At 39.7% G+C, this 54,386-nt stretch carries 50 protein-coding genes, 1 pseudogene and 1 riboswitch; of the genes and pseudogenes, 13 read left to right on the top strand and 38 right to left on the bottom strand.

What is annotated here, in order from left to right:
- Positions 1-292 precede the first annotated feature (292 nt).
- On the top strand, positions 293-613 hold the full coding sequence (locus V7121_RS02920; RefSeq protein WP_335499273.1) for a BC1872 family protein: 321 nt from the start codon (positions 293-295) through the stop codon (positions 611-613).
- Between the two features lie 71 nt (positions 614-684).
- On the opposite strand, the gene V7121_RS02915 is transcribed toward V7121_RS02920, so the two are convergent.
- The 6 genes from V7121_RS02915 to V7121_RS02890 all read right to left on the bottom strand — a co-directional run bounded on the left by V7121_RS02915 (position 685) and on the right by V7121_RS02890 (position 6,419).
- Positions 685-1,074 (bottom strand): LmrA/YxaF family transcription factor, encoded by a 390-nt coding sequence (locus V7121_RS02915; RefSeq protein WP_335499275.1) that lies wholly within the window; start codon positions 1,072-1,074, stop codon positions 685-687.
- Positions 1,067-1,249, bottom strand: coding sequence for a TetR/AcrR family transcriptional regulator (locus V7121_RS02910; RefSeq protein ID WP_335499277.1), 183 nt, complete (start codon positions 1,247-1,249; stop codon positions 1,067-1,069). The genes V7121_RS02915 and V7121_RS02910 overlap by 8 nt, the downstream gene beginning before the upstream one ends.
- A gap of 246 nt (positions 1,250-1,495) precedes the next feature.
- Positions 1,496-3,607: a glycoside hydrolase family 3 protein gene (locus V7121_RS02905; RefSeq protein ID WP_335545630.1), complete on the bottom strand. Its 2,112-nt coding sequence runs from the start codon at positions 3,605-3,607 to the stop codon at positions 1,496-1,498.
- A gap of 154 nt (positions 3,608-3,761) precedes the next feature.
- Positions 3,762-4,961 (bottom strand): AraC family transcriptional regulator, encoded by a 1,200-nt coding sequence (locus V7121_RS02900; protein ID WP_335545628.1) that lies wholly within the window; start codon positions 4,959-4,961, stop codon positions 3,762-3,764.
- A gap of 126 nt (positions 4,962-5,087) precedes the next feature.
- Positions 5,088-5,669, bottom strand: a complete 582-nt coding sequence (gene clpP, locus V7121_RS02895; RefSeq protein ID WP_335499283.1) for an ATP-dependent Clp endopeptidase proteolytic subunit ClpP — start codon at positions 5,667-5,669, stop codon at positions 5,088-5,090.
- A 27-nt stretch (positions 5,670-5,696) separates the two neighbouring features.
- Positions 5,697-6,419, bottom strand: coding sequence for a sigma-70 family RNA polymerase sigma factor (locus tag V7121_RS02890; RefSeq protein WP_335499285.1), 723 nt, complete (start codon positions 6,417-6,419; stop codon positions 5,697-5,699).
- Between the two features lie 233 nt (positions 6,420-6,652).
- On the opposite strand from V7121_RS02890, the gene V7121_RS02885 reads away from it, so the two are divergent.
- Entirely contained in the window at positions 6,653-6,850 is a 198-nt protein-coding gene (locus tag V7121_RS02885; RefSeq protein WP_335499290.1) for a hypothetical protein, read from the top strand.
- Between the two features lie 81 nt (positions 6,851-6,931).
- Here the strand turns inward: V7121_RS02885 and V7121_RS02880 are convergent, their stop codons facing one another.
- Positions 6,932-8,290 (bottom strand): MATE family efflux transporter, encoded by a 1,359-nt coding sequence (locus V7121_RS02880; RefSeq protein WP_335499292.1) that lies wholly within the window; start codon positions 8,288-8,290, stop codon positions 6,932-6,934.
- A gap of 216 nt (positions 8,291-8,506) precedes the next feature.
- On the opposite strand from V7121_RS02880, the gene V7121_RS02875 reads away from it, so the two are divergent.
- Entirely contained in the window at positions 8,507-9,181 is a 675-nt protein-coding gene (locus tag V7121_RS02875) for a DUF421 domain-containing protein (RefSeq protein ID WP_335545627.1), read from the top strand.
- 90 nt (positions 9,182-9,271) lie between these two features.
- Here the strand turns inward: V7121_RS02875 and V7121_RS02870 are convergent, their stop codons facing one another.
- Positions 9,272-10,132: a hypothetical protein gene (locus V7121_RS02870; protein ID WP_335499298.1), complete on the bottom strand. Its 861-nt coding sequence runs from the start codon at positions 10,130-10,132 to the stop codon at positions 9,272-9,274.
- A 155-nt stretch (positions 10,133-10,287) separates the two neighbouring features.
- Entirely contained in the window at positions 10,288-10,488 is a 201-nt protein-coding gene (locus V7121_RS02865; protein ID WP_026567057.1) for a cold-shock protein, read from the bottom strand.
- Positions 10,489-10,849: 361 nt separating this feature from the next.
- Between V7121_RS02865 and V7121_RS02860 the strand changes: the two genes are divergently transcribed.
- The 3 genes and pseudogenes from V7121_RS02860 (at position 10,850) to V7121_RS02850 (ending at position 13,201) form a co-directional block, all read left to right on the top strand.
- Positions 10,850-12,103 (top strand): MFS transporter, encoded by a 1,254-nt coding sequence (locus tag V7121_RS02860; RefSeq protein WP_335499303.1) that lies wholly within the window; start codon positions 10,850-10,852, stop codon positions 12,101-12,103.
- Between the two features lie 23 nt (positions 12,104-12,126).
- Positions 12,127-12,357: pseudogene (locus tag V7121_RS02855) on the top strand (MFS transporter); the annotation flags it as partial.
- Positions 12,358-12,463: 106 nt separating this feature from the next.
- Positions 12,464-13,201, top strand: a complete 738-nt coding sequence (locus V7121_RS02850) for a protein-glutamine gamma-glutamyltransferase (RefSeq protein ID WP_335545624.1) — start codon at positions 12,464-12,466, stop codon at positions 13,199-13,201.
- A 37-nt stretch (positions 13,202-13,238) separates the two neighbouring features.
- On the opposite strand, the gene V7121_RS02845 is transcribed toward V7121_RS02850, so the two are convergent.
- From V7121_RS02845 to V7121_RS02785, 13 genes are all read right to left on the bottom strand, one after another.
- A complete protein-coding gene (locus V7121_RS02845; RefSeq protein WP_335545622.1) occupies positions 13,239-18,128 on the bottom strand; it encodes a DUF4132 domain-containing protein in 4,890 nt (1,629 codons plus the stop codon).
- Positions 18,129-18,140: 12 nt separating this feature from the next.
- Complete coding sequence (locus V7121_RS02840; RefSeq protein WP_335499309.1) at positions 18,141-18,560, bottom strand: hypothetical protein; 420 nt, start codon at positions 18,558-18,560, stop codon at positions 18,141-18,143.
- Between the two features lie 149 nt (positions 18,561-18,709).
- Positions 18,710-19,705, bottom strand: coding sequence for an ABC transporter substrate-binding protein (locus tag V7121_RS02835; RefSeq protein WP_335545620.1), 996 nt, complete (start codon positions 19,703-19,705; stop codon positions 18,710-18,712).
- Between the two features lie 17 nt (positions 19,706-19,722).
- The gene (locus V7121_RS02830; RefSeq protein WP_335499312.1) at positions 19,723-20,496 is read right to left on the bottom strand and encodes an ABC transporter permease; all 774 of its coding nucleotides are present in this window, start codon (positions 20,494-20,496) and stop codon (positions 19,723-19,725) included.
- Positions 20,486-21,220, bottom strand: coding sequence for an ABC transporter ATP-binding protein (locus V7121_RS02825; protein WP_335545618.1), 735 nt, complete (start codon positions 21,218-21,220; stop codon positions 20,486-20,488). The genes V7121_RS02830 and V7121_RS02825 overlap by 11 nt, the downstream gene beginning before the upstream one ends.
- Positions 21,221-21,227: 7 nt before the next feature.
- Positions 21,228-21,899 (bottom strand): thiaminase II, encoded by a 672-nt coding sequence (gene tenA, locus V7121_RS02820; protein ID WP_335545616.1) that lies wholly within the window; start codon positions 21,897-21,899, stop codon positions 21,228-21,230.
- Positions 21,900-21,903: 4 nt separating this feature from the next.
- Entirely contained in the window at positions 21,904-23,187 is a 1,284-nt protein-coding gene (locus V7121_RS02815) for an acetylornithine deacetylase (protein ID WP_335545614.1), read from the bottom strand.
- Between the two features lie 18 nt (positions 23,188-23,205).
- Positions 23,206-23,712, bottom strand: a complete 507-nt coding sequence (thiW, locus tag V7121_RS02810; protein ID WP_335499319.1) for an energy coupling factor transporter S component ThiW — start codon at positions 23,710-23,712, stop codon at positions 23,206-23,208.
- A complete protein-coding gene (thiE, locus tag V7121_RS02805; RefSeq protein ID WP_335499321.1) occupies positions 23,712-24,368 on the bottom strand; it encodes a thiamine phosphate synthase in 657 nt (218 codons plus the stop codon). Before thiE ends, thiW begins: the two co-directional genes overlap by 1 nt.
- Positions 24,365-25,183 carry a bifunctional hydroxymethylpyrimidine kinase/phosphomethylpyrimidine kinase gene (gene thiD, locus V7121_RS02800; RefSeq protein ID WP_335499322.1) on the bottom strand — a complete coding sequence of 273 codons (819 nt, stop codon included), beginning with the start codon at positions 25,181-25,183 and terminating at the stop codon, positions 24,365-24,367. Before thiD ends, thiE begins: the two co-directional genes overlap by 4 nt.
- A 15-nt stretch (positions 25,184-25,198) precedes the next feature.
- Positions 25,199-26,014 (bottom strand): hydroxyethylthiazole kinase, encoded by an 816-nt coding sequence (gene thiM, locus V7121_RS02795; RefSeq protein ID WP_335545612.1) that lies wholly within the window; start codon positions 26,012-26,014, stop codon positions 25,199-25,201.
- An 84-nt stretch (positions 26,015-26,098) separates the two neighbouring features.
- Positions 26,099-26,207, bottom strand: a riboswitch (TPP riboswitch).
- Positions 26,208-26,296: 89 nt separating this feature from the next.
- Positions 26,297-27,895, bottom strand: coding sequence for a DcuS/MalK family sensor histidine kinase (gene dcuS / locus V7121_RS02790; RefSeq protein ID WP_335545741.1), 1,599 nt, complete (start codon positions 27,893-27,895; stop codon positions 26,297-26,299).
- Positions 27,896-27,942: 47 nt separating this feature from the next.
- On the bottom strand, positions 27,943-28,620 hold the full coding sequence (locus V7121_RS02785; protein WP_335545610.1) for a response regulator: 678 nt from the start codon (positions 28,618-28,620) through the stop codon (positions 27,943-27,945).
- A gap of 253 nt (positions 28,621-28,873) precedes the next feature.
- Between V7121_RS02785 and V7121_RS02780 the strand changes: the two genes are divergently transcribed.
- Entirely contained in the window at positions 28,874-30,139 is a 1,266-nt protein-coding gene (locus tag V7121_RS02780; RefSeq protein ID WP_335545608.1) for a dicarboxylate/amino acid:cation symporter, read from the top strand.
- Positions 30,140-30,227: 88 nt separating this feature from the next.
- Here V7121_RS02780 and V7121_RS02775 read toward each other — a convergent pair whose 3' ends face one another.
- Entirely contained in the window at positions 30,228-30,467 is a 240-nt protein-coding gene (locus V7121_RS02775; protein ID WP_335499331.1) for a glutaredoxin family protein, read from the bottom strand.
- A gap of 546 nt (positions 30,468-31,013) precedes the next feature.
- On the opposite strand from V7121_RS02775, the gene V7121_RS02770 reads away from it, so the two are divergent.
- Both V7121_RS02770 and V7121_RS02765 read left to right on the top strand, forming a co-directional pair.
- The gene (locus V7121_RS02770) at positions 31,014-31,157 is read left to right on the top strand and encodes a hypothetical protein (RefSeq protein ID WP_335499333.1); all 144 of its coding nucleotides are present in this window, start codon (positions 31,014-31,016) and stop codon (positions 31,155-31,157) included.
- A gap of 189 nt (positions 31,158-31,346) precedes the next feature.
- Positions 31,347-31,880 carry a hypothetical protein gene (locus V7121_RS02765; RefSeq protein WP_335499336.1) on the top strand — a complete coding sequence of 178 codons (534 nt, stop codon included), beginning with the start codon at positions 31,347-31,349 and terminating at the stop codon, positions 31,878-31,880.
- Positions 31,881-32,009: 129 nt separating this feature from the next.
- On the opposite strand, the gene V7121_RS02760 is transcribed toward V7121_RS02765, so the two are convergent.
- The 6 genes from V7121_RS02760 to V7121_RS02735 form a co-directional block, all read right to left on the bottom strand.
- A complete protein-coding gene (locus tag V7121_RS02760) occupies positions 32,010-33,005 on the bottom strand; it encodes an agmatinase family protein (RefSeq protein ID WP_335499338.1) in 996 nt (331 codons plus the stop codon).
- Positions 32,983-34,275, bottom strand: coding sequence for an imidazolonepropionase (gene hutI, locus V7121_RS02755; protein WP_335499340.1), 1,293 nt, complete (start codon positions 34,273-34,275; stop codon positions 32,983-32,985). The genes V7121_RS02760 and hutI overlap by 23 nt, the downstream gene beginning before the upstream one ends.
- 28 nt (positions 34,276-34,303) lie before the next feature.
- A complete protein-coding gene (gene hutU, locus V7121_RS02750) occupies positions 34,304-35,977 on the bottom strand; it encodes a urocanate hydratase (protein WP_335499342.1) in 1,674 nt (557 codons plus the stop codon).
- A gap of 220 nt (positions 35,978-36,197) precedes the next feature.
- Positions 36,198-37,679 carry a helix-turn-helix domain-containing protein gene (locus V7121_RS02745; RefSeq protein WP_335503238.1) on the bottom strand — a complete coding sequence of 494 codons (1,482 nt, stop codon included), beginning with the start codon at positions 37,677-37,679 and terminating at the stop codon, positions 36,198-36,200.
- 129 nt (positions 37,680-37,808) lie between these two features.
- On the bottom strand, positions 37,809-38,213 hold the full coding sequence (locus V7121_RS02740; protein WP_335503236.1) for a hypothetical protein: 405 nt from the start codon (positions 38,211-38,213) through the stop codon (positions 37,809-37,811).
- A 175-nt stretch (positions 38,214-38,388) separates the two neighbouring features.
- Positions 38,389-38,970 carry a TerD family protein gene (locus V7121_RS02735; RefSeq protein WP_335503234.1) on the bottom strand — a complete coding sequence of 194 codons (582 nt, stop codon included), beginning with the start codon at positions 38,968-38,970 and terminating at the stop codon, positions 38,389-38,391.
- Positions 38,971-39,310: 340 nt separating this feature from the next.
- On the opposite strand from V7121_RS02735, the gene V7121_RS02730 reads away from it, so the two are divergent.
- Positions 39,311-39,685 (top strand): nucleotide excision repair endonuclease, encoded by a 375-nt coding sequence (locus V7121_RS02730; protein WP_335503231.1) that lies wholly within the window; start codon positions 39,311-39,313, stop codon positions 39,683-39,685.
- A 69-nt stretch (positions 39,686-39,754) separates the two neighbouring features.
- Here the strand turns inward: V7121_RS02730 and V7121_RS02725 are convergent, their stop codons facing one another.
- The 3 genes from V7121_RS02725 to V7121_RS02715 form a co-directional block, all read right to left on the bottom strand.
- Positions 39,755-40,786 carry an ATP-grasp domain-containing protein gene (locus V7121_RS02725; protein ID WP_335503228.1) on the bottom strand — a complete coding sequence of 344 codons (1,032 nt, stop codon included), beginning with the start codon at positions 40,784-40,786 and terminating at the stop codon, positions 39,755-39,757.
- A gap of 239 nt (positions 40,787-41,025) precedes the next feature.
- Positions 41,026-41,868, bottom strand: a complete 843-nt coding sequence (locus V7121_RS02720) for a hypothetical protein (protein ID WP_335503225.1) — start codon at positions 41,866-41,868, stop codon at positions 41,026-41,028.
- Between the two features lie 68 nt (positions 41,869-41,936).
- Positions 41,937-42,431 (bottom strand): flavodoxin domain-containing protein, encoded by a 495-nt coding sequence (locus V7121_RS02715; RefSeq protein ID WP_335503220.1) that lies wholly within the window; start codon positions 42,429-42,431, stop codon positions 41,937-41,939.
- Between the two features lie 281 nt (positions 42,432-42,712).
- Here V7121_RS02715 and V7121_RS02710 point away from each other — a divergent pair, with 281 nt between their 5' ends.
- Positions 42,713-44,809 carry a hypothetical protein gene (locus V7121_RS02710; RefSeq protein WP_335545606.1) on the top strand — a complete coding sequence of 699 codons (2,097 nt, stop codon included), beginning with the start codon at positions 42,713-42,715 and terminating at the stop codon, positions 44,807-44,809.
- Between the two features lie 14 nt (positions 44,810-44,823).
- Here V7121_RS02710 and V7121_RS02705 read toward each other — a convergent pair whose 3' ends face one another.
- From V7121_RS02705 to V7121_RS02680, 6 genes are all read right to left on the bottom strand, one after another.
- A complete protein-coding gene (locus V7121_RS02705) occupies positions 44,824-45,552 on the bottom strand; it encodes a response regulator (RefSeq protein ID WP_335503214.1) in 729 nt (242 codons plus the stop codon).
- Positions 45,515-47,140 carry a sensor histidine kinase gene (locus tag V7121_RS02700; protein WP_335503211.1) on the bottom strand — a complete coding sequence of 542 codons (1,626 nt, stop codon included), beginning with the start codon at positions 47,138-47,140 and terminating at the stop codon, positions 45,515-45,517. Before V7121_RS02700 ends, V7121_RS02705 begins: the two co-directional genes overlap by 38 nt.
- An 82-nt stretch (positions 47,141-47,222) precedes the next feature.
- Positions 47,223-48,749 carry a tripartite tricarboxylate transporter permease gene (locus V7121_RS02695; protein WP_335545604.1) on the bottom strand — a complete coding sequence of 509 codons (1,527 nt, stop codon included), beginning with the start codon at positions 48,747-48,749 and terminating at the stop codon, positions 47,223-47,225.
- Positions 48,750-48,843: 94 nt separating this feature from the next.
- Positions 48,844-49,299, bottom strand: coding sequence for a tripartite tricarboxylate transporter TctB family protein (locus V7121_RS02690; protein WP_335503205.1), 456 nt, complete (start codon positions 49,297-49,299; stop codon positions 48,844-48,846).
- A 73-nt stretch (positions 49,300-49,372) separates the two neighbouring features.
- On the bottom strand, positions 49,373-50,401 hold the full coding sequence (locus V7121_RS02685; RefSeq protein WP_335503202.1) for a Bug family tripartite tricarboxylate transporter substrate binding protein: 1,029 nt from the start codon (positions 50,399-50,401) through the stop codon (positions 49,373-49,375).
- A gap of 202 nt (positions 50,402-50,603) precedes the next feature.
- Positions 50,604-51,518 carry an alpha/beta hydrolase gene (locus V7121_RS02680; protein WP_335503199.1) on the bottom strand — a complete coding sequence of 305 codons (915 nt, stop codon included), beginning with the start codon at positions 51,516-51,518 and terminating at the stop codon, positions 50,604-50,606.
- A gap of 184 nt (positions 51,519-51,702) precedes the next feature.
- On the opposite strand from V7121_RS02680, the gene V7121_RS02675 reads away from it, so the two are divergent.
- Both V7121_RS02675 and V7121_RS02670 read left to right on the top strand, forming a co-directional pair.
- Positions 51,703-53,010 carry an ectonucleotide pyrophosphatase/phosphodiesterase gene (locus V7121_RS02675; protein ID WP_335503196.1) on the top strand — a complete coding sequence of 436 codons (1,308 nt, stop codon included), beginning with the start codon at positions 51,703-51,705 and terminating at the stop codon, positions 53,008-53,010.
- 14 nt (positions 53,011-53,024) lie between these two features.
- Positions 53,025-54,299 carry an MFS transporter gene (locus tag V7121_RS02670; RefSeq protein WP_335545601.1) on the top strand — a complete coding sequence of 425 codons (1,275 nt, stop codon included), beginning with the start codon at positions 53,025-53,027 and terminating at the stop codon, positions 54,297-54,299.
- The last annotated feature ends 87 nt before the right edge of the window (positions 54,300-54,386 follow it).

Here is a 54,386-nt window from a genome sequence, read left to right as displayed (position 1 = left end):
CATGGCAGCAATGGCACCAAATGTATCCATATAGAGAAAAGTAATTATCATTTAACGTACAAATGACGAGGTGAATATTTCACCTCGTTTCATCATTCAATAAAAATTAGTATGGATATGTAGGTCAACACTTTCCCCTTTTGAAAATATTTTAAAAAAATTCAAAAAACAGTAGTCATCCGACGTTCTGTGTTATACAATATAAACATTATAACCGCACTGTTACATAACAGTAATGCACCACTCAGATTAATCTTGAAACATCTAAAAAATCGGAAAAGGGGTAATGGATATGAACAAAACGGATTCAATTGCACGGAGAATATTAGGTTGGAAGTTGAATAGATGGGATCGATGGTATGATTACGAAAATGCCACTTTCATTCATGAGTCTGACTTTCAACCGGAGAAAAACATTGACCACGCCATGATCATTGTTGATAGATTAACGGATTACGGCTATACCTTTAAAGTAAATGGAGAACATGAGGCATGCTTTAATGACATCCGTGGAACGGGCAAGACTCTCTCACAAGCTATTACCAATGCTGCCTATTCTATTATTGAAAGTACCGTTGAAGATCGGTCTACTATTTGGGCACAGTTATGCTAAAACCGAAAAGGAGTTAATTATCTACCAATTGGCAGGTAATCAACTCCTTTTATTTATACGCCTTGATCAAATTATTTCACCACTAATATTTTCGATAATTCATATGAAATTACTTTTAGAGGATGGCTAGATTTTTGGGTCAGGCAAAGCATGATTCCACCTTCGATCGAAGCAGCCATCATGAGCGCAAGAGAATGGGCAGCATCCTTCGAAAAACCCTCTAATTCTAACTTATTGGAATAAATGTCTTGCATCTTCATGTAAAGTTCCGTACATGCAGCTCGGACTGGTTCGCTAAGTACATCCATTTCACTGACAATACTACTAAAGGTATATCCAGCAATCGTACCTTCGGTTTCAAACTTTCCAATTAATAATTCAATCATAGCGATTGTAGCATCTTTTGCTGTTGGATATCTTACGAAAAAAGCTTCAATATCCTTCGTAATAACTTCACTCATTGACTGAAGACATGCGATGCGATAAGTAACTTTCTTTTCCACTCGGAAAATGATGATAAAGCGAACCCTTTGAAATCTTGCATGTATTTAAAATTTCAGTTAATCCTACATCCATATATCCTTTTTGTTGGAAAAGAGTTGTCGTGATGTCGATAATCATCGATTTTGTATCCATTCCCTGAAAAGCCTCCTCCATCCTTCTATTTGGTTATCAATTGTTGTTTTCAGCTTAGTCAAACACCCTTCTGATAATTCCCAATAGATTTTATTTTTGCTATTTTAGTATAAACGTCATTAACATTTTTATTGAAGAACTAGTATTTTTGCTTTCTTTATCAACATGTTCCTGGTGATAAGCATGGTATATACGTATAAAAAAAAACCCTAATTCACCAAGAAAAAGGGCTCTTTGTACGTTAAATTAAAATGTCAATCCATGACCAAGTTTATAGACATTGCCATCGCTGTCCTTATAAGCATATTGAAGTCCTTCCGGCATATACTTGTCCTTATCATAACCCGGTACGTCATTTCTCGAAACACAATCACCATTTCCGTTCACTGCAATGACCGCTTCACTCGCTGGCAATGTCAATGGTAATACACCTACTGGATGGCTGTTGCCTGCGATTACCTCATACTGTGCTTTAAAGTAGGTATCATAACCAGCGATTAAGACATCCGCTAATGGTTCCACATTTCCAAGGATCCATGGCAAAATAACATTTACACTAATAATGACTTTTCCACCGCGGACATGGACACTGTCGACCACTTCCTTTAAATGGTCCATTCCACTTAAAGTAGTTTCTTGATAGGTAGACCCATCCAAAGCTGTTTCTGTCTTATTTTCACAGATTTCAAGTTCTAGCAGTCCTGGAGTTGCATTGAAATATGCTCCAGATTTTGGACTTAAGAACAAAATAGCAATATCAGCCTCTTCATGGTTCTCTGTCAATGTAAATTGTCCAAGCTTTAGACATTCCTGTCTTGCCTTTTCCGTATATGCAGTTGCCCGCTCTGGTTCCTTGTGGAAGACTTCAACATACACCTTTTTATGACCAACCTTATTTCCTGTTAAAGGTAAGGTTTGGTTACTATTTTTAAGAACCGTGACCGATTTCTTATGAGCTTCATAGGCAGCATCCCAGTTCGCTTGGTTACTAACCACAGCAGCAGCTTTTTCTGGCGAAACATAAGTGCGTTCATCAAACAAACCTAAAGCAAACATTTCAGTTAGCAGTCGTACATTCGCTTCATTTATTCGCTCTTCACTAATCCAGCCCTTTTCGATCGCTGTTTTAAGGTTTTCAATATCATTCGTGTCAGAAATAAGATCTGTCCCCGCATTAACCGCTTTAGCAAAACGTTCCGCCTCGCTTAAGGTTTCAACGCCCCAGCTCATTTTACTTGTGACACCGCTGTCGCTATTGATATACCCTTTGAACCCTAATTTTCCTCTAAGAATCGTATTTAAAAAATATTCATTAAAGGTAAAACCAACCTCTTCAAAAGGAATAGTCTCCCCTTCGAATTCTTGTACCGCACTTTTCTCAATACTAGGAATCGAATAATAGGGCATCATCGATGATGTCCCATGTTCTACAGCTGCCCGAAATGGCGGCAGGTGATACTTTTCTAAGCTGCCTGGAGTTGGGTATAGATTCCATTTCCCCTCTTCATAATGGGGATCAAATCCATTTTCCCTTGGTCCTCCGCCAGGGAAATGCTTTGTCGTCATTGCGATACTATGCTTACCAAGGGTTTTTCCTTGAAATCCGTCAATAATGCGGCCGATGGCATCCGAGATAAATTCAGGGTCTTCTCCGAATGTACCATAAATCCGCTGCCATCTTGGATCCGTAACTGTATCCGCCATGTACATATACCCTTTTCTTAACCCAACAGCATCCCACTCATCATGTGCAATCTCTGCAAATTGGCTAAAAAGTGAGGCATCGCCTCCATTTTTGATATCACCTTTTGCGGCTGCGGCAAGCCCCAATGTTCCTGGCCATGTCGAAAAAATCCCTGCTGCATCATTCATACCAAAAATGAATTCTGTGTTTTCATTCCTTGAATTCGAAGCAATTAAGCACGGAATACCAAGACGTGTTCCCTCGCAAACTTCATTCATGGTATTCACCCACTCTGCCATTTGAGCGGGGCTCCAGTTGTCTCTTAGGATAAAGTGGCGCAAATGCATGTTTTCAATTGTATGCGTGGTGCCGTATACATTTGCCAAAGCAAAAATAGTTTCACCCTTTTCAACAATTCCTTCATCTAGTACACCATCATGGCTTGTCTTGCTCTTATCTTTTTGAGTAAGTCCCATTTGACGTGTATTAATCAGCATCATACCGACCTTTTCATCAATATTCATTAATGAAACTAGGTTCTCGGCACGTTCCTTCGGACTTAACCGCCAATCCTTATATGGTTCTAGCTTCCCACTATTATTCAAATCTTTAAATTTTAATCCATCCACTTCAATGATATTTTTAACTCTAACTTCTAAATTTGGCTGGTTCACGGTATGTTGCCTCCTAAACTTGGTTGACCCATTCATTAGATTGTCACTATTTTTAGTACAGATTCATCATAGCAACTTGAATCCGCTCCCACACCCATTATTGTTACCTAATGTATAAAAATGTGCACTTATTGAAAAATTTTTACTTTAAAGTTTACCTGCTGCCTTTATACTCCGTAGCCGTCATTCCAGTTACCTCTTTAAATATTTTACAAAAGTAATTATAGCCACTAAAACCCACTTGTATTCCAATATCCGTAATGGATAAGAGCCCTTGATCAAGAAGAAACATTGCCTCTTTAATCCGCTTTTTTTGAATGTAATCAATCATACTCATCTGTACTTCTTTTTTAAACTTCTTCGCGAGATAGATTCGATTAAATCCAAGGTCAGTTGCTATCATTTGCACATTAATGGGTTCTTGAAAATGAAGATTTATGTACATTAACGCTTTTTTAATAACTGAACTGTACCCTTTTACAGAAAAATCCTTCACCGCATCACAATATTCTTCTACCATATTGAAATTTAAGGTATCTAATTCAGCCATTGTTACCGCTGACTCGATCTTAAGGGCAAATTTTTCCGAAATCATATGTAAATATTGAGGTTCAACCCCTCCCCTAGCAGCAGCTAACCGGTTCATCGTATTACTTGAAAAACTTAGATTTTTTTTGGCTCGCAAAGGATTCCCTGGAACTCGATAGGAAAAATCACCTGTAAAGTCAATCAATGCTTTCATTGCATTTTCTTTATCTCCTGCTTCAATAAAATGTAAAAATTTCTTCTCTGCCTCATACCTTAGCTTCACTTCCAAACCGTTCTGATCATAGTCTTGTGGCTGCAGTTCAACAGGGTAATCATTCCTGCGGTTTTTCGTCGTAATGAATTGGGTTTCTAGACGCGGATTCACTAGTAGATTGACTAACACCTCACCAGTAGCTAAGGGTGTTTGTCCTAAATAGGCTAAAGATTTGTAAAACTTATCCAATGGTTTTAGCCAAGTACTTTCAAGTTGATTATCCTTTATTACCTTCCAAATAAACTGGTCAGTGACTCGCTCATTTAAGAACGGTCCAACCAAAACCATTCCTTGAAACTGTTCATTCTTATGAACGGGCACTGCCATATACGATAGTTGAAAGGAGTCTGTATATAAGCAAAAACTACGATTATCTGCCTGTTCTAAGGCTTTTTGAAGATCGACATACATCTGCTTGCGGGCCTCCACTAAAATGAGGGGTTCACTATCATCAGATATGTGCAAGATTGTTTGAAATTGTTCATCCACAGCATGTACATCTATATGAAAAGCATTTTTTATTAGCCAACATTTACTAAGCAGTTCATCCATTGTTATCACCTTTAGTTCGATAATGGCAAGTAACTTTTGAAAAAGTCCTATATTGATAATACAACAAAAAAACACACGATTCCTATCTGGAATGAGTCGTGTGTTCCTTTAGATGCTTGGTAAGCATCATTTTGGGTATAGAATCTCATCAATGATTCCGTATTCTTTCGCTTCTTCAGCACTCATGAAGTAATCCCGATCCGTATCTTTTGCGACCTTTTCAAGCGGCTGACCCGTCCGTTCCGAGATAATTTTATTAATATGCTCCCGTAACTTTAAGATTCTTCGTGCCGAAATTTCAATTTCCGTTGCCTGCCCTTTTGCGCCGCCTAAAGGCTGATGAATCATAATCTCACTATTTGGCAGTGCGTAACGTTTTCCTTTTTTCCCAGCCAGGAGTAGCATGGCCCCAAAGGATGCGGCCATCCCGGTGCAAATCGTTCGGACATCTGGTTTAATGTATTGCATCGTATCAAATATCGCAAATCCCGCTGTCGTCAATCCTCCCGGGCTATTGATATAGAGCGAAATTTCTTTATCTGGCGCGTCTGCTGCTAAAAATAATAACTGGGCAACGACACTATTGGCCGTGTGTTCATTGATCTCCTCACCAATGATGATAATTCTGTCCTTTAATAATCTGGAGTAAATATCATAGGACCGTTCTCCCCGATTCGATTGTTCAATTACATATGGAATGGTACTCATTCCAATCCCTCCTTGAAAGCAATTTGGCTAAGCAGCCATACAGAGAGTGCTTGAAGGAGAGTATTTTGGATTGGTTGATAATTTACCTAATTTACCCGAAACGCCCATAGGTACGACACTCATTACTGCTCGTTTAGAAATGGCGTCGATGAGGAGCGACGGGTCATGATTATTTAATGCTTCATAAAATTGGCTGGACAGCTGCTCTCTTTCTTCCTCATTCCAACACCATTCAACAGAAGAAGCATCATTTGCTTTTTCTAGACGTTTTTTCGCACGATGAAGGTTGGCCTTGACCGCCATTTCGGTTGAATTTAATATCGCGGCGATTTCCTTCAACTGGTACTGAAATCCTTCTTTTAACAAAAAGATGATCGCTTGGTTTGGGGTAAAATTGTTTAGAAGGAATTCCACCGAATCCTGTGTTTTTTTAAATGGATAGGTTGGAACTTGGTCCGCAATTTCGAGATTTGATTCCAAGACTTCCTTTTTTCGTCTCCGAACCAGGTCGACCCAATGATGATAGGCAATCTTATTTAACAATGCAGTGGTCATTTTTTGCTGATGTTGGCTGTATTTTAAGGCCTTCATATAGGTTTCCTGAGCGATATCATCTCCATCCCAGCTATTCCTGGTAAGAAAGTGACAATAGTTGCGCAGCTTGGGATAATTTTCACTCCAAAAATCATTTTCAAAGCTGTTTTCTTGCTCTGCTCTTACTAATTGATCCTCACTTAATTTTTGTGACATGTTTTCACTCCTTTGCACTCTCTACTCTATAAACGTTTCGAGGCCCTTGAAAAGATACGGGTCAGAAAAATTATTTATGTGTTACTATATGTCTTTCCAATCGGAATTACCTTTAACCAGAACCATCCTGTAGAAAAAGATTAGAAGATTTTGATGAAAAATAATGATGGACTATTTTTTATAGCCTGTTATAATCCTTATAGATACAATAATTAATTTTAAAGGTGGACATTATGGCGAACACTTGTAGATATGTTGTCAACGCACTTGGTAAGGGTGGGGAAACATATTATACGCTTTGTAAAGATAAACAGGAATTACAGAAATGGATTCAAACCAATCAAGAAAAACTAATCATGGAAGAATTAAAAGTCACTGATAAAAACCAAACTTTATTCTCTAAACTATTTAACCTAAAAAAACTATATTAATATTTTCAAAGACGCCATTCTATGAAGAATGGCGTCTTATTTTTCAAGAAAAAGTGGTACCTGACACCCAAAAAAGACGAACTATACCGCTCTACTGACGAATTTCCGCTTTTGGATGTAGATGAGACGGATGGAGAGTGCGATTCCAGCGGCAAGGAGGCCTATGGTTAATCCAATCCAATAACCTCTAGCGCCCAAGTTTGTGTAATGGGCGAGCAGATATCCTGCTGGAAGACAGATCAGCCAGTAGGCGATTAGCGTCATAATAAAAGCAAGGTTCACATCCTTGTATCCTCTTAAGGCTGCTTGTGCAGTTGCCTGAATCGCATCACAAATTTGGAAAAACAGCGCGAAAATTAAAAAGTTGGCGGTTAAATTGATAACGGCCGTTTCATTCGAATATAACCCGGCCACTTGATAGCGAAAAATGACAACCAGTAATCCAGTTCCTAAGGCAATTAAGACGGCGAGATAAACCCCTAACCAGCTGTATTGTTTCGCATCCTTATAGCGTCGCGCTCCTACCTCATACCCGACAAGAACCGTTTGTGCCGTTGAGATACTGATTGGAATCATGTATAAAAAGGAAACGATGTTTAACGCTGATTGATAAGCAGCAATCGTCGTGACACTAAACTTACTTAATAAAATGGTAACAACTGCAAACATACTGGTTTCAAAAAAGGTTGACAGTCCCATTGGCACACCAATCTTTAATATTTCCTTACATCTACTCCATGAAAATTCTGTGAAATTAGTGAAAATTGGGTAGGATGAGAAAGGTTCTTGGGTTTTAACAATGAAGATTGTCATCCCCATAATCCCCCAATAGGTAATCGACGTGGCATACCCTGCGCCGGCACCCCCAAGTTCCGGAAATCCTAAGTTCCCCAAAATGAGTACATAATTCAAAAAGAAGTTAACTGGCAGCGACAAGAGCATGATGATCATGATAACCCTAGTTTTCCCTAGTGCATAAATAAAGGATCGCAACACATTAAAAATAAAGAGCGGAAGAATCCCAATACTAAGTCCAATTAAATAATGGTAGGCTGTTTCTTGAACACCAGCATCCAGGTTCATTTTATCAAGCAGCGGGTCAAGTAAAAAGAAACCGAACAGGATTACTACCAGTGCAATTGATACAGAGAGAAACATTCCATTCTTTACCACAGAAGCCACTTCATTGCTCTTTTTTTCACCAAAGCGCTGGGCGGCGATTGGTGAAACAGCCAAAAGAATCCCGCTAATCCCAGTAAAAATGGGACTCCAAATCGAGGACCCAATGGCTACACCTGCTAAAGCGGTCGAATTGTACTTCCCTGACATAATCGTATTAAAAAACACCATTGAAAACATCCCAAGCTGGGTGATTAAAATTGGAATTATCAAGATAATAATTTGCTTTATTTTTTCCTTTAGAGTAAACGTTTGATTCATAGATAGGTTCTCCTTGAAAATAAAAGTCCGAAATTTTATTATACTCTAGATTGGATTAATTTTCCTCTGTAGATTTTTCTAATTCATGCCCCTTTTATCAATAAAGCTATATAGACATCCTGACTCACTGCGATTTTATGTAATAATATTTGGAAATTGATCACAATATAAAGAGGCATCCAAAAAACATATCAGGTTATTTATAGGAGAGTTTTTATGTATAAAGATATTGCTTTGGAATTAATCGTAGGCTTTTTCTTCCTTCTTCTCATTTTAAAACTTGTGGGAAAAATTCAATTTTCCCAAATAACACCTTTTGATTTTATTACGGGATTGGTTATGGGGAATCTTGTTGGAGATGCAATATTTAATGAGAAAACAGGATTAAAAGAAATTATATTTAGTATTACCATTTGGGGAGCCCTCATTTATTTTGTAGAACTATTAACGCAAAAGTCCTCCTTCCTTAGATCAATACTTGAAGGGACTCCTACGATATTAGTCAATAAAGGAGAAATTCTTTATCGAAATTTAAAGAAAACACATATTGATTTAAATCAACTTCAACACTTAATGAGAAGGGAAGGTTATTTTTCAGTTTTTGAGGCGGAGTATGTTATTTTAGAGCGAGACGGACAAATCAGCGTAGCACCGAAACATCCGTATGGAGCCCCTACAAATCAAGATCTAAAGATTCCTAAACAGCAAGTTAACTTGTCCTTCGCTCTTATTATGGATGGGAAATTGATCAAAGATAATCTTAAAGAAGCGGGACATAATGAACAATGGCTTAAAAAGCAATTATCAAAAAAGAAGATTAAGGAATATAAAGAAGTATTCTATGCAGAGTGGCAGGAAAACAGCGGATTAAATATAAGTAAGTATAACTAATTATCAGTAGTAGAAATTAACAGATGTAATTTTAAACCATCACCATAATTATTAATTAAATCAAAAAAATAGGACCTCTATGTGAGCGTCCTATTTCTTTACGATTTTTGAAGGGTTATTCACTTTATACAAGACGGGAACATCTACTAAAAATTCTTCCTCCACATCTTTCCCTTTCCCGAGTTTCTTGGCAGCCACTTTGCCGTCAAACTCAAGGGAATCCCCTATCGCTAATTCAAATTTCTTCAGTGTCTTACTATGGCTGCACCAGGCTAGTCCAATTTCGAGAGGATTATCCTCAGAGATAATCTGAACATTTTCTAGGACGACCACTTCATCATTTTCTTCATTAAACGGATTGTAAACGAGTGCAAACTGTTTGACGCTAGCTGTAAAATGCACTTTGTCAGCTGGAAGCTCAAGTTTAGGAGTCTTCGTTTTTTTAGGTTTTGGTTCCTTCACTTTTGCCGTTTTTGGTGCTGATTCCTTTTTAACAAATTCCTCTTCAACAGAAGATGTATCTTCTGTCATGACCTCTGCAAGTAAATTTGCCTCAGCAGCGGAACCATCTTGCTTACCTATCTCAACTTCGGATGCAGTCGTTTCTTTTTCATCAAATGTTAATAAGCTTTCTTTTCCGAAACTCGATTGCTGCATTTCTTTTAAAAACGCTGGGTGGATGCAGGTAAGGTTTCCGTCTTGGAATTCAACCACGAGCGTGTTAATGTCCTGTGCATTCCCATAGGTTTCATACCCTTTGATTGTAACCATTCGTTGATAGTTTCGGTCCTTGTACCAGAACTCTTTCTTCGCTTCGCGCGCGGAGGATAAGCCCCATTCCTTCAGTTTCTCCTTATAATGGTCGATATCACGAAACGTTTCATAATCGCCTTTTGGTGGAATATACTTTGTTAATTCAGATTGTTCCAATTGAGGACGTTGGATGATCATCCTATCACTTCCTTTATTTATGTACTATAAATTATATTTTAACGCATCACATAAAAAAAGGGAAAAGCGCGTATCCGCTCCTCCCTCCCTTTTTTAAGATATTAAAAAAAGGCTCTACAAGAGAGCCTTTTTCATTCACATTTATGTGGTTTATATTATGCTTTACGAACGTTAGTAGCTTGGGGTCCACGTTGACCTTGTTCTACTTCAAATGTAACTGATTGACCTTCGTCTAAAGATTTGAAACCTTCGCCTTGGATAGCAGAGAAGTGTACGAATACGTCGTCTCCAGCTTCGCGCTCGATGAATCCAAAACCTTTTTCTGCATTAAACCATTTTACTTTACCTTGTTCCATTTGTGTATCCTCCTGCTGTGTGCCTTTGCACACATTAAATTACTACCCTTGTTCAAATCTTCCAGACAAAAAGCAGTTACGCCTTTTACTCCTTACCGACAAACAAAAATAATTCTTCTTAACTATAACAGAAGGTAGTACATAATGCAAATGCATCCGAGGAATTTATTATTTATTTTGTAAAAAAATTGTAGATATTCCTATTGCTTTTTCGGCTTGATTAGTTATTAATAATCGGATTTTGAAATATTTTCCAAATTAAAAGTCAAATAAAATGTTATATTAGGATAAATTTTTGAATTTTTTCGGTTTTTCTCATGTATAATAGCTGTAGAATTTTTATAAAAGCTGGTGAAGACACATGCGCACACACAACGAAAAAGTAAGTATTTATCACGGGATGGTATCAACAGTCGCCGTCAACCTAGCCGGTAACTTTTTTCCACTCTTCGCCATTGCCATTCTTGGTGCAAGTAACTATCAGGTCGGGTTGATTAGCTCTCTTCCGCCGCTGATTGCACTGATCATGACGATTCCCGCTGCCATTCTGTTGAATCGCTTAGAGCAGCAAAAGAAAACCGTAGCCTTATCTGTTTTATGGGCAAGAATGATGTTTTTACTTCTTGCTGGCGTATTGTTTATTAACTCATCCTATCAAGCATGGGCGTTTTTGATTATTGTGGCATTAATGAACGTTCCCGGGACGATTTCTACAATCGGCTGGCAAACACTTATTAGTGGGATGATAAAAGAAGAACGGAGGGGAACGTTTTTCAGTGATAGAAATCGGCTATTAACGATTGTCGGCATGATTACGACGTTGATTATCGGTGTAGTTATGAAAGACCAAACCGACAATTCAGTTGCCTACCAGTTTTTATTCGTCGTGGCCTTTCTTTTTGGCTTACTAGAAGTGTTTTTCTTATTGAAGCATAAGGAAACAGTCCAACCGAAGATAAACGCAGATGATAAGCGTTCTTCCATGGATTGGACCATTTTTAAGGATAATGGATATAAGTGGTTTTTAATTACTGCGTTATGCTTTAACTTTTCATGGCAGATGGCCTGGGGATTATTCAATATTTATAATGTAAAGTATGCACACGCTACCATTTTATGGATCAGTATTTTTTCAGTGATGAATCAACTCGCACAGATTTTTACTTTTCCATTATGGAAACGATGGGCCGAACAAAAATCGAACACGTTAATGCTTGTATGGGTTTCGGTCGGCATGGCCGCAGCACCATTTATGACAGTTCTATCTACTAATCTAGTATATTTAACTTTTGTGCAGATGACCTCAGGGTTCTTTGTTTCAGGTACAACACTTCTGTTGTTCAACCTGTTGTTGGAGAAATCTCCAAAGGAAAAAAGGACGTACTGCATCACAACCTATAATGTCCTGTTATCCTTCGTAGCCTTCATCGCCCCGCAAATCGGCATCTGGCTGCTCGAAATAACAGGCATCCAAAAATCAATGGGCATCATCTCCATCCTAAGAGGATTTAGCGCCGTCATCTTCTTGATCATGTACATTAAATTCATGAAAAGGGACAAAAATATGGTGTCAGGTACCACGCGTGGACACTCGTCCTTGTCTGACGGACACTAATTTGTTGTGACCCCGTTAAAGGACTAAGAAATATTGGTATGGTGGTAGGAATTTCAGTTGCCACAACAATTCTGTTCCACGTCATGAGTTCGAGGGTTGGTTACCGAGTAACAGATTTAATCCCCAACCGCCCTGACATCTTTATTGAGGGTATGCATATTGTTTTCATCGGTTCGGCATCTATTTGTTTACTTTCTGCCCTATTGACAGGTTGGCGTCTACTAAAATCAAAGACGGCCATTAGTCATTCATAATAAAAAAACATCTCTTAAAACATATTGTTTCGATTGTTGTAAACATTAGTGTAGTAGTTTCATACTTTTTAAAAGGAGTTGAGGATTAAGGAAAGCAGGTGAATGGATGATTAGGATAGATCAACAAACGATTCCCGTGGACGATTTAAGTGACCTTCTTACCACGAAAGAACAGAAAGATATCCTTACTAGAATGGATCAATCCAAGGAAATATTTCAGTACCTGTCATTACGTCAATTGAAATTTGATCTTCTCTTTCGAACGAATACACTAAAGGCTGCACGAGACCTTAACAATAGTAAGGTGCAGTTTACAACCTTTACGTATGCCTTTGCTAATAAGAAGTATTGGAGTCGCACAAATGTAGGTGGTTTTCTTATTAAACCCAATATTAGTCCTTCTGTCGCTATTCTTGACTTTTTAAAAAATGGAAAACTTTATGCGTTCGATTGTTCCACAGGAATTGCAATTGTTTTATATCTTTCTGCCCTTTATACCGTTGGAAGCAGAAAATTTGATCTCCTTTTTAATGGGCTTTACTTAATGGATTGGCAATTTGATAATGATTTAAGACTATCTCAAAAATACGGGGATGACTTCATCCCAGGTGACATCGTGCATTTCAATAATCCAGACGTCACCCCAAAGGAAGCCCATTGGCGTGCTGAAAATGTGATCTTTATGGCCGAAGATCAATACTACGGTCATGGCGTGGGGATCAAAAAGGCTGAAACCATTATTACCTTCCTAAATAAAAAAAGAAAGCCCAACGCTCGGATTCCTGCCTACCTCATGAACCTGATCACCAGACCCGTTTTAGAAAGCCTTTATCAAAACTATTAAGACCGCTGCCAAATATTGGAGCGGTCTTTTTCATAAGCTATTTTTTTATCTGTGCCAAAATAAACGGATCTTTGATTTTCTTATCTTCCGCTAACATAAGCACTTTCGAAACAATTTCGGCAGTTTTAGGATCTTCATCCATGAAGGGTAAGAATACTCGGCCGCGCTGCTGGGAATGGACCGGAACGATATAAATAGCGCCTGTTGCTTGTTTATACACATTGGCACTACCCAAATGGACGCTATATTCACCCAGACTTCCTTCAATCAGTGCAAAGTTCCCTTCCATTCTTACATTTTCCAATTTCATTAACCGGACCGATTCTGTCACAATCACCCTTCTCATTTCAATCGTCGTTAAACTCGCCTCTGGGTCCACTCCACCGACATGGGCAATACTGACGACCAAATCAATATCTCGCATCGTTTCTGAAAAAATTAACTTCGGGATATTTTTAATTTCAAGCGGTTGATAGGTAAGTCGATCAAAAAATTCCACGGTTTCCAAGGTCGGACACTCCACATCCGCCGGGGAGAACCAATCCGCTAAAGCATTTAGCCGCACGATAATATTTTCCTTATAATAAACCTTTTGCAGGCCCGCTTCATAGCTGGTCGTCCATAAGCGATTTTTTAATAAGGCCACTGTTTTCTGTGGCTGAATTTGATGGCCGGCGTATCTTCGTGTTCCTGTTCCGGCTGCTAGTTCATCTTGATTCGGTAAATAAAGCTCCCGAAAAATCTGCTTAAATGTCTGTTTCACCTTCCGGGCAAATAAATCGTGCTGGAAATCGCTCCAGACTCCGCTTTCATAAAGATGGACTGGATGGGAGATGAAAATTTCATCTGTGTCCTGGATCGAATACTTGTTATTCAGACCAAATCCAATGAGAGACCCATCTTTAAAATAGCCTAGATGATCTCCTACCTTTAATACCAATGAAGTCATCAATGGTGCCAATACTGGGTTTCGCATCATCGTGAAAATTTCAGCTAAAACAAAACTGTTTCCTAACTCCATCGAACGCTCTAATTCTTCTTTTGCACGTTTATATTGCTCCCTTAAATCGGCTTTATATTCTTTTAAGACAACCACATATTCGTGCTTCTTGTACTTGGCTGGCAGAGATTTAAGCAGTTTATCCCCTTTGACCACTTGGATATCTGCGCGGCCATTCGCATCAATTACGAGCTGTACGATTAAATCATCCAACGTTTTTGGCACAAGGTACGGTTTGACCTCTTCCATTTTCTGCGCTTCCATCGCCCACTTCAGCCTTGTTACGTCCTTGAAACCGGCATTCCTTGCGAGGTTAGCCAAGGCAATGGTAACCGTCTTTGCTTCACTCGCGCGGCGTTGGGCTCCAAATTTTTTACTTTCCTTTAAAAATTTTTGGAGAAATACATACATATTTAGAACATCCTGTTCATTTTTAACTGGAATCAAACTATAGCTTAACACTTGATCCTTTGTTCTTTTTTCCTGAACGATTTTTTCCGTGTCTTCAAGTCTTAATTTCCCCAAGACTGCATCCGCAAATAGCTGCGACCTGCGATGATTGACTCCTCCAGAAATGTATTTTGCTGCTTGATAGAGAAGTTGAAAACGTTCTTCTCCCAACTGCTCATAACATTCTTTAAACCAGTGGATATCAAAGGCTCCATCCTGAAAATCTTGAGGGGAAATCGGCGAATAATGAGCGACAATCGTTTCTTTTTCCTCTGAAAAGGTCTCATTCATATGGGCATGGAAATACCATGAGGCACTCTTCAAACCATTCCAATTCAAATATTTAGAAACAAGGTCCAGCCATTGCGGTGCATACATGGCTGCCTCGATTAACCGTTTTTCCGATAATTGCTTCCCCTTTAAAGAGTGGGTCAACTGCTCCTCGTTCTCCCCCTCGTTCGGATAACTTGCTTTTAGTAAATGAGAGAACACATCTTTTTTCGAGAGTTCACTGCCATATCCATAAATATAGCCGCGCACAAACGATTCTTTATCAAGTCCTAATAGAATTTGAAGAAAATTGTCGATGCCTTCATGTTTTTCAATTCCCATCACGAGAGGCGTTACATCTGTCTGAAGATCCCCTCTTTTTAGCTCAATTTCTACTATCCTTTGAACCACCTTATCTTTGAGCGGCTTCATGAAAGGATATTTTTTAATTACCTGACCCTTGGGATCGGTTAATTCTGAGAGATAGTCTCTACTCGTTTCCTTTCGACCAGTCAACTCGTGAAGGATCGTCTGTTCATCGATTAATTTACGGTCAAGGGCTTTTGCTAGATCTTCAATTGAAGGGTGAAAACGTTCAAAACTAACGATCGTATATAAGTGATATTGGAGTTTGAAAAAAACATCGAAATCCTCTTCATCACTGATAAATTGTTCTGCCCATGCCAGCCATGGTTCGGTAAGAAAATCTAGCAGCCTATTTTGCGTTTGAAGCTTATTTTCCGGGATCAAATTCACGAGAAAATTCAAGACCGAACTGATGATTTCGAAATACTCCTTCGAATTCTGATTGATAAAATATGCATAAATAAGCGTGTCTACCTGGTCCTGGTAATTCAAATCACCAATAAAACGATTCATTTCTTCAATCTTTTCCATTGGCATGATTTCTTGTAAAAATGTTCTCCTCCAACCCTTGACCTGCGGTTCATCCATACTGTCCCATATATCAAGCATATTGGAGTAATAGGTGTAAATCTTATATGTGTGGAGATAGAATGCTGTCTGAATCAAGTCTTCTTTTGATAGATTAGAGTTATTAAAATACTCCTGCCAAACTTCTGACAAAGGAAAATGTTCGAGTTTCTGTAGTTCGTCTTCATATTTTGTGCACCTTAGGTTCTCGCCAATATGCAGAGTGTCCTTGGAGCCATCAAACCACTCGACATCATATCCGACCTGACGATGTTCATGAACTAAATTATCTAAACCTTTAAGTAAATGTTTAGTAGTTTCAATTGATGGCTGCAACAGGTTTTTTAACACTAGTTTTGGATGCTTGAGTTCAATGGTAACCAGATGATTGGGGTCATATAATCCAAACCCATTTTTTAGGCTGTAATCCTCTGTTTGGAACAACTTGTCCATCAATATTTGTTCTTTTGAAGTAGTTTTCATTTGAATGATTTTATTTTTAAACTGAGTAACCAGTCGATTACGTAGTTCCTGCTCATTGATTTCGGTTAGTATTTCAAGCGCACCGACACGTTGCAGCTCGGCTTTACTGGTTAATAGGCGATCAATTGATGCAGCAAGTTCTTCTTTTGGAAGTCCTAAGAGTATTTGAATGGCCCCTTGTCGTAATGCCCCCGTTTTTAATTTTAAAATGGCCTCGACGTTTTCAATCTCATCTGGGAGAAGAACGATTTTTTTGATGTGCTTAAGAGCGATTTCGCGATTATTCATACTTTTATCAGCGAGACTTGCAAATAGGAATTCTCGTTGGGTGTGATCACCGTAATCTTTAATAAAAAAGGTGAGGAGGTCTTCTCTTACTTCTGCACTGAGCTTTTCCTTCCATTCAATTATCTGTCCAAGCAAAGCCTTGTCTAAGTCGTAAGCAGTTAAAAACATCATTTTTCTCGCAATATCATCCGTTGAAAAAGTAAGTTGCTGCCCTTTAATCGCTTTAGATTCAAAGGAAACCTCTCTTTTTGGCATTTGGAGGAACATGTTTTTAAACTGATCAAAATGTCGAGAACGTATCAGCTTATCATCTAAAAGCGGCACATGATTAACGGAAAGTGTGCTTTCCCTTTTTTCAGAATCATACGACCAATTGACGATATATTCATACACATAGTTTGAGAGCAGAAAATATTGGAGTTCTACGTTTGTTTCATGTAAATAAGGATAGGATAACTCAAATCTCAGCCACCAATTTTGACTTTGGGTTAAAAAGTATTGGGCCATTACTTTTTGATAGGTTGCTCCATTTTCCATTAGGAAGCGGATCGCATCTTTTACATCGTCCTCTTCATGAGCAGCCATTGCCCAAAGACTAATATAAAGAGTATGGAGATTTTCACTCTGCACACCCTGTATACGCAGCAGTGGGTCGATCAAGGATGCAGCCACATATTCAAGTGATTGTTTAGCGACTCTGCTATTCAATGCGTCTGGGTCGAGACCTGTCCAAACAACAAGTGCTCTCAGGATCGAACTGTAACGAATAAGATTGTTGTCGAGAATGATTTTTAACATGTACTTAGTAGCTTCTAATGTACCTTCATCCATATTTTCAACGATACTTTGGCGTAATCCCTCTTGAAGGCGTGCTGCAAGTAATAACTCGCCAAGCATTTTATATCCTTCGACACGATGACTTTTAAAAATACCTTTCATCATTTCATAATTTAGCAATGCCCCATTATTTTCTCCGAAAATTACTTCTCTTAGGGCTTGGAATACCTCTTCATTCTGTTGATCAATTTCATAAGCGATTACGTCGCTGATGACTGGATTATAAATGGACAAATTGTCCAGAGTAGTTAGATATTCGATAAGTGAAAACTCTTCAAAAGCTAAGTCTACAAGGTAAAGGAAACTTTCGATTACCCCATCGTGGTGATACTCGAGATTTTTTGTCCGATATGGTCGTCGGTCAAATCCTATGCTATATGGATATTCACACTTATGGTCCACAATGTATTGAAAAAGTGCCCCGTACTTAACCCCAAGCAATGTGTAAGCAATTGTCACGAGCGGCTTATAATTGATGGGGTACCTAGGGCTCTCTTGTTTGAGGATAATTTTTCTAATTTCTAGCTGATTTGCATCTCTCACCAGATAGGAGGCATTCTCTAATTTTAGAATCAGGAGTGCTAACTGCTGCTCCGTACCAGTAAGTTCTTGACTGGCTTTAGCTACTAAACCCTCATAATATAATTCCTTATTTTTTGTTGTCATATCGTTCCCCCATTACCACATACGTCCTGCTAACAATGTCAGCTTAATAAAAGTAAGTTGATCACCTTCGTTTATTTGCAGGGGTCCATCTAAATCAATCGTTTCGTTCTCATTCATATAGATGCGGAATAAACCATCTTCAAAAGCTTGGATGGCCGTCCTTAATGCCTGGCGAGGATCGGTTTGTTGTTCATTGTAGTTAGTGCCAAAACCTACTTTTCCGGCATCTGCTTGCAGTTGGATCTGCTCATTTGTAAGAAACCTTACCAACAAGGCTTCTGATGGTTTCGCATTGAATTTTTGGACCTTGATCGTCACTAATCCAGTCAATAACTGTCGAAGGGTTTGTGGAACTTCTTCTAAAGTAATCTCTAGTTTGGTTAGATAATCCTTCCGCTTAGCTAAACTTTTCATCGTTACAAAGATTTTCATCTGATTACCTCAAAATTGATTTTAGCTATATTCTACCAAACATAACAGTCATAGCAGCAATCGAATAAAGAAATAATTACGAAAAAACCGTCCGCCTGTGGCGGACAGTTTGCTGGTTTTGTCCTTTTGTGGTACCTGTCACCCAATGGTTAATAGTTAACAAATGCATCTTCTGCTTTGACGGTTGCTTTGATGACTTTTTTGTCTTTTAGCCACTGGGCTGTTTTTTCCCATGTTTGTGGGTCTTGGTAGCCGAATGGTTTTGCCTTGGCATCCATTAGTGGGAGGAGGATTTCTAAGCTTTTGGTTTCAACATCCTTCTCTAGTGGTGATGTTTTATCTTCATGGGTCATTAATATTGAAAGTCCATCTTCCGGATGTGCCTTGACATATTTTTGACCCTCAGTGATCGCCTTCATGAACTTTTTAAACACTTCTGGTTTGTCTTTTAATCCCTTCTCACTAGCAACCATGACTAATTCGTAATAATCTGGCACACCGTAATCAGCAGGATTTAGGGTACGCATTGGATGGCCTTCTTTATCTAACAATAACTTTTCATGGTTGATATAGCCGCCGATTAGGGCATCCGTTTTTTTTGTCGCCATTGCCGGAATCAGATCCCAGCCAACATCGACCATTTTTACCTTTTTAACATCTCCACCATCGGCTTTAACCATCGTTCCTACAATCGCTTCATCCAACGGAATCGATGGATAACCTATCGTTTTCCCTGCTAAATCCTTTGGGGATTGAATCGGACCATCCGCAGGCACCATTAGTTGATTTAAGGGATGACGGACAATTGCACCAAATGATTGCACAGGGATCTCCTCACTGCGCGCTACAAGAACCTGTGGTTGATAGCTCATCGCGATATCGATTTGATTAGCTGCGACAAGCTTAAGCGGATCATTTGTATCTGCTGGCATTTGGATATCCACATCTAAGCCTTGGGCTTTAAAGTAACCCTTTTCTTCAGCCACAAAAAGAAATGAGTGCACCGCATTTGGATACCAATCAAGCATTAAGCTAACTTTCTGAAGTTTGTCATTCGCACCGCCATTATTTTCGACTGTCTCTTTCCCACAAGCACTTAATACAAGTAACATAAGTGATGCAAAAATCAATAAACTCTTTTTCATCAGTTAGTTCTTCCTCTCTAGTTGAAACGATTTTTATTTTTTAATACCTGTTTTTCTAATAAACCGATTAATAGAAATAACACGATTCCCAGCATGGATAGAAGGAATATTGCTGCAAATACGGAGTCAGCCTGTAAGTTACCAGACATTCTTCGACTAAAATATCCCAGGCCTTCACTGGCCCCCAGCCATTCCCCAATCGTCGCTCCGACGACGCAATAAACAACAGACAACTTCAAGCCTGAAAAAATAGCAGGTAACGCCATCGGTAGCTGAATTTTTTGAAAAATGGTCCAGCGGTTCGCGCCCATCGTTAAAAGTAATTCACGGTATTCATCTCCACCTGTTTTCAAGCCATCATACGTACTCACAACGATTGGAAAAAAAGCTGTTAAAAGAGTCACAGCAATTTTGCTCCAAATCGAATAGCCAAACCACATAATAAATATCGGTGAAATGGCAATAAGCGGGACCGTTTGGGAAATCACAAGTAACGGGTAGAGGACTTTTTCAATTGAACGGGAAAAATGCATTCCAACTCCAAGTATCAATCCAGCGATCACGGAAAGCCCAAAACCAATCAAAACTTCTTTAAGGGTAGCAGGCAAATGCTCTTCAAACAACAACTGCTTGTTTTCAAGCAATGCCGCCCAGATGGCTGAAGGCGCAGGCAAAATAAACGCTGGAATCATCGCTTCCCTGACTGCCCATTCCCAACCGCTGACAATCAGGAGGACCGCCAACAAAAACAAACCGTAATCTTCTGTCCATTTTTTCAGGCTAGTTTTCATTGTGAATCAGCATCTCCAGTTCTTTTCTCATCGTCAAAAACTCTGATTGATAGATTAGCTGTGAACTTCTTGGCCTTGGCAGATTGACTTTTAGTTCTTTGATCCCTGGGGCTTGCAGCACATAAACTCTGTCGCTTAATAGAATCGCTTCCTCCAGATCATGGGTAATGAACAAGACCGTCTTTTGTAATTCCCCCCACAACCCTAATAACCATTTGTGCATGTTTCGTTTTGTCATTGAATCAAGTGCGCCAAAGGGTTCATCTAATAATAGAAGTTCCTTTCCCGTCATCAGCGTTCTTAAAAAAGCGACACGCTGCTTCATTCCTCCGGAGAGTTCATTGGGATAAGCTTTTTCAAATTCAGCCAAGCCAAACCGAGATAACCACTCTCGTATTTCAGGAATTCTCGTTTGCTTATGTTCCTTTGTCACTTCTAAAGGCAGTAACACATTTTCTAAAACAGTCCTCCATGGCAGCAGCAAATCCTTTTGCGGCATATAACCAACACTTCCTAATCTCTTTCCGGTCTTTTGACCATCAATCAGGATGTCCCCCTGATTGGGTTCAAGTAAACCAGTTACCAATTTGAAAAGAGTGCTTTTACCTGACCCACTGGTACCAATGATGGAAACAAACTCTCCTTGGTTCACATCGAGTGTAAGTCCGTGAAAAATGGGCTTTTCTTTTTCAAAAGAATAGGCGAGGCCATGAATGGATAACATCGTAGAGTTAGACAGGCCACTCGCCTCCCTGGTAGACCATGTCCCAAAACATGTATTCAAATCGAGATGTTGTCAGGAAATGTTCTTCTAAGATGGCTAACTCCCGCTCCGGTTTTCCCTTTGCCAATCGATCTAATAAATCAATAAGCCAAGTTGCTAATGAACCAAACTCATCAGAAGAGTACATTTTTACCAATTCCCCATAGAGTAGATGTTCGATAGCATCAGGATAGTTAGTTGCTAGCACTTTGCTAATCTCCCAATAGCTCCACATACACGGCAAGAGAGCAGATACTAATTCTGCAAGAGAACCATTCTGGGCAACATTTAACATATACCGTGTATAGGCTAAGTTGATCGGCATTGGTTTGGTTTCCTCTAGCTGTTGAAGTGTAATCCCAAACCTCTCTGCATATTGACGGTGCAAGTCCATCTCTCCATGCAATGTTTCATCCAAAAGCTTCGCAAATGCGGCCATCGTCTCCAAGTCTGTTGCTTTAACTGCCCCCATAGCAAACAACTTGGAATAATCGATTAAAAATACATAATCCTGTTTCATATAGCGGATAAAGGATTCAACCGGCAACTCCCCTGTGCCCATCCCGACAACAAATGGATGCTGATGGGTCTGCCCCCAAATATCACTTACCTTTTCAAAAAGTCTTTGGGTAAATCTCATTCCCCTACAGCTCCTTTCTTGTGTTGCACCAATCAGCGATGAAAACGGCTAACACTTTTGTAAAGTCTAATAATTGGCTAACTTCGACTTTCTCATTCACTGCATGTGCGTCTTCCAATTTACCAGGTCCAAAAATGACGGTTGGTATTCCGGCACGTCCCAGCCAGCCTGCATCTGTAACAGTGGTGGACATACCAACCGTTGGCTTGGACGATAATAATTTTTCAAAGGAATTCGCTAATAGTTTCGTTCCTGGATGTTCAGAATCTATTTCCAATGAAGGGAAAATTTCTCCTCGGTCGACAATCATTGATTTTCCTCCCCACACAAATTGTGGAGGATTGTCACGCAGCCAAGGATCTGCTGCCGCAACTGCTCCAATATGCTCTTCAATTTCTTTGATGACCACTTCATAATCTTCATCTGGGTAAAAATGAACGGTAACCCAAAGAGCACATCGATCTGCCACAAATGCAGCATGTCGTCCTCCTTCAATTACTGCGGGATTAATCGTATTGGTACCGGGAGGAAAGCCTTCATAACTTTTCGTAATTGCCCAATGGCGTTCTAACTCTTGAAGCCCGGCAATGATCTTCATCATTTTCTCGATTGCGCTAGCACCCTGCACGCCTCCTCCTGCATGAATCATTTTTCTCCTGATTCCATCATGGTAGGTCTCGTTGCTTTGAATGCTAATCCATCCCGTAATAACGCCGCCCTGTCCCTGAATATGCAAATCACTTGTATCCACCACGACCGCATAGTCAGCTGTATACCCTCTCTCCATGCATGCCAGGGTTCCTGCTTCGCCAACCTCTTCGCCAATAACCGATTGAAATTGGAAATCACCTTGTAGCGAAATTCCTAGATCTTTTAAAAGTTTAATTGCAATCAATGATGCTGCAATTCCGCCCTTCATATCCGCGACCCCACGTCCATAAATGTGGCCATCTTTGCAAAATGCCGAAAATGGAGATTCCTTCCACGCTGAAGTATCCCCCACTTCAGCGACGTCCACGTGACCATTTACAATTAAACTATTAAACTGATCAGGAGATTCTCCTCGTAAAACCCCAACCACATTAGGATCACCCGGATAAACATCCCACTTATCGGTGTTAAATCCCAAATCATCTAAATACCCTTTGATAAATTCCTGAACCTCATTTGTATTCCGTGCAGGAGGACTGACTGTTGGGAAAGCAATGAGTGTCGATAATAATTTGATTAATTCAGCTTCACGCGCTTCTACTTCTTTTGAGACTTTACCAAGCAGATCCTCTTTCATTTGTTCACGCCCTTATCGTTACTTCCTGATGGTTGTGTCATTTAGAATCAATACTTTCTTTCTTAAAAAAACCTTTAAAATAAGATAGCCAAGCAGTGCTCCGGCAAACGAGCTGAAGATAAATAATGGAATGAACCCGAATAATGTTGCCTTTTGACCTAACAAAAGAGTAGCTATAGGGTAAGAAAGCATGGCACCAAGGATTCCTGTCCCAATCACTTCACCGATAAAAGCTAGATATAGTTTTCTGGTTTTCCAGAATAATAGTGAGGCGAGTAAAGCTCCGACCATACTGCCTGGAAAAGCAAATAGCGAACCTGTTCCCATTAAATTTCTCAGCAAAGAAACACCGAAGGCCTGAGCAACGGCATAATAAGGTCCTAATAAAACGGCTGATAAGACATTCATAAAATGTTGAATAGGAAAGACCTTTGTAAAACCAATGGGAATATAGAATAGGTTACTTGAAATTGTTCCAATCGCAATCATCATCGCCGTCAACGTCATTTTATGGGTCTTCTTCACTATTCCACCCCTTCTTTAAAAAACACATTATTTCGTAAGGCTTTCGCCGCTTCCAATGGGGATTCTGCTTGACTTATAGCCGTAATCACTGAAACTCCATCTGCCCCTGCGTCAATGACAGACCGAGCATTATGGTTTGAAATCCCGCCGATGCCAACAATCGGTATTTCACAGCCATCTTTTCTAAGTTTTTCAATCAGTGTCGTCCCTCGTGATTGTCTGGCATCCGCTTTAGTCTTCGTCGGAAACACAGGACCAATCCCAAAATAATCCGCTCCATCTTGGATTGCCGCCATCGCTTCTACTGTCGTATGGACGGATACCCCAAGAATTTTGTTCGCACCGATTTTCTCCCGAACCATTTTTACTGTTTCATCTTCCTGCCCGATATGAACACCATCTGCATCAATCGCCACAGCCAACTCGATATCATCATTCACAATAAAAGGAATTTGATGCTCTTTGCAAAGTGTTTGGAGTTCTTTAGCCAGTGCATATTTTTCAGAACCAGTTAGTGCACTCTCCCCTTTTTCGCGGAATTGAAAAAGCGTAATCCCTCCTGAAATTGCCTCATTTAATACTTCAACGGGTTCTTTCAAACAGTTGGTGCTGCCCATAATAAAATAAACACGTAAAGCCTCTCTCAAATCAATCATGACCTCGATAGCTCCTTTACAAGATTTCTCTTTCCATACGCCCAATGGTTGGTAGGTCCATGTCCTTGACCAATCTCCAATTGATCTTCAATTGCGGCCTGAATAAAATCTTTCGCTGTTCCAACTGCTTCATAAATAGTCGCACCTTTAGCTAATTCAGCAGTAATCACAGCGGAAAAAGTACATCCCGTACCATGTGTGTTCTTTGTTTCGATACGTGGACTTGTAAAGGTGAAGAATTCCTTTCCATCGAACAATAAATCAGTCGACTCGGATTCGTTTTCATCGTGACCGCCTTTTATCACAACGTTTTTCACGCCTAAATCATGGAGTCTTCTAGCGGCCTCCTCTTTATCCTCTATGGTCAGAATAGTCATCCCCGTTAGGACTTCTGCCTCGGGAATATTCGGCGTAATTACTTTGGAAACTGGAAGTAAGTATTTTTTCATAGCAGAAATAGCTTCCATTTGCAGCAGCGAGGCGCCACCTTTGGCAATCATCACTGGATCAACCACTACACTCTCCCAACCAAAGATCTTGATCTGAGCAGCAACCGCCTCAATGATTTCCGCGTTGAACAGCATTCCTGTTTTCACGGCATCCGCACCGATATCTGTGCCAATCGCTTTAATTTGTTGAACAACTGCCTCAGCGGTCATAGGATAAATAGCGTGGACACCTAATGTATTTTGGGCCGTCACTGCGGTCAAGGCCGACATCCCAAACACCTCTAATTCCTGAAATGTCTTTAAGTCAGCTTGAATGCCGGCACCGCCGCCACTATCAGAACCTGCTATCGTTAATGCTTTTTTCATTAATATGTCCCCCTCTTATCGAATCAGCTTTTTAAAAGAAGCATGTAAATCTATGTCTTCAGTAGAAACCAAAGTTAATTGGTTTAAAAACTCGATTTGGAAACTGCCCGGGCCCTTTTCAGCCCTTAGCAAGGCAGCCTTTTCAGCGGCGACACCGTAAAATGTTAATGCTGCAACCGATGCTTGAACTAGATCCCTTTCGACTCCAGCAAATGCCCCAATCACCGAGGTTAACAGGCATCCCATACCGGTTACTTTGGTCATAATTGGGTGGCCATTGCTCACAAGGTAGGTTGATACTCCATCGGAAACAACATCTTCCTTTCCGGTAATGATAACAACGCATCTCCAATCTTGTGCTGCATTTCTAGCGAGGGTAAGGATATCCCCATTTGCTTTCGTTCCGGCATCAACGCCCTTGATTTCCCATTTTTCACCCAGCACATTGGCAATTTCAGCTGCATTTCCGCGAATGGCTGAAACCTTTACCTCTCGCATGATTCTTTGCGCCGTTTCCGTTCGGTAAGTGGTAGCTCCCGCACCAACTGGATCAAAGATGACCGGTACATCGGCCTCGTTGGCTGCTTTTCCAGCAATGATCATTGAATCGACCGTCTGCGGATTTAAGGTTCCAATATTCAAAACTAGTGAACTTGCAATTTTGGCCATTTCTGCAACTTCCTCGGCCGCATACGCCATCACCGGAGAGGCACCTAAAGCAAGAAGCCCATTGGCTGTAAAATTCGTAACGACCACATTGGTGATATTATGTACAAGCGGGTTCACCCTTCTTACTTTTTCCAACGTTTCATACAAACTGCTTTTTTCCATCCCAATCTCCCCTTTTCTTTTAATAAATAAAAAAACCAGATCCATAATCGGACCTGGTTAGTTAGTAAGTAAAAGAAAAAGAAAACATTCACTTGGCTACTTTCCTACGCTGGTATTACCCAGATCAGGTCCGAAGGGTTAAAAACTTTACGTTTTCTCTCAGCCTGATAACAGGGCACCCCTAGTAGATCGATTTCAATATTTAATTACCTACATAATATTCCTATGAATCTAGAATGTAAAGATTAAAGTTTCGAAAGGATACAAGTTAACATAATGTAATTATTGTTTACTTGTATATGGAATAGTGACAATGAAAGTGGTTCCCTTCCCTTTTTGAGAATGAATTTCTAATTGTCCTTTTAATGTTTCCAAACTTCTCTGAACCAAAAATAAACCAATCCCGCGGTTTTCACCCTTGGTAGAATATCCTTTTACACATACGCTATTTTTTACTTCCTCATCCATGCCTGGACCTGTATCATGGACCTCTAACACGAGGATTTCATCAAAATAATCAAACCTCAAAGTAACTTTTTTAAGTGGACGGTCTGCGACAGCATCCAGTGCATTATCAATCAAATTCCCAAGGATGGTGACCACCTCATGTGTGACTTCCTGTTGGAGAGGTTCTGGTAAGTATCCTTCCCCATCAATAATCATTTCACAGCCGTTTTCCCTCGCAAAGCTCAGTTTCCCTAAAATAAATCCAGCTAAGACGGGATCTTTAAAACGACTTACCACAAATTCGACCTCTGATTTTTGGTGGTCGACTACTTTGGTTATGTACGACGAGACCCGTTGATATTCCTTCATATGGATTAGCCCTGAAATGACATGGAGTTTGTTCATGAATTCATGTGCTTGCGTTCGAAGTGCCTCAGCATATAACTTCACGCCGGTTAATTGTTCAGCTAATTCCTTGATTTCGGTTTTTTCTCGGAAGGTAGCAATCGCACCGACAATTTTCCCATTAACAATGACCGGGACTCTGTTCGTTAAAATTGTAATATGGTTGACTTCTTGTTCCTGGTCGAACTGGGACTCACCTGTTGCTAAGACAGCTGCTAGTTTTGAATTCGGCAGGTAATTGTCCACTTTTTTTCCAATAAACGATCCGTAAATCCCCGCTTTAAGAAGGAGTCTGATTCCCTCATTATTGACCAGAGTAGTAATCCCACTCTGGTCCACCGCCAATATCCCTTCCTTTGTGGATTGCAGCATCGCACTACGTTCTTCCAGGAGCTTAGCCATTTCACTTGGTTCCAGCCCAAAGAGAATGTTTTTAATTTTTCTAGCCAAAATAAGAGCTCCAAGAACACCTACTAAAATACCTACACCGACTCCGATTAAAATAATTTTTCTGCTTTGTTCGATTGCCTGATTTACTTTTTCCAAAGAAATCCCTACAGCAACGGCCCCGATTTGCTTATTATTCTCATCAAACACGGGTACAAATGAGCGTAAAGATAAACCCAATGTCCCCTTGGCAGTCGAAATATGCTCTTTTCCCTTCAAGACAGGACCTTCATCCCCACCGACAAAATGGAGGCCCAAGAGGGTAGGGTTAGGATGAGATTTCCTAATTCCATACATGTCCATTACGACAATAAATTCCACATGTGTCGACTGTTTGATACCATTGGCATAGGTTTGGATATTCTTCTCGTTTTTTTTATTCTGTAAACCGGTTATGACAAGGGGGGATTGGGCGACAATCCTCGCAATATCCGTTGCCTTCTCCGCCTGGCTTTTCTTTGTTTCTTGTGAGATTCTGTTGGTAATTAAGATTTCTGTAACAAACAAAGCCATAACGACCACGATACAAACGAGCAGGGTAATTGTCGTTTGCAAACGAAGTTTTGGCTTTCTCAACCGAATTTTCCAGCGCACAATAATCCCCCCGAGTCGCAAACATCGTAATGATTTCACACACCATACCGGTTGACTGGCCTCCCAACGCCGCCGTAATGGATATGTATTTTTACTTTTCCTTCCTTTTCCAAAAAATCAAGATATCTTCGCGCCGTAACTCGGGCCATGCCGGTGCCTTCTGCTACTTCTTCTGCAGAAACCGGTTCTTTCTCATAGGAAATAAAGTCGATAATTTTTGTCAAAGTATTCATGTTTAACCCTTTGGGCAAACGATCACCCCCATTTTCTTCTTTATGATCAATAAATAATAGTTGATCTAGTTCCGCCTGTAATAGAACTTTCTTTTCGCCTAATTTGGCACGATAGTTTTTATAGTTATCTAGTGATTTTTTTATTCGATTGAAGGTAAATGGTTTCATGATATAATCAAACGCACCTTGTTGCAGAACTCCATGTATGGTTTCAATATCGCTGGCAGCTGTTATCGCAATAACATCGACAGGATAGGCCTCTGAACGAAGGTCTCTAAGCATCTCTACACCACCCATATGGGGCATATAAATATCGATTATGGCAAGATTGGGCCTGAGTTCTTTGACTAATCTTAGTCCCTCCATCCCGTTGGAAGCGACACCAATAATCGAAAATCCTTCGATTCTATCTATGAATTGACGGTGGACTTCTCGAACCATCGGATCGTCTTCTATCAAAATTACTTTTATTGGAAACATCCCCCTGCTCCCCCTTACAGTAAATCAGAGTAAATTTATCAATCTCTATTATTATCATGGCCCATTTTTTAAAAATAGTAAATTCATAGTTATCAAATTTATTAGATTTTTATAACTAAGGTAATTTCAATATCAAAAGGAACAATAAGACCAATATGACCAAAACCTTACTATTATCTGAATTTTCATTTATTATGTGGTTGGATGGGTTGGAAGCGTTAACAGTTTTTTAAAACAAAGGGGTGTATGGGGAATGAAAATTAATTTTAAAAATTTGACTGTCCAAGTATTAATGGGGATTGTACTTGGGATTGTCATCGGATTTCTTTTTCCGAAATTCGGGACGGAATTAAAGGTGCTGGCGGATATCTTTATTAAGCTGATTAAAATGGTAATTGCACCTATTGTATTTTTGACGATAGTTATCGGAATTGGAAACATGGGGGATTTAAAGAAGGTCGGGCGGATCGGCGGGAAGGCGCTCCTCTATTTTGAAATTGTTACGACGTTTGCCTTGGCGATTGGGTTACTCCTAGTTAATATCATCCAGCCAGGATCAGGGTTTAATACAAAGTCCGTCAAAGGCGGAGATATTTCACAATTTACTGAACAGGCAAAGGAAAGCAGTCATGGTGTCATGGACTTTATCTTAGGAATCATCCCGGATAATTTTGTCGGGGCGATGGCAAAGGGTGAGCTTCTTCCGATTTTATTCTTTGCAGTCCTATTCGGGATTGCCCTTGCTTCACTAGGAGAAAAAGGGAAACCAGTCGTTGTCTTGTTTGAGAAATTTACGGATATATTTTTTAAGATTGTTAACATGGTGATGAAGTTTTCGCCGATTGCCGCATCTGGGGCCATGGCCTATACGATTGGAAATTTTGGACTCGGCTCGTTAGTTTCACTTGGAAAATTAATGGGAAGCGTTTATGCTACGATGTTTATTTTCATCATTTTTGTCCTCGGTACTATCGCAAAGGTTTATGGATTTAATATTTTAAAATTTATCGCTTATATTAAAGAAGAAATTCTCTTGGTGTTGGGTACGTCCTCTTCTGAATCTGCATTACCAAGAATGATGGAAAGATTGGAGAAATACGGCTGTTCTAAATCAGTGGTTGGTCTCGTCGTTCCAACTGGATATTCCTTTAACCTTGACGGCACCGCCATTTATCTCTCCATGGCTGCACTGTTTATCGCACAAGCATACCATGTAGACATTACCATTTGGCATCAAATTACCTTATTAGGAATATTAATGCTGACGTCAAAAGGTGCTGCAGGTGTCACAGGTTCTGGATTTATTACGCTTGCCGCGACACTATCTGCTTTCCCGGTCATTCCAGTTGAAGGGATTGCATTATTACTAGGTGTTGATCGTTTCATGTCTGAAGCTCGTGCGATTACTAACTTGATCGGTAATGGTGTGGCAACAGTGGTTGTATCCAAAATGGAAAATGAATTCCAGCCTCCTGTTGAGCTTCAAAGCGCAAAATCGGGTAAAACGATAAGTGCCTAACATAGGCGGATAAATGGCTTGAGGGAAATATCCTCAAGCCATTTACTATTTTTTACAGCGTTGTTTGCTAGTTACGTTTGAGGTTCGCTTAACTTTTTGCAAGCTCTATTAAATCTTTCAGTTCATTGGTAAATCCTTTGACTGCCCGATTTTCAACAACTGTCACTGGAACACCAAGAAAACCGTATTTCTCCACTTCCTCTTGATATTCTGGATTGACTGATATATTCCTTGTTTCAAAAGAAATACCTTCTTCACTAAGGACTTTTTTGACCATCGTGCATTCGATGCAGTCGTTGGTGGTATAAACGATTACCTGCTTGTTCATCGTTACGTTCCCCTTTTGTATAATATTCGGAAGTTCCTTTGTAATAAAGATATGCTTGGCCTATTGCATTTCTCCTTAATTATCCCAAATCCTCAGGATTACTAATTATTAAAGTATATCCCATAAATATGGTTTTATCATTTCTCAAGTTTCACGTTATAAAAAAAAAACAATTTGGCATGGGAAATAGTGGCGATATTTTTGTCGGAAAAGTAGCGATAATTGTCTAATCCTGCGCTTTCCCGAGGAATAATGGAATGTATTTCTCCAAAATATTATTTCCCATGAAGCCCCTTACATAATAAAATGGCTGATTATTCTGTTAATAACAATTATCAACTTTTCATTCTTCCCTACTCCATTTTAGTAAGATGTGCCATCAAAAGCCACACAAAACTAAACAGATGTATGAAACTGAAAATATGGACAACCCATTTTCATTTTCCTGTGATATTCGCTTATGCTTGTCCGATCGTTTTACATAATATGATTGAGGTAAGGGGCCCCTTATAAATCCGAAATGTATATTTGAAAGGGGGGAAACAAATGAATATTGCTAATTTCATTACAACACTAGGTAAAGTTCTTGTGATCGTTCTATTATTGCTTGCATTGCTTGTTGCAAGTCTTTTCGGCCTCGATACAACTCCGATTAATAATGCCATCATTGCTATTTTACAGGATCCTTAGTCTGTAAGCATATGAGTGGAGATTATTACTCAAGAATTTCCTAATTGTTGGAGCCATGAAATCTAGAAGGTTATTAAGTAATTAAATAATCTTCTAGGTTTTTCCTAATATTAAAAGAGTATCCTCTCCGCATCACTAATTGAGTTTACGGCCTTTAGCATGATCTTAATTTAAAAAGGTGGCTTAAATATGTCAAAGAAAAATAAAGAAAAAAGTGTAAAGAAATCGGATAACAACGAAGCTCAGGAAGCTATCATTGATCACACGAATAATTCTAATGAAATTTCCTTAGATTTAAATTCTTTAATAAACAATCTAGATTTGAAATCTTTAACGGGAATGGATAAAACTCAAATGAACAGTGAAAATTCCTTGGATATCAATTCTTTAATGAGTAATATTGATATGAGTACATTAATGAAAAACGTTGATATGGGGGCTTTGATGAACGTGGCAACCAATCTACTAAAAGACGATTCATTAAATAATTCTGCGAAGGACCTTGGTAATAGTCCACAAGTTCCTATCCTAAGTCTACTTAATGGTACTGAAAAAAAGACAAATGGAAATGTGGCTGCTGTTTTAGAGAAGCTAGAAGAAATGGCCAATGATTTATCAGAATTAAGAAAAGAACTCTTAGACCTAAAAGAGCTAAATCAAAATCTTACTACGCTAATCAATAAATTATTATTACAAAGTGAGTCAAAAAAGAAAAGTAAATGATAACTAGTAACCTTCCCATAACAAATAAAAAACCTTGAGCTCAAGGTTTTTTATTTATTATAGGAAATGCACTGAGGGTGTCTTCTGCGCTTTTTCATAGATAATCATAAATTAATTCATCTATTCTTTTTATTGCTGCATAACCCCTGTTAAAAAGGTTAAGAAAACATGCGTACCTAGTTTTACTGTTGGCTGGACTTGGGTGTCTTTTAGTGGGTCGAGACAAACGATGTCCATTGCGTTGACTTTTGGATGACGTCCGGCTAAAAGGACCCCTTCTAGCAGTTCGGCTGTTGTCATGCCCCCCGGGGTTGAGGCCGGTACCCCTGGAGCATAGGCGATATCAAGGACATCCATGTCGACCGTTAAATAAATTGTATCCACCTTTGCCGCTAACTCATCCAAACACGCTGCAACCGTTTCTTCAATCCCTTTCTTCCTAGTTTCCCGCAGCGTGAAATAATTGACCCCTTGTTCAGTGGCATACTGCTTTAGGTCTTTTGTGTTGAAGAATCCATGCAGACCAATGTTGTACATATTCCTGCCTTCAACTACGCCGCTCTCTATCAGATTCCGCATCGGTGTCCCGTTGGAAGGGCCATTATCGGACAAATCTCGTAGATCAAAATGGGTATCAAACTGAAGGATGCCAATTTTTTCATGAGGCTTCGCTTGATGCAACCCCTTTACCATCATCGCTGTAATCGAATGATCGCCGCCAATCGCACAGACTTTGGAATTGCTAAAATGCTGATGGATTGCTGTTGAGGCAGCAATAATATTGTCATGGCAGCGGCGGATATCGGTCACATGCATGGGCACATCACCAGCATCGACTGCCGTCATTTCCGCTAAATCGATATCTTCATCAAGATTATAGGTAGTGAACCCCTTCCACGCTCGCCGGAATGCCTCAGGAAATTCCGAGGCACCTGAAGCGCTTATCGACGAGCGCGAAAGTGGGACTCCAACAACGACAAAATCCGCGTTCTTGCTTATTTCAGAATCCGAGGCAGCCGTCAGTGGCTGGATCCACTCATGCACCTTTGCAACCTCTGCCCCGTCATCAAGCCTTACCCATGTAAAGCTGGGGGGATTTAGTTTAGGATAAAGAAAACTCTTCAATTAGCTGACCTCCCCTGACAACCACCTTACCATTTTTCACAACCGTATCGGTATGATTCACGCCATAAGAGTATTGGAGTTTCATATAATTGTCGACGTTAAAAATCGTGACGTCTCCTTTTTTGCCCACTTCTAAACTGCCAATCTCGCCACCGCGGTTAATTGCATGGGCAGCATTAATGGTCGCTGCCACCAGGACCTCCGCAGGAGTTAACCCCATTTTTAAGCAGCCAAGATTCATAATAAATGGCAGCGACACCGTTGGTGATGAACCTGGGTTACAATCAGTCGACAATGCCACTGGCACACCTAAATCGACCATTTTCCGGCCATTCGCCGACTCCGCCATTAAAAAGTATGCTGTACCTGGGAGCAACACAGCAACTACCCCTTTTTCAGCCATTGCCTTCATGCCTTTTTCAGAAGCTTTTAATAAATGGTCAGCTGAAATCGCACCGACTTCCGCTGCCAGCTCTGCCCCTTCATAAGGCTCGATTTCGTCTGCATGAATTTTTGGTATCAAACCATAGCGCCGGCCGGCTTCAAGAATCTGCTTAGATTGTTCCGGAGTAAACACACCATGTTCACAGAAGACATCATTGAATTCGGCGAGTTCCAGCTCTGCCACCTTTGGAATCATCTCATTTATTAACTTACCGACAAATTCATCAGGATTTGATTTATACTCTTTCGGCACAGCATGGGCCCCCATAAATGTCGAAACGACATCAATCACATGCTTTTCATTCAGCTCTCGTGCTACTTCCAACTGCTTCCGTTCGGTTTCCCATTCCATCCCATAGCCGCTCTTCGCTTCTACGGTCGTAACACCATGACGGAGAAACTGATTTAAACGTTGATAGCTTTCTTGAAATAGTTCTTCATGTGTCGCCGACTGGGTTCTATTTGTCGTCGCATAGATTCCGCCGCCACTATTCATGATTTCCATATAGGTAGCACCTTGTAAGCGCATGTTAAACTCATTTTCCCTGCTTCCTGCAAAAACAAGGTGGGTATGCGGATCAACCAGTCCGGGCGTTACCAATTTTCCACTCGCATCCACTACATCGGCTTCACCCAATCGGTCCGCATATTTTTTTACCATTTCCTCATCCGTACCGATTGCTTGAACCAATCCATTTTCAATCCAAACACTGCCATTCTTTATAATTCCAAGTTCGGACATCTCCTCCTTGACCAGTGGAGCCGCTGAACTACCTTGTAAGGTCACAAGCTGAGAAGCATTTCTAATAAAAATTGGTGCATTCATTAATCTACCATCCTCTCATTCTCATGACTTAGTCTTGATGAAGCATCGGCATGTTAATGCCCTTTTCTTTCGCTGTTTTAATGGCAATCTCATATCCTGCATCGGCATGACGGACTACCCCCATACCAGGGTCTGTCGTTAAAACTCGTTTCAAGCGAATTTCGGCATCCTTCGTCCCATCGGCTACAATAACCATTCCGGAATGCTGAGAATAGCCCATACCCACACCGCCGCCATGGTGTAGGGAGACCCAGCTGGCACCTCCGACTGCATTAATCATTGCATTTAAAATCGGCCAATCAGAAACAGCGTCGCTACCATCTCTCATTGCTTCAGTTTCCCGGTTTGGTGAAGCCACAGAGCCAGCATCTAAATGGTCGCGGCCAATGACGATTGGTGCAGAAACTTCACCAGATGCGACCATATCATTGATTAGCTTGCCAAAGCGTGCACGATCACCGTATCCAAGCCAGCAAATTCGAGCGGGAAGTCCTTGGAAGCTGATTTTCTCCTGGGCCATCTTAACCCATTTGCAAAGGTGTTCATCATCCTTAAACTCACGTAGTAAAGCTTCATCGATTTTACGAATATCCTCTGGATCACCAGAAAGAGCAGCCCAGCGGAACGGACCTTTGCCTTCACAGAATAAAGGCCGGATGTAGGCTGGAACGAAGCCTGGGAAATCAAACGCATTTTCCACTCCTTCATCCTTGGCGACTTGACGGATATTATTGCCGTAGTCAAAGGTTACTGCCCCTTTTTCCTGCATTTTAAGCATCGCCTTAACATGCAGGGCCATGCTTTGTTTTGCAAGCTTCACTAATTTTGCTGGGTCTGCTTTTCTAAGTGCGTTGGCTTCCTCTAATGAAAAACCAACTGGTACATATCCATTGAGCGGATCGTGCGCTGACGTTTGGTCAGTTAGGACATCTGGATTAAAGCCTTTTTCAATCATCAATGGCAAGATTTCTGCCGCGTTACCCAATAATCCAATCGATAACGCTTTGCCAGCAAGCTTAGCCTCCTGTGCTAGTTTTAATGCTTCATCTAAATCCTTACTTTTGACATCAAGATAGGCCGTTTCGATACGACGGTCGATTCTTGTCTCATCAACATCAATCGCCAAACATACGCCATCGTTCATTGTTACTGCCAACGGTTGGGCGCCCCCCATGCCGCCAAGTCCAGCGGTCAACGTGATGGTGTGTTTTAATGTCCCGCCATACGACTGACGGGCAAGTTCGGCAAAGGTTTCATAAGTTCCTTGCACAATCCCTTGACTGCCGATATAGATCCAACTGCCGGCCGTCATTTGTCCGTACATGATTAGACCCTTTTTATCAAGTTCGTGGAAATGCTCCCAATTCGCCCATGCAGGAACAAGATTAGAGTTGGCGATTAGTACACGCGGTGCATCCTTATGGGATTTCCATACAGCCACTGGCTTACCCGATTGAATCATTAACGTTTCGTCATTCTCCAATTCTAGGAGCGTTTTCACAATCGCATCATAGGATTCCCAGTTCCGGGCAGCCTTACCAATCCCGCCATATACCACTAAATCCTCCGGTCTTTCCGCCACTTCTTGATCTAGGTTGTTCATTAGCATCCTTAGTGCAGCCTCTTGAATCCACCCCTTTGCATGCAATTCTGTTCCTTTGTAGTTTTTAATGACCCTTGGCTTTGCCGTATTTATTTCCATCCATTCCACTCTCCCTTTTTCATTAGTAATCTATTTTTATTATAATAATAAAATCTTCTGAAAAATACGTAGGGAACATTAGAAAATAGATATTATTTATGTTTTCCACACAAAATTTTTTAGATAGTTTGTCTGAAAAACGATAAAATTTTTAGAAATTGATATTACTTTTGGTTTCTCGAAAAAAATGACCCTAACAATGAATGTCGGGTCACTTCTGTTACATATTTTTCATTCTAAACTCTCTCGGTGAGCTGCCGACCAATTCTTTAAACATTTTGCTAAAATAATTAGAATTTTGATAGCCAATCAGAATCGAGATTTCTTTAATCGATTTGTTGGTATTGGTCAGTAACCGCTTTGCTTCCTTCATCCTTAACGATGCCAATACCTCAGTAAAGCTTGATCCTGTTTTGGTGATTAATAAATGACTAAAATAGGATGGATTTCGGTCCACATAATTTGCCACATCGTCAAGCCTAAGGGAACTGTTCATAAAATTTGCTTCTATATAGGATATTCCTCTTTCAACCGAATCTTGTTTAGAATTTATGTCACTTGTTTTCACACCAAAAAACAACTTTTGAATAAATAAGATGAGATTTTGGACGGTCCGATAAAGAACCTTATCATACAAGATGGAATTGAAAATATAACGGTATTCCTTTTCATAGCTCTGATACTCATCTAAGGTATAGGTCTTCATGAATCTTCGAACCTGTGCAAGAATGCTCGTCAATCTGATTCGAACTAAGCCTGGGTCAGGAAACGGTTCTTTCAATTGCAGAAACGCATCATACAGCCATTTTTTTATTTTTTCTAAGTCAACGTTAGTTAGCATGTCAACCCATATTCTCTGTTCAGGTGGGGCTAGAAATGGGTCAATGTGCTCCCAAACTGGTGAGTCCTTAAATTCAACTACTTGCTGGTACCCTTTATAATAGGTAATCTCCAGCATTTTACGGGTTTCCAGGTATTTCTGATTCAGAGTTATAGATGTTGAATTTCCTTTATGTACTACAATGGCAAGCGGCTCAGAAAATTCTTCCTCCCACTTTCTCATCACTTTTTGGCACAACTCAGTTATTTGTTGAGCCGTTTCTTTGAACAAAACGACGACTAAATCATCCAATCCAAAAATACCATAGTCATCCTTGAATGGATATTCTGTTAAGAAAGAATGCAAAGTCTGAATGGATCGTCTGCTTTCCGTTTGAAAAGCTGCCAGGTGATAATTTTCCACTGCTGCAGATTGTGAAATGAATAATGCTTCATAGGTTACGTCTTTATATGTATTAGTCTGATGTATTCCAGCTGGCTGACCTTTTGTCCCTAGTTTTCGGGAGGCTTTTTGAAAGGCTGCTTTCACTTTAGTTGAAGAAAAAGGTTTCATCATTAAATCTAATGCTTGCATATCAATGGCAAGACGCGCTTTTTCAAACGTGCCCTCAGCAGAAGTTAATATCAACACTGGATCATAAATTTGCATTAGTTCATGAATACGTGACCTCTCCTCTTTCGTAATCATATCTAGCTCCAATAAGACAACATCAGGCTTCTCTTGTTCAAACCAAACAACAAATTCATGATAATTGGACGCTAGAAATATGTTTGTCACCGGGATAGAGGAGGTTTTTAACAGCCATTTTAATCCCTCACGTTCATTCAAATCACGATCTGCAATCAACCACTTTCCTTCCATTGATGTGTCCTCCAGTCTTTCTTATTCTCTTAATAAAAGTATACATGGGTAACCTTCATGAGGAAACCTAAAAAAGGCGGACAAAATGTCCGCCTTTCCCGTACTGCTTCGATATTAGGTTTTACATGTTTACTGTGTCTGCTTCTTACTAAATCGATTCGAGTAAATAATTCCGAATACTAATCCAATTAACATAGCCATTAAATGCGTTGCCCCTGTCGATAAAGATAAGAAATTAATAGACATTCCGTAACTTTTATTAACCAGATTTAAGAGGATATTCTCTAAAATTGGTTTGTAAATCATAAGATACGACACAATCACCAAAGGAATAGCGAGCCACCTATGACCTATGATGTATTTAGTCAAAAGTAAATAAATGACCATTAGCACTAAAGCGAAACCGTAAACAAACCAATTTAAATATTGAAGTATAGGACCTGGTTGATCTAATAAAGCCAAGATATTAAGATAAACAATCCAAAGAATCGCAATAATAATAGAAAGAACCTGTGTTTTCAGCAAAAATCTCATAATCATACCCTCAAATCCAAATAATATAATTCTACTTTAACATATAGTGTCAGGTACCACAAAAAGACACTTTGATGAATTTGTCTGCATGGAGTGGACAAAAAAAATTGCTTTAACACGTGCATAAAAAAAGGACAAAAATCGTCTATCGACAATTTTTGTCCTTTTGATTTTTTTAGCCTACATTTAAACCGAAGTCTGTAGCGATGCGTGCTAGTCCGCCTTGGTAACCTGATCCGACCGCAGAGAATTTCCACTCACCGTTGTGTCGGTATAATTCGCCTACAATAATCGCTGTTTCTATCGAGAAATCTTCTCCTAAATCATAGCGAATGATTTCTTGGTTGGTTTCTTCATTAACAATCCGGCAGAACGCATTTGAAACCTGTCCAAAATTCTGACCGCGAGCTTCAGCATCATGAATGGTGATAACAAATGAAATTTTCTCAATTTGAGCAGGAACACCACTCAGATTAACTTTTACTTGCTCATCATCCCCATCACCTTCGCCGGTGCGGTTGTCACCAGTATGTACCACGGACCCATTTCCACCCTCAAGTTGGTTGTAGAAAACAAAATCCGCTTCAGATGTTACTTTACCGTTTGCACCCAATAAAAATATACTAGCGTCTAAATCGAAATCCTTTCCGCCATCATAACGATTTGTATCCCAGCCAAGTCCAACAACAACCTTCGATAAACCTGGATTTGTTTTTGTTAAATCCACCTTTTGCCCTTTCGACAATGAAATACCCATAAAAACACCCTTTCAATCTTTATTTTATCTCACCTTCTATTATAAATAGAAAGTTAATAACGAAGGAAACCATTTAATAGTTATTTACCAATTCAACCTAAATTAAAAAAGCATTCTGTTCATGCTTTCCCTTAAGTTTACAATTATGAGGAATATTTTTCTACTTTTAACTTTTATTTAAACAGTCCCACAAAAATCAAAGAGTTTCCATTCATTTGGTTTTGAGAAAGGAAAAATGGTTAAAATAAAGAAGTCAATTCCATTACTGGTTGTTTGTGCTATAATGAACTGTTAGCAAAACGGGTAGACCGTTTATTTTAAGCAAGGAGCGATTTTTTTAATGATTAAAATTGAAGTACCAAATCCTGATATCGTGATTACGAAAAAGAATCAAGTTGGTGAAAAAGTAGAGGCGCCGCTTAGCAGCGTTTATGGATTTACAGATTACAATAAAATCCCACGTGACAAAGGCGGGATTATTCTTTTTTCAAACGCAAATGACGAATTACTTTTTGTGGGTAAAGCTCGAAAATTACGTCCTCGGGTAAAGAGACATTTTGAAGATACGGTTTCACCAATCAAATTGCATCGTGATGAAGTCTATAAGATTGCCGTATGTGTTGTGGAAGATCCGATGGAGAGAGAAATCTATGAAACCTACCTCATCAATACATTACATGCAAAATACAATACCGAAAAAGTTTTTTATAAATAAAATTTACCAAAGAGAAAAGAGCTGATTCGAAAACGAATACCTGCTCTTTTCTTTGTTTTACAACAGTTATTAACTTATGTCTCCATATTTTAGAATCATTTCTTTTTCAATATGACTTGCCCGAATGCCAAACCTCGGTTTAACCAACTCTACCTCTTCACCCAGCAAAATTTTAATTGCAAGATATGGGATGTTGATTCCAGATAAGCAACTAAAGTGCATTCCTCCACTCATACGCGGATTGATTTCCAAAAGCTTCGGTTCACCCATTTTGTTGTATTTCACCTGGATATTAAACACATAAGGCACCCTAAATTTTTGATGAAAATCGTGGGCGATTTTAATGAGCTCTGCTTGGTCCACAAGTTCTCTAACTCTCCCATCCCCCTTCATCCGAGGAATGGCGGCATATAGTTTTTGACGGGCTGCTAAACAATCGATACTGTATTCTCTTCCTTCTAAAAACTCCATTACCATTAAATCAGGAAATATTTCTTGTTGTCCTAAAATTTCGCAGGCATAGTGATAAGGAATACGGTAGCCAGTTCCATGATTAAAAAGCTGAGTGATAGAATCAATTTGGTCTTTAATGACTCTAAATCCCTTTGCCCCTTCACTGATAACTGGTTTAAAACACACGGTATGGCCTTTTTCCTTAAGACTTTCATATGCCCTTTTAAACTCTTCGACATTATTCACAACATAATAGTCAGGAATTAAAAAATGGGTAGTTTCATTAGAAAGAAGTTGATACGTTTCCGCTTTATTATCCATCGTCTCCATCAGTTTTGAATCAGGGCAAACCAGCACTTTTACACCTAATTTTTCAAATTTGCTAAGTCTTTGAGAGATACGAACATTTTCTTTCCGTGGAATAAAAATATCGATCCCATGCTTCTGACAAAACTCTAAACAAAAACTAATATACTCCTCGCCAGACACATCCGGCTCAATGAAAGCATAATCACAATTTTGTAAATAAAGTGCATCCTTATTGGGATGGGTCCCATAAATAATAAATTTTCGCATTTCTTCGTTATCCCGAATCATATCAATGAAATGGGAAACGGTTGTAAACCATCTGTTAAACCATATCTTCATTTGAATCCTCTTCCTTGTTGTATTAAGACCTCATTCATTATTATCCTACTTGCTTATTTTTATAAGCAAAATTTGACAAAAAATTCAATCCCTCAGGGGCATCTTCATATAGATAGATAGTCCATCCACCCTTTATAACGCAAAAAAAACGTTCTGCACCAGCAGGAACGCTCAACGTAGGCAGTTAAATACACGGTTTCAACTAAATCTTAGACGTTTGTAAATTGCTTTATTATATATCATCCAATTTTTTTCAATTTCTTTCTTTTGTCTTTCACGGGTTTCATATTAAATAATAAAACTACAAAAGAACATAAGCAGCCGATACAAAATATTACCCATAAAGGCACTAAATCCATTGCACCCTTTACTCCAGCCTTTGCCTGTACAATCGAACCTAGAATTAAGATAAGATTATAGACGAACCCCTTTACATTTAGCATAATTGTGAGTACATAACCAATAGGCTTCCGCTTCCAGAGGTAATAAGCAGCTACACAACATAAGGGGACCACAAAGGTTAAATCTAACGAAGCTACCAGGTTGTTTGTAGCATCTAAATTAACCATAATTTGCGGGGACTCGCCTGTTATAACAAAATTTATCCATTGTGAAATCCACGCACCCCCAAGGGTTAGCGCTAATAAGATCATAAAAATGCTAATACCCTTGACAGGAGTTTTCTTCGCAAATGACTTTTCAATTTTGTTATAGTCCAGATAGATTAATCCGAAAACTAATGTAAACATGGACAAAGAGAAAATAGTCGTATAAATAATAAAAAAAGAGTTTAGTGCTGCTCCGAATAAATAGTAAGAATAATTATATATAGTAAAATTAATCATTCCTAACCAAACTAGTTGACCTCGAAGAGAACCACGTAGAGATAGAACCAATGCTGCACACATCAGCGGGAGGCCAATGCCTAGTACAATAAGGTCATTTGCATACCATGCATTTAAAGCAAAACTACTGCTATCCTTATACAAATCACGAAGAAATAATCCGCCCGTTGTAGCGACAAGTGTTAACAAAACGATCATCATTGTCAGTTTATAAGCTGATTTCAATGAGGAGTTCATAAAATTCCACTCCCTATCTTCTATTTATAATAGAAGCCTTAAAAATCTTCAATCAGGAAATTTTTCAACTAGACTCTAACTTTTATATTATTTAATTTTGAAGCAAATTCTTTAATGGCTTCATAATCTAAATTCGATTGATCTATCGTTGCTCCGCTGACCTTTTTTACAATTTGCTTTTCAAAAAAATTCATTTCGGACAATAAAAATTCTCCTCCAAATAATCCCATTGCTGCGGAGTTTTTCCGTAATTCTTGTGGGAAGGCATTGTTAAATTGTTCAATGGCTGTCTCACCATCGCGCATACAGCAAAGGAAAAGTCCGACTTCTTTTTCCAAAAGGGTATTAAGATTATGACTAATAAACTGTTTTATTTTTCTTTGAATATTTCCAACATGGATTGAGCCGCCAATAATAACGGTATCGTAATCTCGAAGATCAAACTTCACATTCTCTCGCTTCAAATCAACCGCTAAAATCTCTCCTTTAAGACTTTCACTTAAAAATCTCACAGCCTTTTCTGTTGTTCCATGGGATGAGCAATAAACAATCAAACTTTTCATCTCTTACCCCTCCTTCGATTTCAAAAACAGTAAATATGAAACGTTATGAGGCCAGCTAAATAAGTTCTATTAATATTATATAACGAACAGCTTCACTTAACTGTAATAATATTGGCAATATTATTACAAATATTCCTTGGTGTCAGGTACCATGTGAACTACTGCACATTCATTTCTGAAGCTCTTTTGTGAATAACTATACATGGTACCTGACACCTAACAAAGGTGTCAGGTACCAAATTCATGAATAATATGTAGGAATTAAACATGGAGGTGAAGAGATGAATCTTTTTGAGTTTCCTTTAATTTTATCGGGGCCAATGGTTCGGAGGGTGGAACCAACTCAAATATATATTTGGATTGCGACGAGCAAACGATATGAAATTGCAGCGGACCTATATAGAATGGATCAGCATAACGGGGATCAAAACGTTCAATATCAATTACTTGAAACGGGGAGTGAACTTAAAGCGGTTAAGGTCGGCAAACGACTATATGTAAATCTCATTAAAGTTACCCCGGTAAATGATTTATTTCCGACAAACACGATGCTTGGTTACAATCTCCATTTTACTCGTAATTCTGACCATCATGATTTAGAAACTCTTCAGCTCCTCACCCCTGGAACCCCTCACTCGATTTTATATGGCACACTTAAATATCCCACCTTTCAGATTAAAAACGGGGGGAAGAGCAATATCTTATATGGCTCCTGTCGAAAACCACATGGGGACGGAGAGGATACCCTTGCTATTGCCGACTCCATTCTTGAAAAAGAACATTTCAATCTAGAAAATCGTCCTGACGCACTGTTTCTCATGGGTGACCAGATCTATGCCGATGATGTGGCTGATCCAATCATCGCGAGTTTATCCACTTTAGGTGACGCATTAATCGGACAAACGGAGCCGCTGCACCAAATAGACAGCCGGCTTGATCAAGAACCTTTCCGTACGACACTTAATCAGATAAATGGCAGACAATATATCATGGAGAATTTTTGCCAATTCACTTCCTCACAGGCTCATAACCACTTAATGAAGCTAGGGGAATTTGCCGCCATGTACCTGTTGTCGTGGAGTCCAGCCCTATGGGAGGAAGCACAAAGGAAGAAATTATTTAGATCCTTTGAAGAAGCTAAAACAGACAATTTGATTCATTTTGTCTTTCCAAATGAAGATGTTCATTCCAAGAATCATAGGTCTGAACAAAAACAGCTCAAAATGCGTTACCAAGAACAAGAGGAATCTTTGATTGACTTTCAACAATCCCTTTATTCCATTCGTCGGCTGCTTGCCAATATCCCCACTTATATGATCTTTGATGACCATGACATTACCGATGACTGGAACATTTCGGAAAATTGGAAGATGAATGTCTCCACTACTCCTTTAGGCAGGCATGTGATTGCCAACGGACTCACCGCATATTGGGCCTTTCAAGGCTGGGGTAACGAGCCGGATGCTTTTGAGGAAGATTTCCTTGCAATCATGAAATCCTATTTGAAAAAATTAAGAAATGGGTACGTAACTTCTTCAAGACATGAAAAATGGGTTAACAAACTCTGGAGATTCGATTCATGGCACTTTGTCGCCCCTACCCATCCAATGTCAGTTTTTCTAGATACACGAACACAGCGTGAGTATGATTCAGAACCCAAGGCAGTGAAAATCGGTCAAATCATTCAAGAAACATCAAACCCGCCACAACTCGTTAGTAACTCCGGCTGGTCGCTTGTCACAAACAAGTTACTAACCAGCGGCTGGAAAAGCCAAACGTCCTTAATTGTTGTTTCCGCAACACCAGTTTACGGTATGGGTCTGATTGAGTCCTTTTTACATGATTATGTCTACCCTTTTAAAATCCTTGGGGTCGAGGTGCAAACATCCTTTGATTTCGAGGCATGGAAGTATAATGGGAAAGGCTTTACCGAATTACTCCAGCAAGTAGCCGCTTGGAATCCTTCCATGTGCATTTTTTTATCAGGCGACGTTCATTATGCCTCTGCGGTCAAGGCAACGGTCACATTTGCTGATGGCCGCGAGTTACCCATCGAGCAATATACGAGCAGTCCCTTTAAAAATATGAGTTTTTCTGGGGTATGGGGCTCAATGATGAAAACAGTCATAACCGTCAATTCACTGAAAAGAAAAAATAAAGATATCCACCGAATTTGTGACCCTGCTTATCAGATTACACATGTGGAAGCCGAGGAGATGGGTCAAGAAACTCCATTTCTATGGCAGGATCAATTAAGATATCAGACTTTAGAAAAGGGCTCGATTATTGAAACAAACAACAATCTCGGCCTACTATCGATTTCAGCCGAGCAAACCATCAACACTTTACTTAAAAAAGTTGAAGAAGGCTCACGTTAGAGCCTTCTTTCTGTTTAAACATTATGTTGTTTGGATTCTTTCCTTACCAAATAGACTCGTTCAGGACGTCCAACTGTTCCGTAAGCTAAATCTGCTTCAATTTTTTCTTCGGAGATGAGATGCTCAAGATACCTTCTCGCCGTTGTTCTGCTCACACCAATTTCCTTAGCCACCACTTCTGCCGTTAACCCGCCATCCATTTTCGACAGAACCTCCAAAACCTTTTCAAGTGTTAGCGGATCAATCCCCTTTGGCAGGTAGAGTTTTTCGCTCAAAGAGCGGTCGATTTCTTTTCGGAGCAGCTTGTCCACCTGCTGCTGGGTAACATGATGATGTTCAGTTCTCAATTCTACAATTTTAAGATGAAAATCCTGATATGCAAGCAATGATTGTTTAAATCGCTCGAAAACCACTGGTTTAATAATATAATCAAACACCCCGATGCTAATCGCCTCTTGTACCTGATGGATTTCTTTTGTAGCTGTAATCATAATGACATCCATTTGTTTGGTTTGCTGTTTTGTTTCTTTAAGCAAATCAATTCCATTCATGTCAGGAAAGTATACATCTAACAAAAGAAGATCGGGCTGTAATAGCTCGATATACGTCTTGGCTTCAATATAACTTGCAGCTATGCCAACCGTTTGAAATCCAGGTATCTGTTCAATAAACCGTTTTTGAATTTCGGCAATCCGTAAGTCATCCTCAACAATTAACACTTCTATATCCGAGTTCTTCTTCATCGAAACACCCCCTGCTTTTTGGGACAGCTACTGTAAAAATCGTCCCCTCACCTGGATTGGAAGTAAAAGTGATAGATCCCCCTAAACCTCTTATTGCTTCCTTTACAAGACTTAAGCCAATACCTGCATTGTTTTGCCGGTTTTTCGTAGAAAAGCCATTTTGAAAAATTTGTTCACCGTGATTCGTGTGAATCCCCTTCCCGTTATCATCTACCTCAATAATTAGTTCTTTTCCTAAATCTGTTAGAAATAAGGAAACTCTTTTTTCAACTTTTTCGTTTTCTCTTACAGCCTCAAACGCATTATTAACAAGGTTACCGATAATCGTCACTAACGTATCCCTGCTGATCTCATCTGGAACATCGATAAAACTACTATCCCGATCAATAATAAAATTAATTTTCAACTCACTTGCTAAACTAGCTTTTCCTAAGATAAATCCAGCTATAATCGGGTCTGGTATTTCTTTCATTAAAAAGCTAATGAAACCTTGCGCGACATCCACTTCTCTTGATATGAAATCAATCGCTTCCTTATAGGAACCCAGCTGGATCAAGCCAAGCAATGTGTATAACCTATTTGAGTATTCATGCGTCTGAGCACGAAGTCCTTCCGCGTAAGCCTTCACATGAGACAATTCCTGCATCAGCTTAGACAGTTCTGACTTATTTCTGAAGCTAGCCACTGCCCCAATGACCTCTCCCTTTTTATTAAAAATAGGAATCCGATTAACCAAAAATACTTCACCCAAAATAGGAAACTCTCGATCATACTCCGCAAGTCCCGTACGGACCACCTCATATAAATGTGTATTTTCAATCACATCATCAATATATTTTCCGCGAAGAAGGACCTGGTTAGGAACATTGAGAATTTTATGAGCGGTTTCATTGACGACGGTAATTCGCCCACTTGTATCAATCGCAATAATTCCTTCGTGAATCGATTCTAGTATGGCATGTTTTTCTTGGTACATCCATGCGATTTCTTTCGGCTCGAGTCCGAAAATTGCCTTCTTAATATTTAAGGAGATTAATAAGGCAGCTAGTAATCCACCTACTAATATAATCATCGTTGCAATAAAGATTTTTCTTCTAATCTTTGATACTTCTCTTTCAATTTCCGTTTGAAGATAACCAACGGATACAACACCAATCACCTTTCCACCGTTGAAAATAGGTGCCTTACCCCTTAATGATGGCCCCAGTGTTCCGATAGACTCAGAGATGACCGATTCCCCTTTAAAGACCCGTTCGTTATCTCCTCCCACCATTTTTTGTCCTAATCGGTCAGGGTCTGGATGGGAATAGCGTATTTCGTTACGATTTCCGATAACAATAAATTCAGCGCCTATCTGTTTTCGAATTTTTTCAGCGATTGGTTGTATCGTCGCTGCCGGGTCTTCACTGAAGAAAGCCTTTTGGATCTCTGGCATATTTGAAACGGTTTGAGCAACAGATAAAGCCTTCGTTCCCATTTCATGCTTCAGATTAGATTCCATGATATTTTTAAAAGTTACATCAAATATCCCGCCAATTAACAGGATTAAGATGATAATGCCGAGCATCAATTTTGTATGTAATCGCATTCATGACACCTCTTCTTCTATCATATAGAAAAAAACTCCTCAAAAAAAGGAGTTTTTTGCAATAATCTGAAATATATAAATTTTACGTTTCCTCATTAATCACAACATTTTTCCCTTTCATCTTCATGATTACTGGGATGATTAACCAAAGAACGGTCATAATTAAGAATCCAAGTGAAATTGGACGAGTCACAAACGGACCAAAGTCTCCATTTGAAATGGTTAACGCCCGGCGCAGATTGTTCTCGATCATTGGACCTAATACCAGCCCTAACACTAAAGGTGCTATCGGGTAATCATGTTTGTTTAGAAAATAACCTACAATACCGCAGCCTAATAATAATAGAAGATCATTGGTCGAAACTTGAACCGCATAAACTCCGAAAATCGAAATCGCAATGATCATCGGTATCAAATATTTCTTAGGTGTCTGGATAATTTTCGCAAAAACCTTAACGAGCGGGAGGTTGAGAACAAGCAGCATGATATTTCCAATAAACATACTCGCAATTAACCCCCATGCTACCTGGGGATGATCCTCAAATAATAACGGACCTGGCTGAACATTATACATCATGAGTGCCCCCATCAGGATCGCGGTTGTCCCAGAGCCAGGAATTCCTAAAGTTAATAAAGGTATCATCGCCCCCCCTGAGGCAGCATTATTTGCAGATTCTGGCGCCGCAACACCGGCAATCGCGCCCGTTCCAAATTTTGATGGGTCTTTAGAAATCTTTTTTTCTAAAATGTAAGAAAAGAAGGATGCTAGTGTGGCCCCTGCTCCAGGTAAAATACCGATAAAGAAACCTAATAAAGATCCACGGGCAATCGGTCCAGCCGATTCTTTCAACTCGTCTTTTGAAGGCAATAGATTATTAATCTTTGCCATCTCTCCATCCTCTTCTTCTTTTTCTAAAATGGTCTTAAACACTTCACCTAAGGCAAATAAGCCTACGGCAATCGTCAAGAATTCAATTCCTTGGTATAACCATGGAAGATCAAAGGTAAAACGGGCAATCCCTGAAACATTGTCAATTCCGATTGTCGCAAGTAATAACCCACAAACCGTCATGATTAACGCCTTCGTCACTGACTTCCCGGCCAGCCCGCTGACTGCACCAAGTCCTAAGAGCATAAGAGAAAAGTATTCAGCCGGCCCGAATTTAAGGGCTAGATTGGACAATGGTTTTGCTAAAGCAATTAACGCAACTAACGTAACAATACCGGCTACAAAGGAACCAATCGCTGCAATCGATAAAGCGCTCCCGGCTCGTCCCTTCTTTGCCATTTGATAACCATCTAAAGTGGTTACTACGGAAGATGACTCACCGGGTGTATTTAATAGAATTGAAGTGGTCGAACCTCCATACATGGCACCGTAGTATACACCAGCAAGTAGAATAATCGCACTCGTTGCCGCTTGTTCTGGTGGAAGCCCGCCAGTCATCGAAGCCGTAACAGGAATAAGCAAAGCCACGCCGCTCATCGGACCAATTCCCGGTAACACCCCAACCGCCGTCCCAATTAATACTCCAACAAAAGCAAAAATCAAATTATACCAAATAAGTGCAGATCCAAACCCCTGTATCAAATAATCAATCGTATTCATAAAGCTTCCCCCTCTCCTTAGAAAAATTGTGGTACCTGACACCCTTTCTACTGTCCTACTGTGACAAATGAACCCGGACACTGTTCTTAAATGCTTAGTTAAACCAAATCGGCCACCCTGGAAGTGTTCCTTTTAAAACTTCGACAAACAGGAAATAAACGAGACCTGAAAACAGTGCAGCTATGATAAGCGAGGTGAGCCACTTGGCCCGCTCCATTGTTTGAAAACAGACAAATAAAAAGATAAAGGTTGTAATCACATAGCCTATGATTTCTAGCGTCAAAATGTAGACGAGTGTGGCGGCCACAATGATGATAAAAGGCTTATACTGCAAGGTTTCTTTTTTGCTTTTCTCCGTTTTTCCAGTAAATGTTTCATAAAATAAGCGGATACTTAAGATCACTAGAAAACCACCGAGAAAAAATGGAAAGATATCCGGACCAACTACACTTCCATAGGAGGAGCTGGCAATATTTCTGCTTCCGATAACAAATAAGGTTCCTACAGTGAGAAACAATATAGCAGCGATACGGTCAAATTTTATGTCCATTTGAATCTCTCCAATCCGTTTACATAAAAATCAAAGGGAAGGAGAAAGAACTTCCTTCCAGCTTGTAAAATTTTTATTTCTGCATACCTAGTGCTTCTAATAATTGCTGTACTTGTGTTTCTTGATCAGCTAAGAACTTTTTAAAATCCGCGCCATTTTTATACTCTAATTCCCAACCTTCTGTCTCGACTTCCTTCTTCCACTCAGGGGATTGAACTAACTTATCAATCGTCTTTTCCCAATAGGTTTTTGCTTCTGCTGACATTTTTTCTGGTCCAAACACCCCACGCCAAATGGTGAATTCTGCGTCTACGCCTTGTTCCTTCGCCGTTGGAACATCTTTAAAATCGCCAGCTAAACGTTCGTTTGAAGTAATGGCCAGCACGCGGACCTTACCAGCTCTAAGAAATTCTTTCACACTAGAGGCATCAGTCCCAATGACATCTGCGTTACCTCCAAGTAATGCTGTAATTGCTTCACCACCTCCATCATAGGAAACATATTTAATTTTGGTTGGGTCAACCCCGTATTTATAGGCTGGTAGAATAGAAACTAAATGGTCCATTGAGCCCGGTGCGGACCCACCAGCAAAAGTCAACTTACTAGGATCCTTCTTCACCTCTTCCAACACTGATTTTAGATCTTTGAATTTGGAATCTGTTTTAACTACAATCACGCCATAGTCTTTCGTAAGCTGTGCTAATGGCGTTGTATTTTTATAACCGTACGGGCTGTTTCCTTCTTTCTTTAGGTTGTTAATAATAATTGGCGGTGAATTGACAAACAGCATGTCATTATTTTCAACCTGCTGGGTGGCATATTCGGCCATGAATACAGCGCCACCGCCACCAGGCTTGTTCTCAACTGTTAATGGCTGCTTGACTAGCTTTGTCTCACTTAACACCTTTGTAAACGAGCGAGCAGTTAAATCCCAACCCCCACCTGCTCCTGATGGAGCAACGACGCTAATCGCTTTTGTTGGATAACCGGTTCCTTCTGCTTTTTTTCCTGAGCTTGCTGTTTCTTTACTGCTGCAAGCCCCCAAACTTAATGCCAAAGCTCCTGCACACATGACTGCTGAAATTCTTTTAATCGAAAACATTTCATTTCCCCCTTTGTAAACGTTTTCTCTACGTTTTCTTAATTTTACAAAAATTATAAAGAATGCATAGATTATTCATTTAAACAGCATTAAAAACTTAACTATCATTTTGTTCATAAAGTTCATGAAGTTCCTATGTGATGAATAAAACGAAAAGAACTCCTGCATCTTGATGCAGAAGTTCTTGGTTTTCTTTAAAAGTTTATTTAAGGACTTTCTTTATGTAGTTACCTATTTCATTAATAGCCTTCTTCGCCTCTGGTAATCGTTCACCACTTATCTGCCAAACATGCCACATTTTGTCCCATATTTTAAAGGTGACCTCGACGCCTGCCTCTCGTGCTTTTTTTGCCAATAACTCCGCATCACTTTGCAAAATTTCATGATTACCCGCTTGGATAAATAAGGGCGGGAAACCCGTAAGATCAGCAAATACAGGTGAAATAAGCGGATGATCGAGGGGGGTCTTATGCCCTGAATACATTAGCGCGGCATCTCTAACTCCTTGGACCGTTAAATAGGGATCCATCTTTTTATTTTTCCGGTAACTTTCTCCGCTGCTTGTTAAGTCGACCCATGGTGATAAACAAATAATTGCCCTTGGCAGCGGCTCGTTCTGATCTCTTAAGACTAGAGTGGATGCTATACTTAAGCCCCCTCCTGCTGAGTCACCTGCAAAAATAATATTGGCAGGATCATACCCTTGACGCACGAGCCAGCGGTACACACTGACGGCATCTTCGATGGCAGCAGGAAAAGGATGTTCCGGTGCGAGGCGATATTCTGGAAATAGAACCTTCATACCAGCCGCCTTCCCGATACTAGCTGCAAGTGGGCGATGGGTATTAGCTGAGCAAAATGCATAACCCCCGCCATGTAAATAAAGGATTACTTTTTCATCCGAACTGTTTTCGGACGAAAGCCACTCTGCATACAATCCTTCAATTTCGATTTTCTGAACCTTACAATTTTTCGGCAGTTTAGCTAACTTTCTAGCAAACGTATCCAGCATTTGCCTTTTTTCATCCATACCCCTTTCTGAAATACCCTTCCTTAACGAACGTTCGACCGAAAGTTTAATTCCCTTCTCAAATAAAAAACTTCGAAAACTTGCCATCTCTCAACATCCTTCGAAATCCAAATTTTGTTAATATCATTATACTAGAAAAACCTTTTTATAAAATAGGGAGGATTTTATTGTTTTCGGAAATTTTGTAAACATTCATACGAATTCTTCCATTTCCGCCTACCTGTAGTACAATGGAAGTATCTGTTAGACTTTTTCGGAGGTTTTTCATTTTATGAATCGATTGACAAAACATTTAGTTATCATTTCATTTGATTGCCTTTCAGCTTTAGATTTCCCACTTTTAACCGAACTCCCACATTTTCAAACCATATTAAAAAACGGCACCTTGGTCAAAGAGGTTAAATCTATCTACCCATCGGTCACCTATCCTTGTCACGCAACCATTGTGACGGGTAATTATCCAAAGCGGCATGGGGTCATTAATAATACCCTGTTACAGCCAGGGGTACTTTCTCCCGATTGGAATTGGTACCGGGATTGTATACAAGGAACCACGTTATATGACGAAGCGAAAAAAGCTAATTTGACAACGGCCGCCTTATTGTGGCCTGTAACCGCGAAAGCAAATATTGACTACAATATGCCAGAAATTTTTGCGAATCGCCCCTGGCATAACCAAATTCTTGTCTCGCTGATGAGTGGAAGCCCGCGCTATCAATGGGACCTCAATAGACGTTATGGTCATCTTCGTAATGGCCTGAATCAACCGGAATTGGATAACTTTGTCTTAGAGTCCACAGTCGATACGATCAAAACAAAGAAACCAAATCTATTAATGGTTCACTTTACTGATTTAGATACACAGCGACATTACCATGGGTTCTCGTCCAAGGAAGCAATCGCCGCGATTGAACGTCACAATTATAGACTGGGCAGAATTATCAATGCGTTAATAGAATGTGGCATTTATGAGAATTCCACAGTGGTTGTTTTAGGGGACCATAGTGCTTTAGATGAAAATAGAGCGATAAACCTCAATGTATTATTCCATCAAAAAGGTTTGATCACCTCAAACGGTAAAGGAAAAATAATTAATTGGAAAGCGTATTGTAAAAGTTGTGATGGCTCTGCATATATTTACATAAAAGACCCTCACGATACCTCAACCTTACATGAAGTAAGGCAATTAGTAGATTCATTGCTTGATAATCCAGAAAGTGGGATTGAATCTGCTCTCACCGGTGCACAAGCTTCAGAAAAAGGAGCAGATGGAACTTGTGCCTTTATGCTTGAAGCTCAAAGAGGATATTTCTTTTTAGAAGACTTCGAAGGGGAATTTATCAAAACCATTACGAAGGAGGATGTCAGCAGGGATCATAAGTACACCTTAGCATGTCATGGCTATTCACCTGAGAAAGAAGAATATGGAACGATTTTTATGGCAGCTGGAAAAGGAATTCAAGCAGTTACCCTGCCTTCAATCCGTCTCATTGATGAAGGCCCCACATTTGCCCGTCTTCTTGGTTTAGATTTAGGCCAGACAGATGGAAAAGTTATCGAAGAGATTTTGAAAATTTAAAAGGGGGAAAATCTATGAGCCGGATGTCAAAGCAAGAAAAGAGCTGGGTGCTATATGATTGGGCAAACTCTGCATATTCCATTCTCATAACTACAGCGATATTTCCATTGTATTTTAAAGCAGCGGCAAAAGAGGCAGGACTTGCAGCTTCGACCTCTACAGCTTATTGGGGCTATGCTAATTCCTTTGCTACCCTGCTAATTTCGCTTTGTGCCCCTATTTTGGGCAGTATCGCCGACTTCAAAGGATTAAAAAAACGCCTGTTTACCTTTTTCTTTGCATTAGGAATTGTCTTTACCCTGCTCCTCGCAGTGGTCCCAAGTAATCAATGGCTTCTTTTATTAATTTGCTATATGGTTACCGTAATTGGCTTCGGGGGGACAAATATTTTCTATGATGCCTTTCTAGTCGATGTAACGAGCGAGGACCGGATGAATCAAGTATCATCACGCGGCTATGCAATGGGTTATATCGGCAGCACCATCCCTTTTATTATCAGTATTGCTCTCATTATATTATCCCAGCAGAATATCATTCCCCTCTCTGTAACTGTTGCAAGTCAAGCGGCCTTTGCGATAACCGCCCTATGGTGGGGATTATTCACGATTCCCATGCTTAAAAATGTCCAGCAGGTTTATTATAAAGAGCCTGTTCTAAACCCAATCTCTAATGGCTTTAAACAACTGTTTGATACCTTCAAAAAAATCAAACTGTACCGACCATTGTTTCTGTTCTTAATTGCTTACTTCTTTTATATTGATGGCGTCAATACGATTATTACCATGTCAACAGCCTATGGCTCCGACTTAGGCATTACATCTACGAACCTATTAATTATATTATTTGCGACCCAAGTGGTGGCCGCACCGTTTGCCATTTTATATGGGAAACTAGCTGATAAATTCAAAGGTAAAACGATGTTGCTCGTGGGAATCTTTATTTATATCGTTATTTGTACGTATGCCTATTTCTTAAAGACGACGTTAGATTTTTGGATCTTAGCGATGCTCGTTGCATCCTCTCAAGGTGGAATACAAGCCCTAAGCCGTTCCTACTTTGCGAAGCTCGTTCCAAAGGAAAATGCCAATGAATTCTTTGGCTTTTATAGTATTTTTTATAAATTTGCAGCAATATTAGGGCCATTCCTGGTTGGCTTCACGGCTCAGATTACTGGCAATACAAACAGCGGTGTGTTTAGCTTAATACTTCTTTTCATTATCGGAGGAGTCATACTCCTTCGTGTTCCGGAGTCAACCAATATCTCACAGTCGAATTCAATTTCTCAATAAAATTAATAGACCTCATCGATGAGGTCTATTTTTTTAGTTGGTTTCTACCATTCGCTGATTGAACTCTAAAATTCGCTGATTGAACTT

It is taken from the genome of Neobacillus drentensis, from assembly GCF_036962125.1.
GTDB classification, from domain to species: Bacteria; Bacillota; Bacilli; order Bacillales; family Cytobacillaceae; genus Neobacillus; species Neobacillus drentensis_B.
Note: the sequence above shows the minus strand (reverse complement) of the source record. Positions and strands in the feature narration are given on the sequence as shown.

Coding starts and splice junctions, on each gene's coding strand:
- V7121_RS02675 (WP_335503196.1), top strand. CDS start 51,703: ATGAATCGATTGACAAAACATTTAGTTATCATTTCATTTGATTGCCTT.
- V7121_RS02785 (WP_335545610.1), bottom strand. CDS start 28,620: ATGTTTCCAATAAAAGTAATTTTGATAGAAGACGATCCGATGGTTCGA.
- V7121_RS02695 (WP_335545604.1), bottom strand. CDS start 48,749: ATGAATACGATTGATTATTTGATACAGGGGTTTGGATCTGCACTTATT.
- V7121_RS02875 (WP_335545627.1), top strand. CDS start 8,507: ATGTATAAAGATATTGCTTTGGAATTAATCGTAGGCTTTTTCTTCCTT.
- V7121_RS02670 (WP_335545601.1), top strand. CDS start 53,025: ATGAGCCGGATGTCAAAGCAAGAAAAGAGCTGGGTGCTATATGATTGG.
- V7121_RS02775 (WP_335499331.1), bottom strand. CDS start 30,467: ATGAACAAGCAGGTAATCGTTTATACCACCAACGACTGCATCGAATGC.
- V7121_RS02880 (WP_335499292.1), bottom strand. CDS start 8,290: ATGAATCAAACGTTTACTCTAAAGGAAAAAATAAAGCAAATTATTATC.
- V7121_RS02730 (WP_335503231.1), top strand. CDS start 39,311: ATGATTAAAATTGAAGTACCAAATCCTGATATCGTGATTACGAAAAAG.
- V7121_RS02835 (WP_335545620.1), bottom strand. CDS start 19,705: ATGAAAAAGAGTTTATTGATTTTTGCATCACTTATGTTACTTGTATTA.
- V7121_RS02735 (WP_335503234.1), bottom strand. CDS start 38,970: ATGGGTATTTCATTGTCGAAAGGGCAAAAGGTGGATTTAACAAAAACA.
- hutU (WP_335499342.1), bottom strand. CDS start 35,977: ATGGAAATAAATACGGCAAAGCCAAGGGTCATTAAAAACTACAAAGGA.
- V7121_RS02705 (WP_335503214.1), bottom strand. CDS start 45,552: ATGAAGAAGAACTCGGATATAGAAGTGTTAATTGTTGAGGATGACTTA.
- V7121_RS02890 (WP_335499285.1), bottom strand. CDS start 6,419: ATGTCACAAAAATTAAGTGAGGATCAATTAGTAAGAGCAGAGCAAGAA.
- V7121_RS02770 (WP_335499333.1), top strand. CDS start 31,014: ATGAATATTGCTAATTTCATTACAACACTAGGTAAAGTTCTTGTGATC.
- V7121_RS02885 (WP_335499290.1), top strand. CDS start 6,653: ATGGCGAACACTTGTAGATATGTTGTCAACGCACTTGGTAAGGGTGGG.
- V7121_RS02680 (WP_335503199.1), bottom strand. CDS start 51,518: ATGGCAAGTTTTCGAAGTTTTTTATTTGAGAAGGGAATTAAACTTTCG.
- V7121_RS02915 (WP_335499275.1), bottom strand. CDS start 1,074: ATGAGTGAAGTTATTACGAAGGATATTGAAGCTTTTTTCGTAAGATAT.
- V7121_RS02825 (WP_335545618.1), bottom strand. CDS start 21,220: ATGTTATCCATTCATGGCCTCGCCTATTCTTTTGAAAAAGAAAAGCCC.
- thiD (WP_335499322.1), bottom strand. CDS start 25,183: ATGAAAAAAGCATTAACGATAGCAGGTTCTGATAGTGGCGGCGGTGCC.
- V7121_RS02765 (WP_335499336.1), top strand. CDS start 31,347: ATGTCAAAGAAAAATAAAGAAAAAAGTGTAAAGAAATCGGATAACAAC.
- V7121_RS02720 (WP_335503225.1), bottom strand. CDS start 41,868: ATGAACTCCTCATTGAAATCAGCTTATAAACTGACAATGATGATCGTT.
- V7121_RS02700 (WP_335503211.1), bottom strand. CDS start 47,140: ATGCGATTACATACAAAATTGATGCTCGGCATTATCATCTTAATCCTG.
- V7121_RS02860 (WP_335499303.1), top strand. CDS start 10,850: ATGCGCACACACAACGAAAAAGTAAGTATTTATCACGGGATGGTATCA.
- V7121_RS02850 (WP_335545624.1), top strand. CDS start 12,464: ATGATTAGGATAGATCAACAAACGATTCCCGTGGACGATTTAAGTGAC.
- V7121_RS02710 (WP_335545606.1), top strand. CDS start 42,713: ATGAATCTTTTTGAGTTTCCTTTAATTTTATCGGGGCCAATGGTTCGG.
- V7121_RS02840 (WP_335499309.1), bottom strand. CDS start 18,560: ATGAAAATCTTTGTAACGATGAAAAGTTTAGCTAAGCGGAAGGATTAT.
- V7121_RS02815 (WP_335545614.1), bottom strand. CDS start 23,187: ATGAAAGAGGATCTGCTTGGTAAAGTCTCAAAAGAAGTAGAAGCGCGT.
- hutI (WP_335499340.1), bottom strand. CDS start 34,275: ATGAATGCACCAATTTTTATTAGAAATGCTTCTCAGCTTGTGACCTTA.
- V7121_RS02715 (WP_335503220.1), bottom strand. CDS start 42,431: ATGAAAAGTTTGATTGTTTATTGCTCATCCCATGGAACAACAGAAAAG.
- thiE (WP_335499321.1), bottom strand. CDS start 24,368: ATGATTGATTTGAGAGAGGCTTTACGTGTTTATTTTATTATGGGCAGC.
- V7121_RS02725 (WP_335503228.1), bottom strand. CDS start 40,786: ATGAAGATATGGTTTAACAGATGGTTTACAACCGTTTCCCATTTCATT.
- V7121_RS02910 (WP_335499277.1), bottom strand. CDS start 1,249: ATGGATACAAAATCGATGATTATCGACATCACGACAACTCTTTTCCAA.
- V7121_RS02845 (WP_335545622.1), bottom strand. CDS start 18,128: ATGACAACAAAAAATAAGGAATTATATTATGAGGGTTTAGTAGCTAAA.
- V7121_RS02870 (WP_335499298.1), bottom strand. CDS start 10,132: ATGATCATCCAACGTCCTCAATTGGAACAATCTGAATTAACAAAGTAT.
- V7121_RS02740 (WP_335503236.1), bottom strand. CDS start 38,213: ATGAGATTTTTGCTGAAAACACAGGTTCTTTCTATTATTATTGCGATT.
- V7121_RS02920 (WP_335499273.1), top strand. CDS start 293: ATGAACAAAACGGATTCAATTGCACGGAGAATATTAGGTTGGAAGTTG.
- V7121_RS02830 (WP_335499312.1), bottom strand. CDS start 20,496: ATGAAAACTAGCCTGAAAAAATGGACAGAAGATTACGGTTTGTTTTTG.
- thiM (WP_335545612.1), bottom strand. CDS start 26,014: ATGGAAAAAAGCAGTTTGTATGAAACGTTGGAAAAAGTAAGAAGGGTG.
- V7121_RS02900 (WP_335545628.1), bottom strand. CDS start 4,961: ATGGATGAACTGCTTAGTAAATGTTGGCTAATAAAAAATGCTTTTCAT.
- V7121_RS02690 (WP_335503205.1), bottom strand. CDS start 49,299: ATGGACATAAAATTTGACCGTATCGCTGCTATATTGTTTCTCACTGTA.
- clpP (WP_335499283.1), bottom strand. CDS start 5,669: ATGAGTACCATTCCATATGTAATTGAACAATCGAATCGGGGAGAACGG.
- V7121_RS02865 (WP_026567057.1), bottom strand. CDS start 10,488: ATGGAACAAGGTAAAGTAAAATGGTTTAATGCAGAAAAAGGTTTTGGA.
- tenA (WP_335545616.1), bottom strand. CDS start 21,899: ATGAGATTTACCCAAAGACTTTTTGAAAAGGTAAGTGATATTTGGGGG.
- V7121_RS02685 (WP_335503202.1), bottom strand. CDS start 50,401: ATGTTTTCGATTAAAAGAATTTCAGCAGTCATGTGTGCAGGAGCTTTG.
- V7121_RS02745 (WP_335503238.1), bottom strand. CDS start 37,679: ATGGAAGGAAAGTGGTTGATTGCAGATCGTGATTTGAATGAACGTGAG.
- V7121_RS02780 (WP_335545608.1), top strand. CDS start 28,874: ATGAAAATTAATTTTAAAAATTTGACTGTCCAAGTATTAATGGGGATT.